The following is a 57,671-nucleotide window of genomic DNA, read 5'->3' on the forward strand; positions in this document are numbered from 1 at the left end:
AGGTAACACGGGGGCTACTGGTGCTACCGGCGCTACTGGACCTCACGGTGTTCAAGGTACCACGGGTGCTACGGGCGCCACTGGACCTCACGGTGTTCAAGGTAACACGGGGGCTACTGGTGCCACTGGACCTCAAGGCGTTCAAGGTAACACAGGTGCTACCGGCGCTACTGGACCTCAGGGTGTTCAAGGTAACACAGGTGCTACCGGCGCTACTGGTGCCACTGGACCTCAAGGCATTCAAGGACCAACGGGTGCTACCGGCGCTACTGGTATAGGAGTTACTGGACCTACTGGACCTTCTGGTGGACCTACCGGACCTACTGGGCCAACTGGACCTAGCTTCCCTGTAGCAACAATTGTTGTAACAAACAATATTCAGCAAACAGTACTGCAATTTAATAACTTTATTTTTAGTACTGCAATTAACGTAAACAATATTATCTTCAACGGCACAGATACAGTTACTGTTATCAACGGTGGCATTTATGTAATTAGCGTATCCATTTCTACAACCGCGCCAGGATGCGCTCCACTTGGAGTAGGAATTTCAATTAATGGAGCTGTCGCAACTGATAACTTCTCTTCAAATTTAATAGGCGACTCACTTTCATTTACTACAATTGAAACATTAGCAGCTGGTGCAAGAATTTCTGTCCAATCTACTCTTAATGAGATTACGATCCCTGCGACAGGAAATACTAACATCCGCCTTACTGTATTTAGAATCGCTTAAATTTCACTATATATTGTTTATGACAAATAAAAAAAGAGCGAGAAACTCGCTCTTTTTTTGTTATGTACAATAATTTATTACTATTCTAATTCAATGGAAACATTTTTTTGTGGTACAAATGTAGAAATAGCATGTTTATAAATAAGCTGTTGCTTACCTTCTGTTTCCAGTAGGACTGTAAAATTATCAAATCCTTTAATTAGTCCACGAAGCTGGAAACCATTTAATAAGTACAGCGTAACAAACGTATTTTCTTTACGGAGTTGATTTAAAAACTGATCTTGAATATTGATTGATTGCTTCATGTCGAATCCTCCTCTTTTTCTCTACTTACTATTATTCGACTTTACTTGTAACTTTCCTTCTATGTATCGTAAAATTTCTGACGTTTTTTCACCGTCTGTAACATCAAACCACGTGACATCCATTTTATTACGGAACCACGTTAATTGACGCTTTGCATAACGACGCGAATTCGTCTTTAATTGTGATACCGCATCTTCTAAAGGGGCTCGATTCTCAAAATAATCATAGATTTCTTTATATCCAATCGCTTGAATAGATTGACAATCTCGTATCCCTCTATTATACAGACCTTCCACTTCCTCTAATAGGCCTTGTTCCATCATCAAATCCACTCGTAAGTTAATGCGATCGTATAGCATTTCTCGATCCATTGTCAAGCCAATTAATGAAACATCATAGAGTAACTCTTTTTCTTGTTTCTCAATTTGGTCACTCATTTTTTCACCCGTCGTGTGGAAAATTTCTAACGCTCGAATGACACGTCGTACATTATTTGCATGAATACGCTCCGCACTTTCCGGATCTACTTCTTGCAATTTTTTATGTACATATTCCACACCGCGTTCTAAAGCTAACTTTTCCATTTGCTCTCGGTATATCACATCACCAGCATCATCTGTAAACTGATAATCGAATAAAACAGATTGTATATAAAGACCGGTCCCACCAACTATAATTGGTAATTTACCACGTTCTGTAATTTCTCGAATATGCTTGCGAACACGTTCTTGAAATTCCGCGACAGAAAATGAATCTTCCGGATTTTTTATATCGACCATATAATGTGGAATTCCGTCCATCTCTGCTTGTGTTACCTTTGCAGTTCCAATATCCATCGTTCGATAGATTTGCATGGAATCACCACTAATAATTTCACCGTTCAACGCTTTGGCAAGATCGATACTTAACTTCGTCTTTCCAACAGCAGTTGGTCCAATGATGACAGCAACTTTTTCACGTTGCACTTCTCCCATATCATTCAACTCTCTTTATGTAATATACTCCATCTATTGATTATACCCAATCTTACCAATTTTAACGGCATGATTGCAAGTTCTTTCATTTCGGTACATGAAATTATACATAAAAAAGAACATAGTTTGTCCAATTCTGCATATACATGATAAAAATAGTTTTGAGAGGATGAGTTAACTATGAAACAATCCACCATCAATTTTTCATCTTTGACAAAAGACCTCATTTTAGCTACTTCTACAAAAGAACAAAATTGTTCACAAGAGGAATTATACTTCGCCCTAAATTGTTTACTACGGGTCTTTCATTCTACTCTCCATGAAACAACATTACATCCAGAAAATAAAAATACAGAATATATACAAACGCAATTTTGCAGTGCATATAAAATTATTACAGGTAAAACTATTTATCCCTTTCAATAATCCATAAAAAGCGGCTGCTTACATAATTTCAAGCAACCGCTTTTTATATTAATATCGATAACCTATTGTATAACTTTCACTTTTACAGATTTGCGCCCCCAACTATTAGCACTACCATCTGAACCGACTAATACATCAATACGATTTCCTTTAATAGCACCGCCAGTATCTCCAGCGATCGCTTCTCCATATCCTTCTACCCATACTTTTGATCCAAGCGGAATTACTTTCGGATCAACAGCAATTACTTTCATATTTGGATTTGCTGTTAAATCATGCCCCATTGCAGTTAATACACGACCACCATACGAACCATTCTCACCCGGATCTGCTGTATATGCCGTCGCTTCTACTGTAATTTCACGACCACCATTAGGCGCACTTGTTTCAGTAGATTTCGCAACTGGTTTTGCAGCCGGCTTTTCTTTTACCACAGGTTTACTTGATTCTACCTTCTTAATAGAATCGTTACTCTTAACAGACTCTTTATTCTTAACTGCTGTATTATTTTTAACCGGCGTATTTGTACTAACCGGTCCTTCTTCTTGAGTTGCAACTTCTTTCTTTTCGATTACAGGTGCCGTTCCTGTTAGAAATGGCACGTGAACATATCCGACTTTTCCATTGTAGTCAAATTGTAACCATTCATTTTGAACTTGATTCGTCGTTTCAATCACATCGTCTTTATTAAGTTTACCAAGAACTTCAGAATCAGTATTCGCTCCAGCACGAACATTTAATACGCCCGCCGTTACATAATATGTGCTCTTTGTAAATTCAGCACTTACAAACGCTTCCTTACCGTTCAACTTAATTTTTGTCCATCCATTTTCTGTATTTATAACATCTAGTGTATTCCCACTTAACACTTTACCTACAAGCTTTGACTCTACATTTGGGTTTTCTCTAACATTTAATACGTCTGTTGTTACAATTGTTTCCGCTTTAGCAGAACCCGCAAAAATCCCAAGACCAAAAACTGCTGCTGTTGCTATACCTAATAATTTTTTCATGAATAGCCTCCATTTGCTTTGTTTTCGTATTCTCATTATAGCAACAGATTTTTAGAATTTTTAGAAATCACACAATTACAAAGCATTCGTAATATACGATTAATGAGTTGTAACATAAATTTCCATATTAATAAAATGTATTTCTAATACAATCTTCAATGGTTTTCATATATTTTTCACATACGAGCACAAGAACTTTTTTCCAGAAAAAATTACAGTGTTACTTTTTTGTTACAAAAAATTCACAATTCATTACATCTTTTACCAAAAAACATCAATATTCAATTGTTAACCTACTTTTTTGTAATAAAAAAAGCAGCTAATAAAAGCTACTTTCTTTTCATTTGTTATTGAACTTTCTTTTTCCAAACACCTAGCATAATAGCCGAGACAATCGTTCCAATTAATATAGAGAAAATATATAGTAATGGTTTATTTACTAACGCTATTACAAATAATCCACCATGCGGTGCCGGTAATGTAATTTGGAATAACATAGATAACGCACCTGCAATACTTGAACCAACAACACAACTTACAATTACTCGAACCGGATCTGCAGCTGCAAACGGAATCGCACCTTCTGTAATGAACGATGCTCCCATAATATAATTTGTTAAACCAGATTTACGTTCCGCTTCTGTAAACTTTGATTTAAAGAATGTAGTTGCGAATGCAATCGCAAGTGGCGGTACCATACCACCAGCCATAACTGCTGAGTGCACTCCAAAATTTTGTGCTTCTATTGCAGCAATACCAAACGTAAATGCCGCTTTATTAATTGGACCACCCATATCAATTGCCATCATACCACCTAAAATAAGACCTAGTAATATAGCATTCGTACCGTTTAAACCATTTAACCACCCTGTCAACATTTCATTTAATGCTACTACAGGCGGAATTACTACTTTTTGCATTACAACTCCTGTAATCAATAATCCAAAGACTGGATATAACAAAACAGGTTTAATTCCTTCTAATTGTACTGGTAGTCCTGAAAATAATCTTTTCAACCCTAAAACAACATATCCAGCTAAGAAACCAGCAATTAATCCACCTAAAAATCCAGCATTCGCATTCGCTGCTAAAAATCCACCTACAACACCAGGCATAAAACCAGGACGATCAGCAATAGAGCTTGCAATAAATCCAGCTAAAATTGGTACAAGGAATAAAAACGCACCTGTTTTTCCTCCACCAATTGACATGAACAATTCAGCTAAAGGACCTTCCGCCTTTATACCACCAAACGAAAACGCTAGCGCTATTAAAATCCCGCCACCAACAACGAATGGAAGCATATTACTTACACCGCTCATTAAATGCTTATAAATTCCTAATCCTTTTTCTCGCTCAATATTTTCTGATTTCCCGTCCTCTTTTACACCTTTAAAGATTGGTGCATCTTGTTTGACAGCTCGATTGAGCAATTTTTCCGTTTTTCGAATCCCGTCAGCAACTGGCACTTGAATGACATGTTTACCAGCAAAACGATTCATTTCTACTTGTTTATCTGCCGCAACAATAATAGCTGTTGCACGTTCAATATCCTCTTTCGTTAAACCGTTTTTAATACCTGTTGATCCGTTTGTTTCAACTTTAATCGCTATTCCTAACTCTGCCGCTTTTGCTTTTAAGCTATCCGCCGCCATATATGTGTGAGCGATTCCAGTTGGGCAAGCTGTAACAGCAAGTACGTACGGTTCATTTCCTTCTGGTTTGGCGACCTCAATCTCTTCTTCTTTTTCATTCTCTTTTTCATCAAATAGACGAAGAAGCTCAATTTCATCCTTCGCTTCTAATAGTTGCTTGCGAAATCCTTCATCCATTAATACTGTCGATAAACGAGACAACGTTTCTAAATGAGTATTATTCGCTCCTTCACTTGCAGCAATCATAAAGAATAAATGCGCAGGCTGTCCATCAAGCGACTCATAATTGATACCGCTTACACTTCTACCAAAACAAATCGATGGTTGTTTAACAGCCTTTGTCTTCGCATGAGGTATTGCAATGCCTTCCCCAATTCCAGTCGTACTTTGGGACTCCCGCTTTAAAATAGCTTCTTTAAATTCCGTTTTACTATTTAAACGATTTGCCCCATTTAATTTCTCAACTAATTCATCTATGACAGCTTCTTTATTTGAAGCTGCCAAATCCATAATAACTGTATCCCTTTTTAATAGTTCTGTAATTTTCATATGTTGCTTCCCCCTATCGCTTAGCTACAATTACTTGCGACAATAATTCTTCTACTTTTTCCTTCTTACATAAATCAGCTGAAAATGCTGTTGCACTCCCTGTTGCAACGCCGTATTGAAATGCCTTTTCAATATCTTTTGTCTGTTCATATTTGCCTACAAACCCTGCAACAAGAGAATCTCCGGCCCCAACTGAATTAATTACAACACCTTTTGGAACAGTCGCTTCATATATACCTTCTGCCGTAAATAATAAAGCTCCCTCTCCAGCCATCGATACGATAACGTGTTTTACACCTTGTTCAATTAATTTTCTTCCATAGGGTAAAATGTCTTCTACTGTTGAAAGCTCCACTCCAAACAACTCACCAAGTTCATGGTGGTTTGGCTTAATTAAAAATGGCTTATTTTTAATTACATGTTGCAGTGCACTTCCACTTGCATCTACTACTACACGAATACCTTTTTCAGCTCCAAACGCAGCGATTGATTCGTAAAAGGTACTTGGAATAGAGACTGGTACACTCCCAGCGAGTACAACACAATCTCCAGGTTGCATACTCTCAATTTTTTTCATTAACTGTTCGAACTGCTCTTTTGTTACAAGAGGACCTTGGCCATTTAATTCTGTTTCTTCTTTCCCTTTTATTTTCACATTAATGCGAGTATCTTCATCTACTTGGACGAAGTTAGTTGTTACACCTTCATCATGTAATACCTCTTTAATAAATTGACCAGTAAATCCACCAGTAAATCCAAGTGCTATATTTTTAACACCTAAACGCTGAAGAACACGAGAAACATTAATTCCTTTTCCTCCAGGAAACTTCATATCTTTCTCCGCTCGATTTATTGTTCCTAAATCAAAAGAAGGAACTTGCACTACATAATCAATAGATGGGTTTAAAGTAACTGTATAGATCATTGTTTATCAGCCTCAATTACATTGGTTTGTTTTTTATATTTTTCTAAATCAATTTCTAAATGGTTTGTAATAATATTTGCATCTTCAACATTTGCAATTTTCGCAAACGCAACTTCTGAAAACTTACTTTCATCAATTAAGAAATATCCTTCGTTTGCTAATGTTAATGCCATTTGTTTTAAGAGCGCTTCTTCTGGATCTGGCGTTGTAAAGCCAAGCTGTTCATGTACACCATTTGCACCTAAAAAACATTTATCAAAACGATACTTCTGCATACTTTCCTGTGCCATAGCACCGATTAAAGCTTTCGTCCTACTCTTCATCATTCCGCCTAGTAAATACGCACAAATATTATTTTTAACTAAAGCTTCAATATGCATAAGTCCATTCGTAACGACAGTAACATCTTTATTTATTAAAAATGGAATCATTTCAAATGTTGTACTTCCTGCATCTAAATAAATACAATCACCTTGTTCAATAACGCTAGCCGCATAATTAGCAATTTGTTGTTTTATTTGAATGTTTTTGGATGATTTTTCAACCATCGTTGGTTCTTGCCCTTTTCCTGTTAAAACAGCGGCACCACCATGAACTCTTTTTAATAACCTTTGCTTTTCCAATTGTGCTAAATCACGGCGAATTGTCGACTCAGAGCTTTCTGTTCTTTCAACTAATTGCTGTAATTTTACAACTTTCTGTTCTTTTACAAGTTGCAATATCATTTGATGACGTTCAGGAGTTAACATTTTATTCACCTCTTCTTTGATTACAGTATAATGAAAACGGTCACAAAAATCAACCATAAACAATCAAAAATAATCAAAAACACCCACAAACGTTTATAAACAGCAAAAAAGAAACCTATTCGATCAAACAATCAAATAGGTTTCTTTTCTAAATTCACTTATAAAGAAGCTTTATATATACTTAGAACATCATCTTTATTTAATTTTTTAAAGTTACCAAATTCACCATACACCATCGCTTTATTAGCCATTATATCAATTTCATTTTCTCCAATAGCGTAATCAGATAATGTTACTGGTGCCTCAATTGAAGTCCAAAATTGACGCAGTGCCTCAATTCCTTCTAACGCCACTTCTTTATCTGTTTTACCACCTGTTTCTATATCAAATACACGAATAGCGAACTGTTTAAAACGACTTACATTTTCCTCTACAACATGCTTCATCCAGTTTGGGAATAAAATCGCAAGGCCACCCCCGTGTGGTATATCATGAACAGCAGAAACTGCATGCTCAATATTATGAGTCGCCCAATCTCCTTTTACTCCCATCGCTAAAATGCCGTTTAACGCCATAGTACCACAATATAAAATAGTTTCTCTATGCTCATAATTTTCTAAATCACTTAAAAGCTTAGGAGCTGTCTCAATTACTGTTTTTAAAACAGCTTCACAATAACGATCTTGTAGTTCTGTATTCGTTCCATGATGGAAATATTGTTCTAATACGTGCGACATAATATCTACCATACCGTAAATTGTTTGATCTTTCGGTACAGAAGTAGTATGAACTGGATCTAAAATCGAAAACTGCGGGAAAGTAACCGGGCTACCCCATCCATACTTTTCATTCGTTTCCCAGTTTGTAATTACCGAGCCTGCATTCATTTCAGATCCTGTTGCTGCAAGAGTAAGTACAGTACCAAATGGTAATGCCTCATTAGCAAATGTTTTTTTCGTTACAATATCCCATACATCTCCATCGTACTTACTACCAGCTGCAATTGCCTTCGTACAGTCGATCACACTTCCTCCACCAACTGCTAAAATGAATTCAACACCATTCTCTTTACAAATTTGAATCCCTTTCTTTACAGTTGATACACGTGGATTCGGTTCAACACCTGTCAATTCAAATACTTCTGCATTAATATCCTTTAAAATAGAAATTACATTATCATAAATACCGTTTCTTTTAATGCTGCCTCCCCCGTATACGAGAAGAACTTTTTTACCGAACTGTGGAATTTCAGTTTTTAACTGTTCTAATTGACCTTTACCGAAAATAAGTTTCGTTGGATTACGAAATACAAAATTTTGCATATTTCTTTACCATCCCTTCTATTTGAAAAGCAACTATACTTTTGTATACCATATTTTTTTCATTTCACAAAAATATTTGCTTAATAAAAAAATCCCAGCCTACAGGCTGAGATTTTTTTTATTGGTAATAAGGTGAGATCATTAAGTAAACAATAACACCAGATAAACTTACATATAACCAAATCGGCATCGTCCAACGTACAATTTTACGGTGGCGTGTCAATTGATTTGTAAAACCAAATACAAGTGCAAACAATGCAAGTGGTACAATAATTGCTGCAAGGATAATATGCGTAATTAAAATAATGAAGTACACATATTTAATGAACCCTTCTCCGCCAAAATGTGTTGCTGGCGCCAAGTAATGATACGATAAATAAGAAACACAAAATAGCAACGTCGTTGTAAATGCTGCGAGGATAAAACCACGGTGCATTTTCACATTCTTTTTAATAATAGAGTATAAAGCTGCTAATAAGAATACGAACGTAAAGCTATTAAAAATCGCATTTAACATTGGTAAAATTGTTACATCAAAATGTACTTCTCCTTCATAGCCAACAGGTCCAAAGAACAAAAATAAAATAATCGCATTTACAATTACAGAAAGCGTTATCACAATAGGAGCATAGCTTTTCTGATTTGTTGATTGATCCACCAAAATGGTCACTCCCTCTTCCTTCAAGTATGTATACATAACCTCACTATTTTAACATATTATTCACAGTGTAAATGTGACAATAGTTTGACACAGCAAGACAAGACAAAGAAAAAAATCCTTCTTAATAAAACTTCTTAAGAAGGATTTTATCGCTTTATTATTCAAATAGCAACGCGATTAATTTTTGTTAAAAAATGTATCGCTATATGCTTGAAAAATTTCAGACACTTGATATCCCATTAATGAAATTGCTGTTAATGAAAAGAAACCAATCATAAGAAATCGAAACCACATATAAATCTCCTCCTTGTATTTAGCTTAAAAAACGTTAGCTACCTTACAAGTTACGTGGCACTCTTCATCATCACTTTCCTTCTTCTTTACAATTGCTGTTATAAATCGAATCATAAAGAATAGAACAAAAGGAAATTGTTCGTAATTCACATTGGCATAATTTAGCAACGGCTCGCGCTGCACATCGAACGGAGATGAGAAGGAATAGAACATACCTTGCTCTTCCATATATACAATTACAATTTTCATGCAAAATACTATTCCTAAAAACGAAACAATATCTTGCCATTCTGTCGTATATAACAGGTTATACAGCTCTAATACGTACTCTTCCATCATCATCCCCCCTTCCTTTTTTACCATTTTGCTCGCCTTCGTATAAAAAGTCAAGAAAAAAGTTTATATCCACTATGACAATAGTAATTACTTGTTTCTATGATTATATATGATTCTTTTATAGCAATGATTGGGTGTAACTCTCTTCGAAAACAAGAAAATTAGAATCGAACAGATTCCTCATTCTTACTTTTAGGATTCAAAACTGTGCTATTTTTATTTCTATTAAAAATAAAATACGAAAGTATGATAAGAACAGTAACAAACATTGTTAAAAGTGCTTGTGAACGTAAAGAATCAATTGCGAGCATCGCAACTAAAACTGCTATAATAGCGGCAATTGTAACATACGTTACATACGGAAAAAGCCACATTTTCACTTTCAAATTTTGTTGTTCTACTTTCCCCATTTTTTTACGCATCTTTAAATGCGAAACTGCAATAACGAGATAAACTAGTAACGCAATCCCGCCAGATGCATTCACTAAAAACAAAAAGACTTTATCTGGAGAAATGTAACTAAAAACAACTCCAATATAAGCGAAGAAAGTTCCAAATAAAACCGCTCGAACAGGAACACCACTACTGTTCAATTTTAAAAATGACTTTGGCGCATCTCCTCTTTCTGCCATTGAAAAAAGCATTCTTGAGTTTGTATATAAACCTGAATTTAAGCAAGAAAGTACAGCTGTTAAAACGATAAAATTCATAATTTGTGCTGCCGCTGGTATTCCTATATGTTCAAGTACAGCTACAAATGGACTTTTTAATATGTTAGCTGAATTCCATGGCAGTAGCGTAACAACTACCGCTATAGACCCAATAAAAAATACAAGAATACGCCAAATCACACTGTTTGTTGCTGTTTTTACTGCTTTTACAGGTTCTGCAGATTCACCAGCCGCTACTGCTACAATCTCTGATCCCATAAATGAAAATATAACAACAGTAATTCCAAGCAATACCGAACTTATACCGTTTGGCATAAATCCACCTTGTCCAATTAAATTCGAAGTGCCGGGTGCTTCTGTTCCTGGAACAAGCCCTAAAATAACAGCAAGACCTAGGCAAAGGAACAAAACAATACTTATTACTTTAATAAAAGAAAACCAATATTCAAACTCTCCAAATGATTTCACCGAAAAAACGTTCGTCAACGTTAATAAAATTGTTAATATTAAACTTAATAACCAGAGCGGTATTTGTGGAATCCAATATTGGATAATACCAGCACCTGCTGTGGCTTCTATTGCAATAACAATTACCCAGAAAAACCAGTATAACCAGCCTATTGTATAACCCGCCCATGGACCAATTGCTTCTCTTGCATACGTTGCAAATGAACCACTTGTCGGATTTACAGCTGCCATTTCTCCTAGCATTCTCATGACGAAAATGACTAGAAGTCCTGCTAATGCATATGAAACGATAGAACCAGGTCCTGCCGAATGTACAACTGCACCACTTCCAACAAACAAACCAGCCCCTATTACGCCGCCAATTGAGATCATTGTAATGTGGCGTATTTTGAGATCTTTCTTTAGATTTTTATCCAACTCTTGTACATCCCCTTCCAAACTAAATTTTGAAATTTATGTAAGAGTACTGTGCGAAAGATTTTGTCCTATACTTTAAAATATATCAAAATATTCTGAATTTAACAATTGCAATTCAACCTCCCTCAAAAATTATTTCATTAGGTTTAATACTTTTCCATACACAATTGTTGAGAAAATTATAGTCCTCTTACAAAAGAAAGAATTTTCAGATATTATTAAATAAACAAGATTATACATCTAGACAACTTTTTGTATAGGAGTGTTGATATGTTAAACAAATTCAAATTTTTTTGTTGTATTTTAGTACTGTTCTTACTGCTACCGCTATCCCCTTTTCAAACACAAGCAGCAAACAATTTAGGTTCAAAATTACTCGTTGGATACTGGCATAACTTCGATAACGGTACTGGCATTATTAAATTAAGAGACATTTCACCAAAATGGGATGTAATCAATGTATCTTTCGGTGAAACTGGTGGTGATCGTTCCACTGTTGAATTTTCCCCTGTATATGGTACAGATACAGAATTCAAATCAGATATTTCTTATTTAAAAAGTAAAGGAAAGAAAGTAGTTCTTTCAATAGGTGGACAAAATGGGGTCGTTTTACTTCCTGACAATGCCGCTAAGCAACGTTTTATTAATTCCATACAATCTCTGATTGATAAATACGGTTTTGATGGAATAGATATTGACCTTGAATCAGGTATTTACTTAAACGGAAATGACACTAATTTCAAAAACCCAACTACTCCTCAAATCGTAAATCTTATATCAGCTATTCGAACAATCTCAGATCATTATGGTCCAGATTTTCTATTAAGCATGGCTCCTGAAACAGCTTATGTTCAAGGCGGTTATAGCGCATACGGAAGCATCTGGGGTGCATATTTACCAATTATTTACGGAGTGAAAGATAAACTAACATACATTCACGTTCAACACTACAATGCTGGTAGCGGGATTGGAATGGACGGTAATAACTACAATCAAGGTACTGCAGACTACGAAGTCGCTATGGCAGATATGCTCTTACATGGTTTTCCTGTAGGTGGTAATGCAAATAACATTTTCCCAGCTCTTCGTTCAGATCAAGTAATGATTGGACTTCCTGCAGCACCAGCGGCAGCTCCAAGTGGTGGATACATTTCGCCAACTGAAATGAAAAAAGCTTTAAATTATATCATTAAAGGAGTTCCGTTCGGAGGAAAGTATAAACTTTCTAACCAGAGTGGCTATCCTGCATTCCGCGGCCTAATGTCTTGGTCTATTAATTGGGATGCAAAAAACAACTTTGAATTCTCTAATAATTACAGAACATATTTTGATGGTCTTTCCTTGCAAAAATAATAAAAAACAACAATAGGTTATAGGACCTATTGTTGTTTTTTATTTATGTAAATTACTTTTTCACTTCTACATGATGAAGAGATTCTTTTTCATCTCTTACATAACTATTTACAAGACTTAAAAGTAATTTACCACCAATTAACATCGCTTGTTCATCAAAATCAAATTGAGGATGATGATGTGGATATGTTGCTCCTATTTCTTCATTACCCGCACCTGTGAAGAAAAATGCTCCAGGAACATGGTCTAAGTAGTATGCAAAATCTTCTCCCCCCATAATAGGTGGTACTTCCATGACCCGTTCTCTGCCAAGATCACGTTCCGCAACCGTCATAAAATGACGTGTTTCATCTACATGATTTATTAATATTGGATAGCCTCGTTTATATTGAATATTAACTTCAGCATGAAGAGACTGACAAATCCCTTCAACAACTCGTTTAAATTCCTTCTCCATATATTCTCTCACTTCAGGATCTAGCCTTCGAATGGTCCCTGTAAATGTAGCAGTATCTGCAATAATATTATCTGCTTGACCAGCATGAAATGTGCCTACTGTTAATACTGCAGATTGAAGCGGATCTACTTTTCTACTAACTAAAAGTTGTAATTGGTTAATAACTTGCGTTGCAACGATAATAGCATCTACAGTATGGTGCGGCATACCTCCATGACCACCTCGCCCTTGAACCTTCACTTCAAAAGAATCAGCTGCTGCCATCATTGCTCCAGCTCTTGCCCCAACAATTCCCAATGGCATTTGAGAAGATAAATGTGTACCAAATACAACATCTACTCCCTCTAAACAACCATCCTCAATCATGGCAATTGCCCCACCAGGTTCTTTTTCTTCTGCATGTTGATGTATAAGAACTATTTTTCCAGAAAGCTGATCTCTATGGTCACTTAATATTTTTGCAACTCCTAAAAGTGTTGCTGTATGTCCATCATGCCCACAAGCGTGCATTACACCAGGAATCTTTGATTTATATGAAACTTGCTTTTCATCTTGGATAGGTAGCGCATCGAAATCAGCACGTAGCGCTATCGTCTTCCCAGGTCTTCCACCTTCAATTACTCCGATTACTCCTCTGCCCCCGATATTTGTTTTCACCTCAATATGAAAACTTTTTAAGATTTCAGCTACTTTTCTCGGCGTTTCTATTTCTTGAAACGACAGCTCTGGATATTGATGAAAATCTCTTCGCCATGAAACTATTTGGTTATATAAACTTTCCAATTCTTTATGCCATGTTTCTATCATAGAAATTCCCCTTTCTTTATTTAACACATTAAATAAAACTTACATAACATTCAGTATTTAATCAATAAAAAAGAGAACTTTCTCTAAAAGTCCTCCTACTATTCTAGTCACTATTTTGCTTCAACACAAAAACTGAAAGTTCAGGTACACTCCAAAATCTAACAGGCATCCTAGTAGTCCCAATGCCACGATTTACATATAAATATAACGGCTTACTCTTCCCCTCTACTTCATACATACCTTCAACATAGTTCTCAGCTAGTTTGGTAGTAATTAACGGACCTACGAAAGGAATTTGGACTTGTCCTCCGTGACTATGTCCTGACAGTTGAAGATCAACTGGGTAACGATTTATTTTGGTTACAACATCCGGCTCATGTACTAATAACATGTTGAAATCATTTTGTTTCAAGTTTTTTAAAGTTGAATCTATTTGCGGCTTCCCTAATAGAAAATCATCCAAACCTGATATTGTAATATATTTGCCGTTTTCCACTTTAATTTTCTGCACTCCATTTACTAATACAGAAAAACCAGCTTCCTCCATATATTTTTTGTAAAATAAACTACCGCCCCCGCCCCTATCATGATTCCCAAACACAGCATATTTCCCTAAGGGAGCGTAAATTTTCTGCAAAATAGCCTTCGCTTCTTCTCTTTCCGCATTATAAGACCCAAATTTATCTATTAAATCTCCGGTAAAAACTACTATATCTGGATGTAATTCATTCATCTTCTCCACTAAATGTTCAAGTTGTTTCAGTGTAAACTCTGGTCCTAAATGTACATCTGAAAACTGTAATATTTTTTTATTATTAAATTCTTTAGGAATTGCAGAAGCTTCTATTTCATTCCATGTAACCGTTACTAGTTTTCGTTCTATTTCTGTCGCATAATAATACAAACTTACTGGTATCATTAATATACTTATAAAACTAATAATAAATATCTTTATGATTGATTTTTTTCGTTCTTTTTTTACATGATTCGTATTCATGTTTTCACCTCTAGAAACACTTTAAATCCTTATTGTTACATTAATGTGACAACATGAACAATGTTATTAATATGTAATTCCCTCCATATTCACTTTGACAATTTTATACAGAAGTCATAACATATTTTTATAATACGTAGATTTTTGAATTTTTTTCTATTCATTCCATCATTTTATTACGGAGGGGTTATTCATGTCTGTATTTACACCAGAAGAAATTACGGAACTTGCTGCGAATTCAGGAAGGAAAAAAGCTCATTTATCATTGCTCCCTATGCTAATTCTTGGTTTTTTTGGTGGTGCTTTTATCGCATTAGGGTATTTACTCGATATTCATGTTATTGGGACAATGCCAAAATATTGGGGATCATTTTCTAGTTTTCTAGGCGCTGCTGTATTCCCTATTGGTCTTATTCTCGTTATTCTTGCAGGCGGTGAACTAATAACTGGTAACATGATGACAGTTTCTATGGCCTGGCTCCAAAAGAAAATTACTTTATTTCATTTCATACGAAATTTAGTTATTGTTACATTTAGCAATTTCATAGGAGCTGTATTCGTAGCCTATTTTTTCGGTCATATCGTTGGCTTAACTGAAGGAGCTTTTTTAGCGAAAACTATTTCTATCGCTCAAGCGAAACTACAAGATACACCATTGCAAGCATTTATTTCTGCAATCGGATGTAATTGGCTCGTTTGTTTAGCTGTTTGGCTCAGTATGGGAAGTAAAGAATTTATCGGAAAGATTATCGGTATTTGGTTCCCAGTTATGACTTTTGTTGCGATTGGATTTCAACACGTTGTAGCAAATATGTTTGTCATCCCAGCCGCAATTTTTGCCGGTCATTTCACTTGGGCTGAATATTTTCCAAACTTTATTTTTGTTTTCTTTGGAAATTTAGTAGGAGGTATGTTATTTGTAGCACTACCTTACTTCATATCTTATAATAAGAAACTACCTTCTCATCAAGAGAAGACTGAAATGAAGAACAAATCTCTGTCCGCTTAAATGGAATGTCTATAAAGTGTCCTAAAAAATATTACAAATTTCATTTTTTTTGCGAATATATGTACGTACACTTGTTCTCGAATGTTTTATACGTTATAATAACAACTTAAATAGCATTATTTACATATGAGGTGAAAAACATGAACAAAACAGAATTAATTAAAAACGTAGCACAAAATGCTGAGATTTCTCAAAAAGAAGCTACTGTAGTTGTACAAACTGTAGTAGAATCAATCACTAACACTTTAGCTGCTGGTGAAAAAGTACAACTTATCGGATTCGGTACATTCGAAGTTCGTGAAAGAGCTGCTCGTACAGGCCGTAACCCACAAACTGGTGAAGAAATGCAAATCGCAGCTTCTAAAGTACCTGCTTTCAAAGCTGGTAAAGAACTAAAAGAAGCTGTAAAATAATGAAAAATATCCTTCTCATTTATGAGAAGGATATTTTTTTCATAACATAATTAATAAAAATCTGACCATTATGCTGTTTCTTTTGTTCTTTTATGCAAATAAAACCTTTACTTTCAAAAAAAGGTTTTGCGGTAATGCTCGCCTCTGTATATATCTCCCTATGCCCCAATTTCACTGCTTCTTTTTCTAACTTCTGTAGTATGTATGAAGCGACTCTTTTCCCTTGATAATCTTTATGCGTAAATAAGCGATCCACGTAATGATCATCGTTATAATCTCCAAACCCCACAATCACACCGTTATGATCCGCTACATAACTAATATTCTTTTCTAAAGACTTTAACCAGCTTTCTCTATCTAGTCGATCCGGTGCCCACGCCTGTATCTGTAACTCATTATAATCTTTTGCATTAACCGTATGAACTGTTTCATAGAACAATTGTAATACTTGATCTAAATTTTCTTTCTGGAATGTTCTAATTATAATATCTTTTAACATATATAAGTCTCCTTACCAAACTACCTCTTTACTTTTCTACTATATACGACTCCATATTTCTTCTTTATTATATCGTTTTAATTTCTATACGAACAAAAAAACAATACTTATTCAAAGTATTGTTTTTTAATTCTATTCAATTACTTAATGTAGCTTTTTAAGCTTTTAATTTAACTCTTTGTAATCGTAATGCATTTAATACAACAGATACAGAACTAAATGCCATCGCTGCTCCAGCAACCCAAGGTGCTAAGAAGCCTAATGCCGCAATTGGAATTCCTAACGCGTTATAAGCTAATGCCCAGAATAAATTTTGTTTAATATTTCTTATCGTCATTTTACTCATAAAGATCGCATCAGCAATACTATTTAAGTCACCGCGGATTAACGTTATATCCGCTGCTTCCATCGCTACATCCGTTCCCGTTCCAATTGCCATACCAATGTTCGCTGTAGCAAGAGCAGGAGCATCATTTATCCCATCTCCAACCATCGCTACTTTCTTACCATTTGCTTGCAATTTTTTCACTTCTTCTGCTTTTCCTTCTGGCAATACTTCTGCAATTACGTGATCAATACCAACTTGCTTTGCAATCGCCTGAGCAGTTTGTGTATTATCTCCTGTAATCATCACAACGTCTAGACCCATTTTTTTCAGTCTTGTGATAGCTGCTTTTGAAGTATCTTTCACAGTATCTGCAACGGCAACTATACCAGCATATTCTTTATCGATTGCAATAAGCATTGCTGTTTTTCCTTCTCGTTCTAGCTCTTCCATTGATTTTGAAACTTCTTCAATATCAATATTGAATTTCTTCATTAATCGACGTGTGCCAATTAATAATTGTTTTCCTTCTACAACTGATTCGATACCGAATCCAGGAATCGCTTCAAACGTTTCTGAACTTGGAATATCAATTTTCTTTTCTTTAATTCCTTCTACAATCGCTTCTGCAAGTGGGTGTTCAGAATTTTTTTCTGCCGCACCTACTAAACGTAGTATTTCTTCTTCATGGAATCCATCTGCTACAATTATATCTGTTAACACAGGCTTTCCGTTTGTCACAGTACCTGTTTTATCTAGAATAACTGTATCTAATCGATGCGTTGCTTCTAAATGCTCTCCGCCTTTAAATAAAATACCATACTCAGCTGATCTTCCTGATCCTGCCATAATAGATGTAGGCGTTGCAAGACCTAATGCACATGGACAAGCGATAACAAGTACTGCTATCATTTTCTCAAGTGCTCCGCCAAAATCACCAGGTGTAACAAATATCATCCATACTGCAAATGTGATAATCGCAATCACAACTACAACCGGTACGAAAATACCTGAAATTTGATCCGCTACCCTTTGAATAGGAGCTTTTGAACCTTGTGCCTCTTCTACTACTTTAATAATTTGAGCTAATGCAGTATCTCTGCCTACTTTAGTTGCTTTCACTTTTAAAAAACCATTTTTATTTATTGTCGAACCTATTACTACATCCCCAATTGACTTATCAACAGGAATACTTTCACCCGTTAACATCGATTCGTCAATCGCTGATTTTCCTTCTACAATCTCACCATCTACTGGTATTTTTTCACCAGGCTTTACATAGACGATATCACCAGCTACTACTTCTTCAATCAAAATTTTTATTTCTGTTCCATCTCGCACAACTGTAGCTGTCTTCGCTTGTAAACCCATCAATTTTTTAATCGCTTCTGATGAGCGCCCTTTTGCTTTCGCTTCAAATAATTTACCTAAAATAATTAATGTAATAAGTACCGCACTCGTTTCAAAATATAAATCTGTCATATGTTCCGAAGAACCAATAGATTGAATACTTAAATATACACTATAGAAATACGCGGCCGACGTTCCAAGCGCCACGAGAACATCCATATTAGCACTTTTATTACGTAACGCTTTATAAGCCCCAACATAAAACTGTCCACCAATGATAAATTGAACAGGAGTTGCAAGTGCTAGTTGCACCCAAGGGTTCATTAACATATCTGGTAAATAAATAAACGACGTAAATGCGAAATGACTAACCATTGCCCACAATAATGGGAAAGATAAAATAAACGAAATAATAAACTTCTTCTTTTGTCTTTCAATTTCTTGTAGTCGATGATCAGTTGATGCATCTTGATCATCTAGTTTCACTTCTAATTTATATCCTAGCTTCGTAATCGCGCTCTTCATTTCATTTACATTAACTTCATCAGGATTAAAGTCTACTGTGGCTGATTCTAAAGCAAAATTTACTGTCGCCTTGTTCACACCATCTAACTTATTTAAACGCTTTTCAACTCTATTTGCACATGCTGCACATGTCATTCCTGAAACAGTAAATTCAGCTTTATCACTTACAATTCCATATCCTAATGATTCAACTTTTTCTTTAAATTGTTGCGGATTTGTTTTAGTTGGATCGTACATTATTTTTGTTTTTTCAAGCGCAAAATTTACATTTGCCTCATGAACACCTTCTACTTTTTTTAGACCTTTTTCAATTCTATTTGCACATGCCGCACATGTCATTCCTGATATTTGAAGATTGGCCTCTTTTTTTTCATTCATGTCTCTCACCTCTATATACCCTTATGAGGTATAATTATTAGCAAAATAAATCGTACTTCATTTAAAGTACGATTTATTTCCATATCTAAAAATAATTATTGAACATCGTATCCTTGATCTTCGATTACAGCAACGATATCTTTTAATGTTACAGCAGACGAGTCGATAGTAACTTCAACAGTTCCTTCTGCTAATTGAACCTTCACTTGTTCAACACCGTTTAGCTCTTTCACACTGCTTTCGATAGCATTTACACAATGTCCACAAGACATACCTTCAACTTGTAATGTTAACTGTTCCATTTAAAATCCTCCTCTTGTTTATTCATTGTTTGTTAATCACAATTACATCTTACCATACCCCCCTAAGGTAATCAATGGTTTTATATCATGATTTTTCAATTATTTTCTAAAAGTTTATTTTACACACACTTTTTCACTACAATACACCAAAATCCAATATAAGGATAAACAAAAAAACAAGCCAGTTAAATACTAGCTTGTTTTTACGCTTTTGAAAAACGTTCAAATACTGTCATTAATTCTTCAATTGCTTCGTCACCATTTCCATTTTTAATAGCTCCTGAAACACAATGACTCGTATGATTTTTGAGAACGCCCATTCCTACTTTTTTCATCGCTGCATTAATCGCTGAAATTTGCACTAAAATATCTACGCAATAACGATCATTTTCAATCATGTTTTGAATACCGCGGACCTGTCCTTCAATTCTCTTTAATCTATTTATAATCTGTTCTTTTTCTTTTTCTGATCTATGTGTTACTGCTTCATGTTCTTTATGATCCATATTATCACCTTCTTAAAGTTTCTCTTCATCCAATAAAACAATTGTTTTTTATGAGTATACCAATTATAGCATTAAATATCTACGCATGATACCCCATAAGAGTATATTTACACTTTATGATTATTCTTAACAACTCATTAGCTTCTTAATCTCAATTTTCAGTATACCCTTTCCTTTTTGCCGAAAAAATCATTATATCTCTCATCAAAATTTAATAAAGTGAAACAAGAATAAGCGGGGATTACCCGCCCCCGCTTATTCTTCGTCTATAATGTTTAAATTTTAATTTTCAGATATTTAATCCAAGAATTTTTTCTTTCCATATATAATTATTGCTGATCACATACTTTTGTATCATTCACTACTGAAGTTCCTTCAACGGTTACCGTATGAAAACAGTCATTTACTCGAACTGTCACAACATTATCTTGCCGATCAATGATATGATATTCATTAAAATTTTTATTTAGAGCACTGCGAATTTGTTCTCCTTCATAAATTGGGATGCCATGCGATAGAACCCAAATAAGTCCAGCGATAGCAAGAATAGTTTTCATACGATCTACCTCCTTGGGAATATAGTGAACTTTTAATCCATGCTTTTTCAGCTCTAAGAATCATGATTGGAATAAACCAAGCCTTTTTGGAAATAAGTTCATTTCGTCTATTTTATGTTTATGCTAATTGTGACCGATTTGTGACAACTTTTTGTCTCTTTAGACGAAAAGTTGAAACAAAACTTTCAAAAAGAACAATTCTACATATTAAAAAGGTTATGGAATGTTTCATCCATAACCTTTTTAAGCTCAATTCTACAACTGATCCACCGTACTTCATGTGATCTTTGTAGACTTGTTTTATTTTCGTTCAGTGGCATCAAAGCAAAACTTCGAAAATACTTCCCACACAAGTTCATTTCTGCTACTTACCCCAGTCTTTTCAAAAATGGATTTTAAATGATCTTGTACCGTGTATATAGATATACAAAGTTCTTGGGCTAATTCCTTTGTCGACATACCTGTAAGAATTTTACGTATTACTTGCTTCTCACGCATTGTAAAACTATAAGTTTCCATAATAAGTGGAAAAATCTCTTCCGGTCTTGCTCTTTCGAATAGAACAATATAACCATCTTGAAAACTACTTGTATGTTCTAACTTACTAGCCCGAATGATTAAAAAATGGCCATAGGCTAAAGGTAGACAAACTTTTTCTTCTCTATTCATACACCCTACATTATACTCGTTAGCCTTTACTTTCGAACAAACTGCACGTATTGGTCTTGGTATTTCTTTTATATTTAACTGTTCATACTTTCTAAGATTTGAAAGCCACTCGCTGCCATCTTGATTCCAATATAATACATTAAATTCCTCACTTACTATAATCGTGCCTGTGCCTATCACCTTCTCTTCTGAAAAAGGTATAGGAACTGCCTTCTTTAAAGCCTCTCCAGCAATTGGGACTATCGTTGCTAAGTACTTACAATCATCGATATGAAACGCGGGACTTGTACTTCCTCGAAATAAACTAAGATGGCCATAACATTTTCCCTTACTCATACAAACGCCCCTTAATTCATCTCCAAAATTTGCTGGTTTTAAAATATTTCGGTATCTCGAACTTTTCTTTTGTTCACCATTTGTCGCCATACTTAGAGAAGCAACATGAGGGGAGTGTTCTGTTAAACATTTAAATTTATTAAAATCATCTTCTAAAAATTCATTCATAAACAATTGTGGATGAATCTTTTCAACACTCTCATCGGTAAATGCCCCAGTAGATAAAAAAGAAATCGGGTCTATAGTTGTAAAACAAGCGGCGTCAAAATCAATGACTTTACGTATCAAGTGGAGAAATGACTCTTGAAATGACCTTATAGAACTTATATGATTCGCCACCATTGTAATTTCTTTCATTGTTTTTTCATGCATCCTCTTCCCCCCAGATTTACGGGATTGTTCCCCTTCATAATTTCATTTCATAATAAACCTATAAAACACATACTTAGGAGGTTTAAAATGAATTGGAATGATACTACCGTAAATTCATATGAACAAAGAATTCCATGTAAAATCCCAGGCTACTACCACTTATATGAAATGATGAATCATTTCTTGTTTACTACACTCCCTAAAAAGAATATCAATCCCAATTTGCTAGTTATAGGTGCTGGTGGCGGACAAGAAATTCTCTCAATAGGCAAACAAAATAGTAATTTATCTTTTACAGGTGTCGATCCATCTGAAAGCATGCTACAGTTAGCTAAAAAAAGAATTAAAAACGAAGGCATACAAAATCATGTTCATCTTGTACATGGAACTATCCACACATTATTACCAAATCAGTTATTTGACGCTGCCACCTGTATGCTTGTCCTGCACTTCATTCCAACTAATAAGGAGAAAAAAGAACTTATTAATGACATCAGTAGTCGCCTAAAGCCTGGTGCGCCATTCTTTCTCTCTTCAATAAATGGTGTGCCCCATACGAGTATATTTTCTACACAATTACATGCTTGGCGCAACCATATGACGCAAAATCAAATTCCATTAGAAGATTGGGACCGATTTGAAAATTCTTTTGAAACAGAAATATTCCCTATTTCCGAAGCTAATTTATTAACTATCATGAAGGAATGTGGCTTTACTCAAATGACTCGCTTTTTCACTAGTTTTTTAATTGATGGATACGTTGCCTTTAAACAATAAGGAAAAAAGGTAAGCAATTGCTTACCTTTTTTCCTATACGTAACTAATAAACCTCAACCCTTTACTTAAAGACGTCGGCACAACAGATGCATGATTCTCCCCTTCAGCTTCATAAAACTTAAATTTAAGTTTATCGTGGTTTACTTGGAGAAGGCGCTCTGATAATTCATTTGCACCTACAACCATATGCTCTCGTTCTAGTGACCCAACTGTAAGGAACACTCCTGTTTCAAACTTAGCATTGTTTAATTCATGTATAAGGCTCTCTTCTTTTTCAAGAACGGATTTATTATTCCACCATATAGATGGACTACTAATAAAATAATTTTGAAAAGCATTTAAGTTTGTAAATAGTATATGCAAAGCAAATAGTCCACCTAAAGAATGTCCAAATAACGTTTGCTTACTTTTATCAATCTCAAAATTCTTTTCAATTTGTGGTTTCAGTTCTTCTTCAATAAAAGTAAAGAAATTATGTGCTCCTCCTGTTTTAGGCCACGGTTTACCGTCTGGTTTTAAAGGGGTATCTTTTGAAATTACGCTAGGCGTAAAATCATAGCATCTTTCTTCCCCTGAAAATGCGCCTTCAATTGGATACCCCACTCCTACTATAATAGCTGGTGAAACACCAGTTTTTTCCGCTCTTACTGATTGTATTTTAACTGCTTCATGAAATGTTTGAAAAAAGGCATTGCCATCTAATACGTAAATAACAGGATATCCTGAATCCGGTGCTGGTTGCCTCGGCTTTGAAATATGAATTTGATATTCCTTACCTTCTAATTTTGAATACATTTTCCACTGCTCTGTATTAGATGTTATAATCTGCTGTTTTTCAATTGTAGTATTCACCCTATCCCCCCCTTTTAACTTGTTACATATATTTCGATTTTTTCTTCTTGAGATACAACGCTATCATAACCGAAACAAACAGGAGCCCCATTATACGGATCAATCATGACACGCGCATCAATATGAAATACTTCTTTTAACACTTCATTTGTAATGATTTCTTCTGGGCTACCAGTTGTAACAATTTCGCCTTCCTTCATTGCAATAATTTCATCTGAAAACCTTGATGCATGGTTAATATCATGTAATACCATAACAACCGTACAATTATGTTCTTTATTTAACTTCTCCACAATTTGTAATACATCTAATTGATGAGACATATCAAGGTATGTAGTTGGCTCATCTAATAGCAACACTTCTGTCTCTTGTGCTAATGCCATCGCTAGCCATACCTTTTGTCTTTGACCGCCTGATAAATTTGCAATTTGTCTCGTTCGAAATTCAGAAGTTTTCGTTATATCTAATGCCCAATCAATCATTTCTTTATCTTTTGTCGTTAACTTATTTACGTTATTGCGATGTGGATAGCGTCCATAAGAAATTAATTCTTCCACTTTAAGTTCACCTGGTGCAATTGGAGTTTGCGGGAGTAAAGCTAACTGCTTCGCAATTTCTTTCGTTGGAATTGTATGTAAATCTTGCCCTTGCAAATATACTTTTCCGCTTTTTTGTTTTAAAATTCTTCCCATCGTTTTTAACAATGTCGATTTACCGCAACCGTTTGGGCCTATAATTGTCGTTACTTTTCCTTCTTGTATTTCCACATTTAAATCGCGAAACACTGTAAGCTTTTCATAACTTGTTTCTAAATTTTTTGCACTTAAAATACTCACTTTTATTCCTCCTCTTACGCTTTCGCCTTATAAAGTAAATATAAGAAATACGGTACACCGACAATAGAAATAACGATTCCAACTGGTAGCTCTACAGGTGTGAAAACTGTTTTCGCAATAAAGTCTGAAGCAATTACAAGAAACATTCCGATTACGCCGCACGTAGGAATTATATACTTATGTTGAATACCGACAAGCCTTTTCGCTATATGCGGTGCCATTAAGCCAATAAAACCGATACTCCCTGAAACAGCAACACATGCGCTCACAAGCCCGATACTACTTAATAGTAAAATCGATTTCTCTCTTTCTACTGAAACACCTAAACTTGTAATACTCGTTTCTTCCAATTGAAATAAATCTAATAAATAAGCTTTCTTTTGTATAAGCGGAATTAAGATAATAAGCCATGGTAACATAGCCACAATATACTTCCAGTTCGCACTATATATGCTTCCAGACACCCACACTGCAGCCATTTCAAAATCAGTTGACTTCATTTTGAGTGATAAATACATAGAAAAGGCTCCAAATCCTGATCCAATTGCAATTCCTGTTAATAAAAGTCGCTGCGAATCTAATTTACCGTTTTTCCAAGAAAACAGATAAATGATGATAGCTGCACCTAATCCGCCTACTAAACCAAACATTGGCATCATCATAATAGAAACCCAGTCTGTGCTTTTTAATTGTCCTTGAAAGAAAAACATAAAAATGACGATCGCTGTTCCTGCTCCGGCATTTACGCCTAAAATACCTGGGTCCGCCAACCCATTTCTCGTAATCCCTTGAATAACGGCACCCGCAACACCAAGGCCTAATCCTACTAATCCAGCAATTATGATGCGCGGAAGGCGAAACTCAAAAATAACTAAATCATGTTCTGGTACTGGATCAATTCTAAACAGTGTTTTAAATACATCTGTAATCGTAATGTCGAACGTACCATTTGTTAAACTAATATAAATAGCACATAGTATTAAAAATATAATAATCCCCATCGTCATTCCGAAACGTTGACTTGAACTTTTAAGCATGTCTCTCTCCTCCTCTAGTACGGATTAAATAAAGGAAGAAAGGAATTCCAATTAAAGAGGTAACGACTCCAATAGGTGTTTCAAATGGATAGTTTACAAATCTACTTAAAACGTCACATAACGCTAAGAAAACGCCACCAATAACACCTGCACATGGCAAAATCCACTTATAATCTACCCCAATTATAAAGCGGGTAATGTGCGGAATAATTAAACCTACAAAACCAACTTTCCCCACTAAAGCAACTGCTGTTCCTGTTAAAAAGATAACTGATAAAATTGCCATCGCTTTAACTAGTTTTGTACGTTGCCCTAAATTAATAGAAACCTCTTCGCCTAATGAAAGAATGGTAATAGATTTTGATATTAACAGTGCTAAAATTATTCCAATTATCCCAAACGGTATCGTGATTTTAATGATATTAGGATCTACTTGATCTAACTTTGCATTAAACCAAAAACTAACATTTTGAGAAATTTGGAAATACGAAGCCATTGCAGCCGATACACTACTTAAAAATGTTCCAATAACTGTTCCTATAATCGCTAACCTAACTGGTGATAAGCCATTTTGAAGGAGCGAACCAAAACCAAACACGATACCGGCTCCTAGTGCAGAACCAATCATTGAACATAAAACCATACCAATTGATGACATTCCCGGAAGAAAAATCATGCTAAGTGTAATAACAAAGGCAGCACCATCCGTCACACCCATAATAGAAGGGGATGCAAGATAGTTTCTTGTCATCCCCTGCATAAGTGCTCCTGATATGGCTAGAAATGCTCCGACTAAAAGAGCTGCAACTACCCTTGGTAAACGTGAAGTAATAATAATATTATGATTTACATCGCTTGAATCAAAATGAAATAATGCGTTCCACACTGTTTCAGCGTCAATACTTTTTGCCCCATACAAAATCGAAAGTATAACTGTAAATAAGATGAGTATGGGTGCTATACATAATATAGTTACTGGTACTGCATTTGTTCTCTGCATATCATTCAACGCACCTTACTTATTGTATTATTTAGATAAATTTTTCACTGCTTCTTTTAAGAATGCTGTTTTACTCCAAGCTGTACCACCTTGTGCCATTGGGTCTACAACATTTACAAATACTTTCTTTTCTTTCGCAGCGTTCATACTTTGCCAAATTGGATTATTTTCAATGTCTTCTAGCACTTTCGGTTTATTATTTTCACTTGCCTCGTATTGTAAGAAGATATAATCAGGATTAACTTCAGCTAATTTTTCTAAAGAAATTTTCTCTTGTGCTTTTACCGTTTTAAGTTGTTCTGGAGCAGTTAGTCCAAGATCTTTATAAATTACGGGGTTAAAGTATACTCCTTCTGGGTATAGGAATAAGTCATTTGCTCTTAGTCTAATGACAAGTACTTTTTTATCTTTTAACTTATCTCCTAGTTTTGCTTTTGCTTTTTCAGCGTCCGAATTGTAGTCTTTAATAATTTTTTCTGCTTTATCTTTTTTACCAGTTAATTCTCCCATTAACTTTAAGTTATCTTCCCAATTTGTTGAAACGTGTGATACCGGGAATGTAGGAGCTACTTTCGTAAACTTTTCAGCTGTTTCTGCTGGGAATTTCGTACTTGATGTAATAACGTCTGGTTTTAATTGAAGTAATGTTTCGAAATTTGGTTCCATTTTCTCACCAACAGATTTCGCACCTTCTAAATCTTTCTCAAGATACTTCGGTAATTTACCACCCACAGTAATGGCACCAACTGGTTTAATTCCAAGTACTGCCGCATCTTCCATTGACTCTAAACTAGCTGTCGCAATTTTATCTACTTTTGCTGGCACTGTATATTCTTTACCTAAATATGTAATTTTTCGCTTTTCATCTTTTTTCGTTTCCGTAGCTTTCGTCTGTTGTTTTTGCTCGCCTGAAGTTTTATCCGTACTATTACATGCCGCTAAACCTACACTTAAAACTGTAACCATCCCTAAAGTAAATAATTTCTTGTTCATCTTTATATGTCTCCTCTCGAATTTTCAAACTATATTCTCAATAAAATTTAACTATATGAATCTTGTCCCATATATATATTTCATTAGATTAATAATTTTATCCAGAACTCATTCTCGTTCACTTCCCCTAGACTATAATTCTTTTACACCTTCATCATTTGATAATCATTTTCACTGATAATGATTATCGTTACTAAGTATATATTTAATATAGAATTATTTCAAGAATGATTTGAAAAATTTTAACAAACTGAATAAAAAAAGAAGTATCCACCTAATATTAGGGAGATACTTCTTTTTTAGAAATTTATATGTAATTCAACTGGACAATGGTCTGACCCCATTACTTCACTATTAATTTTCGCTTCTGTTATTTGGTCTTTCATTCTTTCCGAAACACAAAAATAATCTAAACGCCATCCAATATTTTTTGCTCTCGCTCCCATCCGATACGACCACCACGAATATGCACCTTCTTGATTAGGATAAAGATAACGATACGTATCAACAAACCCTTCTTCTAAAATACATGTAAATTTCTCTCGTTCCTCATCAGAGAATCCAGGGTTTTTACGATTACTTTTTGGATTTTTTAAATCGATTTCTTTATGAGCAACATTTAAGTCTCCACAAAAAATAACTGGTTTTTTCTCATCTAATCGTTTGATATAGGACCTGAAATCATCTTCCCATTTCATTCTGTAATCTAATCTTTCTAATCCACGTTTTGAATTTGGTGTATACAACGTTATCATGTAAAAATCTTCGAATTCTAAAGTAATAAGTCGCCCTTCTTGGTCATGCTCTTCAATGCCTAAACCATATGTAACTGAAAGCGGTTCTTTTTTCGAAAAAATAGCTGTTCCTGAATATCCTTTTTTCACAGCATAATTCCAGTATGTATAATATCCCTCTAGATTTAAATCAATTTGCCCTTCTTGTAATTTAATCTCTTGTAGACAAAATATATCAGCACTTGATTCCTCAAGATATTCCAAAAATCCACCTTTTGTGATAACTGCTCGCAAACCATTTACATTCCATGAAATTAACTTCACTTTTAGCCCTCCTCTTGATGTTTATTTCCAAATTTCATGCTATCACAAAATAGAAAAACAATCATATTTCCACCTTTGTAATCTTGCTCTTACATTTATGAATACATACATACGCACTTTATTCAGGTTATACTAACTTCAGAGGTGATGTTCTTTGCACAATGAAGGAGTTACATTAACAAATGAGTATTGGCAAGCAATTATTCATAATGATTCTTCCTATGATAGCAAATTCTTTTATGCTGTGAAATCAACTGGAATCTTTTGCAGACCATCATGCAAATCAAGAATACCGAATAGAAACAATGTACGAATTTTTCATCATGCGGAACAAGCATTAAGTGAAAACTTTCGCCCGTGCAAACGTTGTAAGCCAAACGGGATCACTTTGCCTAATGAAGAGTGGGTAGAACAAATTAAAGACTATATCGAAAAGCATTATGACGAATCCTTAACTCTCGACATGCTTGCGGAAATGTGTCACGGTAGCCCTTTTCATTTGCAGCGTACTTTCAAAAAAATAATAGGGCTAACTCCTATAGAATATATACAACAATTCAGGGTTCTTAAAGCAACCGAATACCTTTTACACACAAATCAATCTATTAAAGAAATTAGTACTGCTGTCGGGATAGAAAACCCAGAGTATTTCGCAACTTTATTTAAAAAGAAAGCCGGATTTACTCCTACTGAATATCGAAAAAAGAACGAAATGAAAGAGGGATACGATAATGAATTCCTACAAAAATAATTATATATATTGGACGCTACTTACACATAAGAATTGGCGATTTCATATTGCTGCAACTGAAAATGGACTATGTTTCATTGGATCACAAGATGAAAACTTTGAAGAATTAAATATATGGGCTAGAAAAAAACTGCCCCAACATATATTGATCCATAGTCCAGATTACTTGCAAATATATACGAAAGAAGTTATCGAGTATTTAGAAAACAAGCGAGAAACTTTTACATTCCCTATCGATGCTTATGGAACTAATTTTCAATTATCTGTTTGGAATACGGTACGTGAAATTCCTTATGGAAAGACATATTCTTATACAGAAATTGCTGAAAGAATTCAAAAACCTACAGCTGTGCGCGCCGTTGCTTCCGCTATTGCTGCTAACCCTCTTCTTATTACAATTCCTTGTCACCGCGTTATTGGGAAGAATGGGAAACTAACCGGATTTAGGGGTGGATTAGACATGAAGAAAAAATTGCTTGCATTAGAAAAATTGCAGGTGGAATTCATATGACAGCAGAATATAATAGCGCATTATCTGTAGCAGTTCCGAAAGAATTTTGTTTCCAAGAAAATTTACGCTATCTATCACGTTCGAACAATGAATGTATGTTCCATATTGAAGACAACAAAATTTATAAAGTTATCCCTGTTCAAGATGTAAATCCTTTAGTTGAAATTAGTTTGAATACTGATGGCAATATTCAAATACGTTGTTTAGAAGAATCATATACATCTGAAAAATCGATACGTGAGGCTGTAGCTAACTATGTAAAAGAATGGTTTGATTTAACTACTGATTTAGCCCCTTTTTATACATTAGCTAAACATGATTTACTCCTTCAAGGACCAATTGAACAATATTATGGCCTTCGTAATTTAGGTATTCCAGACTTATTTGAGGCACTTTCCTGGGGAATTATCGGTCAACAAATTAACCTAGCATATGCTTATACACTAAAAAGAAGATTAGTTGAGCAATTTGGAAGTTATGTAGAATGGGACGGTAGAAAACATTGGATTTTCCCATCACCTGAAACAATTGCAAATCTACATCTAGAAGATCTCCAACAATTAAAAATGACGACTAGAAAATGTGAATATTTAATCGGTATTGCGAAGCTTATTACAGAGAGAAAACTGTCAAAAGAGGAGTTACTACAAACACAAAATATAAAAATTGCTGAAAAACAGTTAACTGCTATCCATGGTATCGGCCCATGGACTGCCAACTATGTTTTAATGCGTTGTTTAAGATTTCCTTCAGCTTTTCCAATTGATGATGTTGGTCTGCATAATGCAATTAAATTTATAATAGGCTCCGAAAATAAACCGACTAAAAATGAAATAAAAGATTTTGCAGCAAACTGGGCTAATTGGGAGTCTTATGCGACTTTTTATTTGTGGCGAGTACTATATTAAAAGAACCAAGTAGCACATTCGTACTACTTGGTTCTTTTTTAAGCTTGCTCCTCAAAACGTCTTGCAATTTCTACAATAACTTGAACAGCTTTTTCCATAGTATCTACCGAAACATACTCAAATTTACCGTGATAGTTTTCACCACCAGTGAAAATATTCGGCGTCGGTAATCCCATATATGATAATTGTGATCCATCTGTGCCTCCGCGAATCGGGTGAATATTTGGTTCAATATCTAAACTTTTCATTGCTTCATATGCAATATCAACAATTTCTCTTACCGGTTCAATTTTTTCCAGCATGTTATAGTATTGATCATTCATTTCTAAAACGGCTGCATCTTCGCCATACTTTTCTTGCATATTCTTCACAATATTTTTAACGTTATTTTTACGCGCTTCAAAATTTTCACGATCAAAGTCTCGAATAATATAATACGCTTTACTTTGCTCAACATCACCATTTAAAGAAAGTAAGTGATAGAATCCTTCATAGCCTTCTGTATATTCTGGTGCCTCTTCTACTGATAAATACCCGTTAAACTCCATAGCCAGTTTAGTTGCATTGCGCATTTTATTTTTCGCTGTTCCAGGATGTGTATTCGTTCCGTTAAACGTTAACTTAGCACCTGCAGCATTAAAACTTTCATACTCTAAACCACCTAATGGACCTCCATCCATCGTATAAGCGAATGATGCACCAAACGCCTCTACATCAAAATGCGCTGGCCCACGACCAATTTCTTCATCCGGTGTAAATGCTACTCTTATTTTCCCGTGCTTAATTTGCGGATTATGTATTAAATAGTTCATTGCAACCATAATTTCTGTAAGACCAGCTTTATCATCTGCTCCTAGAAGTGTTGTACCATCAGTTGTAATAATGGTATGTCCTTTATATGATGGTAATTCTGGGAACTGCTCTGGTGTTAGCACAACATTTAGCTCTTCATTTAACGTAATTGCATTACCATCAAAATTTTCATGAATTTGTGGTTTGACGTTTTTCCCCGTAAAGTCTGTTGCCGTATCTAAATGAGCTAAAAATCCGATTACAGGAACATCCTTGTCCGTATTAGCTGGAAGTGTTGCCATTACATAACCATTATCATCCATCGTTACTTCTGTTAACCCAATTTCTTTTAGCTCTTCCACTAATAACTTACCAAACTCAATTTGTCCTGGTGTTGTTGGTACTGTATTGCTTTCTTCATTTGATTGCGTATCAATTTTTACATATCTCGTAAATCTTTCAATAAGTTCTTGTTTCAAGTTCATTCACTCCCTTTTATGTTTCTCTCTCCATTATAATCCTTAAAACGAAATATTTTAACTTTTTTGACTGTGAAGATGTATATTTCATTTGCATTGTTAACACATTTAAACGAATGATAAAAAGACATAATATTTGTACATTAAAACCGGAACAGGTAACATACATAATTATAAAATATGGGAGGTTTTAAAGATGAGGCTAACTCTCTTTCGCTATTTTCTTTTTTTCTTAGGATTAATTTTCTTTGGCCTTGGAAACGCTCTTGCAGTCAAAGTTAAATTTCTAGGCTTGCACCCTTGGGAAGTTTTAAATATGGCTCTCTACCAAAAGTTTGGATGGACCATCGGTACGTGGAGTGTCATATGTGGGTTATGTCTCGTTCTAATATCTTTACTAGTAGATCGAAAATATATAAATGTGGGTACATTTTTGAATGCACTACTTATCGGTCCCATCATGGACTTTTTCTTACAATCAAACATGCTTCCAGACGCTAGTAATTATTTATGGATAAACTTACTCATTTTATTTTCTGGTATTGCCATTACAGGTATCGGGGGAGGTATGTACGTTGCGGCTGGGATTGGCGCTGGCCCCCGTGATGGATTCATGCTTACTATTTCCGACAAAACAGGACTTTCTATTAGCCGTGCTAGAATCATAGTAGAATGTATTGTACTAGTTATTGGATTTATGCTAGGAGGTCCTGTTTTCATCGTAACTTTTCTGTACACCTTTATTCAAAGTCCAATCTTTCAGCAATCATTTAAGATGTTTCAAACACTTTTACATACTTTACATAACAAAAAGAAAATTAGTGAACATATTTAAAGTACAGCTTAATACAAATAAATTCACCCTACTTACGACTCTCACCGCAAATAGGGTGTTTCTGTTTTTATCTCGCAATTTAAGAATATATACTACTCATTTACAATAAAAGTATATACATCATCATGAATACAGCCATTTACTTTAATCACATACTTCCCAGGTTTATTAAAACTAATTGTGTATTTATTTAACTGAATTGCTTCTTTATCTCCAGAAAGAATATCAATGCTTCTGCCACTTAATACATACAATTCACTTAGGTTCATCGTTACATCAATTGTATTAAAATTTTCCACTTTCACTTGCTGTGCTTCCGCAACGCTTACACTTGGTTCTAAAAACAGTAGTCCACTTAATCCAATTGTCCCCGCTAAAGCAACTCCCGCAAACTTTTTAATCTGTTTCATTACAATGACCTCCTTATAGATTTTGCGTAAAGGTGATGTCCCCCCTTACACCACAAAGCCTATATGTAATGAAATGAAAAGTAAACGGGGACTGTAAGACAAAATTCTACATCTTTTTCTCCTATTGAATATAAATCCAACGTTTGGAGTTTTGACACATTTAAAATTGTTTCCCTAAACCAATTTCCCCATAATTTATTCAAATACTGAATAATTACTTATTGATTTAACATTCTAAAAATAGTTGATAAAGATGCTTTCTATTCAAAAAAAGACTTTGCTATAAAAGTAACTTTTACAACAAAATCCATGCACCTAATTTTATTCCGCTTTCCATAATCTCTCTACATTCATTAATTGTTCTTCTTTAAACTCCATCTTATATATATCCGGTTTTGACGTATTCATTAAAAATTCAAAACCATATTGTTTATCAAAATAGTTCATCATTACTGTCATGACAAGCCCATGTGTACCAATTACAATTTTGTGTCCTTGAAAATCCATTAAGATTTCTTTTAATACTTTCACTACTCTTCTCTGGCAATCTGCATACGACTCTCCTTCCGTTCTTGCAAAATCCGGATTAGAGAACATCTTCTGTACAAGTGGATACACCTCTTTGTCTGATATAACCTGATCCTCACTTAAAAACATACACTCTTTAAGATTTTCATATACTACTATTTCTTTTTCATGGAAATTAGCTGACTCCTCTATCGTTAACATAGCCCGATTATAGGGACTGGAAATAAAAGTATCAATTCTCTCCGCTTTTAATATATCATTTACTCTACGGGCATCCATATGTCCCTTCTCAGTTAACCCGCGCATTCTTTCATTTCCTTCTAGTTTTGGTGATTCACCATGTCTAACCATATAAATATATGTGCTCATAATTTCTCCTTAAAATTGTTTATTAGTTAATAAATCACGTTCATTTATCCCATTTCAACACTTAAGCGTAATACTAAAATACTTTATAAAACGTGCTGATTTGTTCGTCTAATCCATTCTCCTACTAAACTTTCAAATAATTCAGGCTGTTCAATTTGCAAATTATGCCCTGCCATATCTAACACTGCTAATGTTGCCCTTGGATATTCTTCAATAATTTCTATAATATTTTGATAACCTACTGATATATCTTGTCTTCCAGTCAGTAAAAGAACGGGCTTTTCATATTTTTCACGCTGAAAATCCATAGTAAGAGAGTAATTCTTTTGCAACCTTTCAATAAATTCATAATTAGCAACATCTAACCCAGGCTTAATTTCTTCTTTAAATCGCGTATATGTATATTGATTTGCTATTACAGCTAACTCACAAAATTCCTCTCTTTCCGTGGAAGTAAGCGTATTTAAAAATTCCTCATCTTGTACAATTACCTGTTTATCTGGAAGAATCCTTTTTTCTGGCTCCGCTACAACAACAGGACATACTAATAGTAATCCGCTAACTCTCTCAAACATCTTTGTAAGTATACCTTTGGCTAAATAGCCTCCATATGATTCTCCTATTAATAAAAATTTTTCAGTAGAAATGATTTCCTCAATAAATGTGATAAGCACTTCTACTATACGATCTGAACTATTTACCCAATTTGGAGCATTCGATTTTCCCATACCAGGTAAATCAATATATATTCGCTTATAACCTTCATATTTCTGAAATACTGATTCCATACATTTCATCATTAACCTATGGTCAGGGGAGCAGCCATGTATGATAATGACCGGTTTACCCTCTCCCACAATTTCATAGTATATTTCTGCATCTTTAATTCGATATATCATAAGAAGCCCTCCCTATTTAGTGGCAATACTATCTACTCTGTAAGAATACACGTTCTTATTTTACATCCTTTCTCAACATTTTCACAAATGTTAATTTTCAGATTTAAAAAAATAAAAATCTCATATAAAAAAAGATCCTCATCATTTTATATGCAATTTTGCATCTCCACTTACAAATCACTAAAAAAACTTTACAATTCAAAGGATGACTAAATATACAATTTCTATTTAAAGTCTTGATACCGTCTATACTATCAACCGAAATATTTTTTCAACTTTAAGAATACTTATACTCTTTAACACTTTCCTTATAAACATGATTTTTATAAGGAAATCTGATACAATTCTTAAATAATATTATTATGTATAGATATAACGAACATAGTGCATAATTAAAGAAGGTGATTTCATTGAAATTAAATAAAAATTTACAATTATGTATATTAATCGGAACATTAATATGCTATTCAATCTATTTTATGTTTTTCTATCTGTTCCCTACTCATTTTTCAAATTCAGATGTACGCTTCGCTTCACTTATCGTCGAAGCCATTACATTTGTATCACTGATCTACTCTATATATTCTAAAAAAGTCAGTTCAAATCCGTTTTGGATATGTATTACAATAGCAATTGGTAGCTTTTTATTAGGGAAAATAGTATATACATATCAAGATAGCTTCTTCGAAATTCCAATAGATCGTTTTACTATTTCTGATGTATTTTACATGTTTTTTCTACTTTTCTGTCTTATCGCTTTCTCCTATAAAATTTTAAAGGAATGCAATAAATGGGAAAAAGCATTCTTTATTTGTGATATATGCATAGTGCTTACTTCCATATTCACATTAGAATGGTATTTATTTAATCAGCCAAATTTAAATATATTCGCTCTTTCACTAGGAGATGTTTTCCTTTCATTTTTATACCCAATTGCAGATTTATTATTTCTACTGCTAGGCGTTAGTCTCTTTTTCCGTCCAACAATTTTTAATTCCAAACGGAAAATTTATATCTTTATTTTTGTATTAATAAGTTCTGCAACTTTTAACTATATTTATTTTTACTTAAATAACCACTTATCAACTGAAACGATAACATTATTACGTCTTTTATATAGAATACCTATATTACTTATTGCAATAGCTGGCTCTATTTCAGAAGATCATAATAGCCATAAAAATTATTTCATTGTAAACCCTATAATAGGGAAAAAAGCTTTAGTTGTATTTCCCTATCTTGCTGTTGCAATACTAATCGGGTTTACATTAAAAGAACAAACATCATCTTCAACTCTCATTACAGGAAATTGTATTACTTTTATTTTCGTACTCATTCGTCATTCTATCGTACGTATGCAAAACAACTCCTTAACAAAACGTTTGCAGGCATTTAATGCCCAACTAGAAGAAAAAGTTACTGTACGGACGTCTGATTTAGTTCATAAATCAGAGGCTCTTTCTCAAAAACAACAAAAGTTTAAATCATTATATGAATATCATCCTGACCCTATTTTCACCATTGATTTAAACGGAACATTCTTAAATGTAAATAAGGCTGGGAGTGTACTACTTGGGGCACCAACGGATGAGTTACTAGGTGAAACTTGTTTTTCGATCATTTTAGATGAAGATAAGCATAAGCTAGCATTGGCATTAGAAAAAGTGAAACAACAAGAATCGGCATTCTTACAACTTAGTTCTCAATATAAAGATGGCTTTACTTATTTTTTATACGTTACAATCATTCCTATTATAATAGACGGACAAATTTCAGGAAGCTATATTATGGTGAAAGATATTACTGCACTAAAAAAACAGCAAGAAGAAATAAAATATTTAGCATTCCATGACACTGTAACGAAAATTGGGAACCGTGCCTTTTTCCATAAGAAATTAAAGAGAGTTATAAAAAATGCTAAAATAACAGAAAGCGAGTTTGCATTATTATATTTAGATTTAGATCGCTTTAAAGCAATTAACGATACACTTGGACATTCATCAGGAGATTACATATTAGAAGAAGTAGCAAAGCGATTCCAATCATGTCTTCCATCACATACTCATCTTTCAAGAATCGGTGGCGATGAATTTACAATCATAATTGAGAACTATACTGACGAAGATTACTTATTCCAATTATGTAACCAATTATTTGAATGCATGAAAAAGTCATTTATCATACATGAGCATAAATTAACTTTATCACTGAGTATCGGCATCGCTATTTATCCACATTCCGGAATCGATACCGCTACACTTCTGAAAAACGCTAATGTTGCAATGTATGATGCAAAAGCAAAAGAGCTTAACTCTGTCTCTATTTATGACGATGTAATCGCTAAAAAAATTGAAAGACGATTACGATTAGAAAAAGATTTACCAAACGCACTACAAAATGAAGAATTGTTCCTTTTGTATCAACCTCAAGTTGATAGTGAATCTAATAAAATTATCGGTGCAGAAGCTTTAATTAGGTGGAATCATCCTGAATTAGGTATTATTTCTCCATACGAGTTTATTCCGATTGCAGAAGAAACACTACAAATTATTTCAATAGGGAAATGGACATTAGAGCAGGCTTGCAAGCAAATGAAACGTTGGCACGCACTCGGATACTCACATTTAAAAATAGGTGTAAATTTATCTGCTAAAGAATTTGAACAAGAGGATTTTGTAAAATCTATTTCTTCTACTTTAACAAATACAGGTTTACCAGCAAGCTCTCTTGATCTTGAATTAACAGAGCGAATTGCAATGATGGATGAGCGAGAAACATTGATAAAACTACGTACACTAAAAAGTTTAGGGATTCACATTTCAATCGACGACTTTGGTACAGGTTATTCTTCACTAGCCTACTTACCTTTGTATCCAATTGATACGTTAAAAATCCCGAGAGAATTTATTACAATGTCTGAAACATGTGATGATGGAATGGAAATTATTAAAACGATCATCACACTAGCAAATACATTAGGAATGTCTGTCATTGCTGAAGGTGTAGAAACGAAAGAGCACGTAAATTTCCTTCAAAAAAATAAATGTCAGTTTATTCAAGGTTATTATTACAGTAAACCTATTCATATTAATGCATTTACTGAGCTATTAGAAAACGGTATTCGCCCATAGTACATGGCTAATTGGAATAAATAATAATGAATTTGAACAAATATAGTAAAAAGGAAAGAAGATACCTTCTTTCCTTTTGTTTTTCTATTTACATTTCTATTACTTCACCACTTCATTTATTATATCTATTAAATGATGAATCCCCTCATCATTTGTTTTCTTATATCCATTCATGTTTTGAATATATTTCTCCTTATTTGTATACAACTTATTTACTGCATGTATAAATGTATTCGTACTTACTCTGTCTTGGAGTATAACTTCCGCATATCCTTGCCGTGAAAAATATTCAGCATTTAAAACTTGATCTCCCCTACTGGAACTGTTAGTTAACGGGATAAGCAACATCGGTTTCTTTAAAAATAACAATTCAGAAATAGCAGTAGAACCCGCTCTTGAAACTACAACACTTGCCATATTTAGTATATGCGGCAACTCATCGCCTATATATTCAAATTGCATATACCCCTCCATGCCAATAGATGGGTCTACCTTCCCTTTACCACATATATGAATAATATTAAAGTTTAATAGTATTGTATCTAAACATTCCCTTACCATATCATTTATCCACTTAGCACCTTGACTCCCACCCATAATTAATAATACTGGTTTATCTTGCTGAAATTCACAATATCTTCTTCCTCTTAATACGTTACCCTTCTCAATTTCTTCCCTTACAATTGGTCCTACATAAACCTTCTTCTCATTACTTACATTTTCTCCTGTCTGAGGAAATGTTGTGCATAGCTTTGTAGCAAAAGGTAATGCTATTTTATTGGCAAGTCCTAATGTGCTATCTGGTTCACGTATAATGATAGGCACACGATTTAACCATGCTCCTATAGCTACAGGAACTGAAACAAATCCTCCTGCTGAAAAGATAACGTCAGGCTTTGTTTTCTTAATTAATTTATAACTTTGTAAACAACCTCGTATAATTTTAAAAGGATCTTTAAAATTTTCCCAATCCCAATATCTCCTAAGCTTGCCCGTTGAAACACTATTGTATTTAACATTTTGCACTAATGATTTTTCAATTCCATTTTTGGATCCAATATACTCGACTCTCCATCCTTGCTCTATAAATTTAGGAATTAATACAATATTAATCATAACGTGTCCGGCTGTACCGCCCCCAGTAAAAAGAATCGTTTTGCTCATAACTTATACCCACCTTTATTATTAAAAATCTAGCTTTATATTTACCTTTTAAATGTAAATAAACTTATTATTTTTTATATAAATCTTTAACTCCACCTCTATATCTTGTAAAAGATCTTTAATGAGTTCATAAAAATCATTTCCATACTCACTACACTCGTATTGAGCAAAGATTTGAATCACATATCTAGTTTCCGTCTCTAATGCTGACTTTATTTGATTAACTCTTTTTTCTTCTACATACGCTTGATATTTATGTATTGCCTCATAAAGACGCAATACATGCGCTTCTTCATCTCTCCAATCCAACGTATCAACAATTGAAAGAAATAGCGTATTTTGATTATCTATTACTTCATAACCATTCATATATTTCTTACACCCTTTTTTGTTTTTCATTGAATGCAGATGTCACTACACTTCGCATACTCAAGTACATCTTTTAATGATTGATGAAATTCAATTTCTGGAATCCAACCTAACTTTTTTATTTCCTCTATTGCTAAACTCTCATTTGAGTCGCTCCCTCTTTTCTCTGTTTCCTCTATAAAAAAATTTAGCTGTGTTAATTCTTTATATTGTTCTAGTACATCTAATAAAGACCGTTTTACTCCTGATCCGATATTATATTGTTTTCCATTTATTCCATCTCGTAATAACAAATGATACGCTTTAATCGCATCACGTACATCTAGAAAATCTCTACTATCTTTCAAACTGTTTACTTCAATAATGGCTTTACTTCTACCTGATTCTATATCTATCATTTTCTTTGCGAGAATCGAGCAAATGCCATTCGATTCCCCTGGACCAATTAAATTTGAGGGCTTTGCAATGATAATATTTGAATCCATTAATCCTCCCCAAGCCTCTGCAATAATGACTTGCATCGTTTTACTTAAACTATATGGATTTGAAATTTTTATTTCGTTCATACTATCTGCTTGCAAAGCCGATCCTATAACTAATGTTCTACAATGCGAGGCTTCTTGCTTAATTGCTTCTAATAAATATAACGTTCCTATTACATTAATCTCTATATACTCAAGAGCAGCTGTCCAAGATTCTATAACTGAATTCCTTCCTGCTAAATGCAATACGTAGTCTGGCTTTATTTGTTTCATTACCTTCATTACTTCGCTCTTATTAGTTAAATTACAAGTAATACCATTTCTAATTTTTTCTCTATGTGCACGATTTTGAAACATAGGAATTACATGAAAGCCCTGCTCTAAAAAATATTGGCAAGCATGACGTCCTGTGAAACCATTTGCACCAGTTATTAAAAGGCTCGCATTTTTTTTCATCGTAAAAACCCTCCTTTTAATAACATTTGTTTCACCTCATGTTTTGCAAGTAAGTCTTGTTGAGAACTAAAACTCTTTACATCCACAAGCGGATAGCTAGCATAATATTCTTGAAGCCCTTCTATAGGAATAGTCGGTAGTACTACAAAATAATTTTGATCAAAACTTATACTTGTTTTACTCTCTACCTCAGATAAAAGCATTTCACTTAATTTTTCACCCGGTCTTATCCCTACCTCTTTTACCTTAACGTTTTCTTTTCCCGAATATTCAATCAATACTTCTGCTAAATCTGTTATTTTACATGCCGGCATTTTCATAACAAAGATTTCCCCGCCTCTACCTTGATATACGGCTTTAAATAACAATCCAACAGCATCTTCAACTGTTAAGAAAAATCTAGTCATATTCGCATCGGTAATCCCTACTTGTGAAGATTTTTTAATTTGTTGTTTAAAAAGCGGTACTACACTTCCACTCGTCCCTAAAACATTTCCACCACGAACACAAATGAATTTTGTTTTCTTCGTTTGCACATTCGCATGAACCATTAACTTTTCACCAATTGCTTTTGTCATCCCATACGTATTTGATGGATCGGCTGCTTTATCCGTTGAAACATATATAACTTTCTCCACTTGCATCTGTATAGATGCTTCAATTACATTTTGCGTACCATGTATATTGGTTTTTATAGCTTCATAAGGATAATACTCACATACTGGAACGTGTTTTAAAGCTGCAAGATGGAAAACATAATGTACGCCTTGGCATGCATAGACTAGTTGATCCTTGTCACGAATATCTCCAATAATAAATTTTAATCTATCATCATTTATAAACTGTTGCTGCATTTCAAACTGAACCGTTTCATTTCTTGAAAAAACCCTAATTTCTTTCGGTGATTTTTCTAATAGTTGTTTTATAAGTTCATGTCCCCACGAACCTGTACCACCAGTAATTAAAATTATTTTATTTAGCATTCCTTTTCCTCCTACCAAACACTTCAATTAAAATTGTATTTATAAAATTTATTGAATTATTTTCAATTGATTCAAATCATAATCGTCGTTTGTTACATTTAATTGACAAAATAAAAAAACAGAAACTATTAAACATAGTTTCTGTTTTTCATTTCACCTTACAACAGCAAATTTTTTTATACTGTTTGCATGATAACTACATTCCTTGTAAAAAAACACCGCTCATTTATTTCTTATACTCGTAATAAAATAAATAGAATGATTCATAGCCAATAATCATGTTTAAATTTATAAAAAAAGGGAGGTAACGGAATGTACCGAAGCAATTCAAATCATACATATAACGGACTTTCCAAAGCACTGCCTCTCTCTATATTCGATGTAAAGAATGAATTAAAACAAAAAAGCAAGATCATGCCTTCTGGCACGATTTATAAATTAACGAAAGAAGAGCAACTCATCATCAACAAAATAAAAATACAAACAGAACAGCTAAATAAAAATAATGTTACAAGAACACGCGCATACTACCAATTTTACATTCAATATCCAGAAATACATTGGGCACTACTTGGGCATATGGTATCACGTAACGGCGGTTGGAATATGACTGATTTAAAGGGTGATTTATATACGAGAATTTTATCAGAGAAAGATCAACTCATATTTTTTTCTTTTTTAGAAAGAGGGAATTGGCTCATTTTCCAAGATGTATATCCTCAATTTTTGCTTTACGAACAAAGTGTAAAAAGATCACAAAAGCTATTTCACCTTCTCCCTCACCTAAACGTTTCTACATTTATGGAAACGATGTGGAACGATTTTTGGAAAACAGGTAATAAAAAAACATTAGCGATTGCAACTATTATTAATGAACAAAACTACTTAGAAAAAAGAGTGATTCAAAATGTACACTTTCAAAAGACTGTACTAAATAGTATTGGATTTAAACTCTTTGATTTTTTTCAGTTTAATCATATCCTTTTCCCATTCTACGAAAATGATAAGAGACAAAAAGTATTACTATTTGGTGATACAATGAAACATTTCACTTCCTTACATGAACGAATCTTAATCGGAAAAAGGTTGTATTCATTATTATTTCGGGATACACATGTTTTATCTCAAATAATTAGCTGGGCTCAACACCATCCGCATACAGGATCAAGGAAAGATTACTGGCCTCATTTATTTTCAAGTGTAAATGAATCTTTTTCCCGTGAGTTTTATAAGCGCCGAATAAAGAAATGCCAGTTACGTAGCGGCGCTTATCGTATATACAGCCCTGAGCTCATCTATGCATGGCGAAATATGAAACATGAAGAAGATGACAGCGAAGATTGGTTTACCGATTGGCAAGTTGTAAATTACTTAGTTGATAAGGAGGAAAATATACATGGACAAATTACAGAAGACTACTGCAAAACACTCGAAAAAATTGAACTCGCAATTCTCGCGAAGAAAAACGTCCTCCTTAGAGAAGAAGAATGATTTTCTAGCATTAATAGTTACAATCTTTCTCTCTTCTATTATTGGAACTTGCTTAGATGCTTTTTTTGTTCATAAACAAATATATTCCTTTCCGGCTAGGCCCTTCTCATCCACATTTTCGGTTAATATAGCTTTCACATTGTTTGTACTGCCGATTTCAACCATTATCTTTATACACATTTCAAAAAAATTATCTAAAGTTTCTAGAATTCTATTTATTATTTCAATTGGTATTTGCGCTAGCCTTTTTGAACAAATTGCTGAAAGTTTAGGTTTATTTGTACATAGTACAAATTGGAACCATACATATTCTTTATTTGGTTATATGATTTTTCATTCTTTTATTTGGAAGGTATATAACTGGATAAAAAAATAAAGAGGCCATTATAGGTCTCTTCTTAAGCATACTCTTCCGTTATTGCTAATGGTGCCAATGTTTGAAGGCTTTTAGAGCGTAAACGATAGGCAACGACTTTTTTCTTATATTGCTTAATGACATCAACATGTTCCTCATAGCTATATAGAGAAAATCTAATCTCTTTATTCCCTTTCTTCGTATCAATGACTATTGGTGTCCCTTCTCCGTGCGGCGGGAAATAATGTTTATCTAAAAACAAAGCCTCATTAAATTCATGAATAACTTGTAGTTTCATTTCTCCCTCTAAATTTTTTCCATCTATCGATATAGAAGTATTTTCCGCCTCAAGCTTTTGATGCAATTCAAATTTACTAATAATTGATTCTACAACAGAAGTGGGCATGCTAGAAACTAATACTTTAATAGCTCCAAAAACAAATAATGTAACTATAAACCATGTTGTCATTGTTATCATCTCCATTACATTTAAAAAATAAATTTCGTTCCATACGGTATTAGTATACTAATGAGTATTCCAGTTACAATCATCGTTACCGAACCGATAGTCGCTTCTTTCTCGCCTTCCTTCACTAAACGGCTCACACCAATAATATGTGATGCACAGCCCATTCCAACTCCTTTTCCAATCGTACTTGTTATACTACAAAGCTTAAGTGCTGTTGGTCCGATAATAGCACCTGTTATTCCTGCAACAACTACAAAACTAGAAGTCATAGATGGAATACCTCCAATTTGATCCGCTAATGAAAGAGCAATAGGCATCGTTGCTAATTGTGGTAGAGTAGTTAATATAAGTTCCTTATCTATATTTAAAATCTCACCAATCACTACATTCATACTCGTTACAGCCACTATACCTATCACTACACCGATAAGTATCGATAAAAAATTTTTAATAAGTATCTTTCGCTCTTTAAATAGAGGTATGGCCAATGCTACAATTGCAGGGCTCAATAAGCTTGAAAGAATGTCTCCCCCATTTTCCCTATACTCATGATGAGAAATACCAAAAATCAAAAATAAACAAATCATAATTGCCGTAACTGTTAACACCGGTAACGTAAATGCAAACGTAAATTTTTTATATAACTTTGTCGCCAAGAAATAAATTGCTACAGTAATAATAATTAAGACCATTTGAATCGTGCACCTTGTCGATTTTATTTTTTTGATGTTACTAATAATTGACTTATATACCCTGAAACAATCAAAGTTACTACAGTACTTGCAACTACTAAAAGGAATATAATACTCCCCTTACTTAAAAGAAAAGACCCGTATTCCATCAGCCCTGTTGTCGAAGGGATTAAAAATAACGGTAAAAATACGATTAACTTTTCCGCACCTAACTCAAACCATTTTAACGGTAAAACGCGAGTGGAAAGGAGCAGGAACAGCATTAACATCCCTATTAAACTTCCCGGTATTGATAGATGGAATATTTCCTGAATCCACGTACCCACTAAGCTAAATATATATAGCACGCCTACTTGAAGTAAAAGCGTCACGTACTTCATTTCTTTCCCTCATTTCACTATCACACATCCATATTATGAAATCTCATTTAGCGTGTCGGCAAACCGTTTAATTCCAAGTTGAATTTGTTCTATATTCGCTCTACCAAACGTAAATCGTATATATTCATTTTTCGAACCTAAAACACTGCCCGGAACAAATGCGACACCATTCCGTATAGATTCACCTAATAAGTGATATTCATCAAACTTTCCTTTCACTTTACACCATACATGTATTCCACCCTCTGGCACGAAACATTCAACTCGGTCTCCCAATGTTCCTTCAAGCTCTGCAATTAATTCATCTCTTCTTTGCTTCAATTGTCCACGAAGTATCGTAATATGTGTATGAAAATCCTTTGATTCTAAAAATTGATTTGCTACCCACTGCGTAAATACACTATGGCCAAAATCAATTTGTTGCTTTGCATCTGCTAAACGCTCAATTACGCGTGTAGGACCAATTATCCATCCAATACGTAATCCTGATGCAACAATTTTTGATAATGAACTTATATAAAGAACATTTCCATTTTGGTCCATTGATTTTAATGTCGGGTTCACTTCTCCATTAAAAGAAATTAAACTATACGGATCATCTTCTACAATTGGTATACCGAACTCAGAAGACAGTTCTAAAATCTTTTTACGTCTCGCTAATGAAAGCACAGTACCTGTTGGATTTTGATAATCTGGATTCAAAAAGACCATACGAATACGATGCTTTTTGTGCAAATCGATTAAATCATCTGGATTCATTCCATGCTCATCAACAGGTAAATGAAATATGTTTAAACCGGCCGATTTAAACATTGGAAGTGAAAAACAATATGAAGGATCTTCAATCGCAATCGCATCGCCAGGTTTTAATAAACATTGAACGATAAGATTAAGCGCCTGTTGTGCTCCAGACGTAATAAGAATAGAGCTTGAATCTGCTTCAATTTGTTTATATTGCTGAACATGTGCTGCAATTGTTTTTCTCAACATCTCATTTCCAAGTGGATGGTCATAGCCGAGATTTTCCATAAATGTTTTCTCCGCCAAAATTGTTCGAAATCTATCACTCGGAATTAATTCTGGTGACAGTTCACCACTCGCTAAATTAATTAAATCATCTTTTTGTGTTTCCGTTCGAATTTGTTGAACGAGTGGTACGTTAGGTAAGAACGATCCATCCTCCACGTACCTACCCCAGTTCGGTATTCGTTTATGTGAGAGACCCCATATGTCTGTATTAACCCGTGTTCCGCTTCCCTTTTGCCGTTCTACTACTCCAAGTGATTTTAATTCTTCATACGCAGCTACTATTGTACTCCGGTTCACCTCTAATTCCTTTGCCAATATACGCTCAGAAGGTAACTTACTATCAGAAGGAAATTCACCTGAAGAAATGCCTCTTTCAATATAATCAGCAATTTGTTTATATACAGGTGTCTTATCTGCACGATTTGGTTTCCATTCCATCTAGTTCCCTCCTTTCAAAACGAACTATCCTCATTTTTTACTAACAGTATTCACCGTAAAAATAGTATTAATTAGTCACATTTTCTTATCCGTAAATGGATATATCCAAAATGGTTCTCTTTCTGATTACTCAATAGCTTCTGAAATTCCAACTTCATACTCTCATTTCCAGTTCTTTTACAAACTATCAAATCATTACCGCATACCATGTTACCCCAACTAGTAGAACAAAAAGAAGAAGAATATAGATTGCAGATAAGTTTTTCACATTTCTTTTTGTAGACTTACCGTAATTCTCCTCCACGTTTCTTGCAACTAGTACAGTCCCAAATAGCGATACAATTACAATAATAACGACTAGTGAAATTGCAAAACTCATTGTCTTTTCACCTCTCTAAGACCCATCTATTTTAATTAAAGAACTTACATAAAAACCTTCCTCTTTAAAACGTTGATAACATACTACCTTTCTTCTCTTATCATAATAGATGTTTGCTAAAAGCGGACCAACCACTTTCGTGTTTTTTTGCTCATCCACTTCAAAAATAAAAAGCAACTGATCACTTAGGACCAGTTGCTTTTTTACACGATAATTTTTCATTTAAAATTAATTCGATTTAAAAGTTTCGCCTTTTCATAATGAAACATCGACTGAGATAACTCGAAAATTGTTCCATTTACAAGATACACTGTATTTTCAATAAGAAGCGCCGGATCACCTTCATTTAATTCTAAAAGCTGTGCATTTTCTTTATTTACTTTTTCACAACTAATAACTTTATCAGCAAAACCAATATTTAATCGTAAATCTTCAATGAAATAACTGTATACAGAGCTTAATGCTATTTCTTCGTTCAAATATGGAATAATATCCTTTTTGAAATAACTTATTTCAATAGAGAATGGTTTAGCATCTACAATTCTTAAGCGCTTCAAAAAATACAACCTAGTTCCAGTTTCGCATTGCATCCGCTTTGCTATCTCTTCGTCCGCATCTATTACTTCAAGCTCTAACACTTTCGTTTCAATATTTTGTGAAACAAGATTTTTCGTTAATCCACGTAAACTTCCTAAATTAATGTAATCTGTTACAGAAGTTTCGCGTAAAAACATGCCACTACCTTGCACTTGAAAAATATAACCTCTATTCACAAGCTGACTAATTACTTTACGTATCGTATTACGGCTTACTTCAAATCGATTCATCAACGCTTCTTCTGTAGGTAGTTTTTTCGTTTCATTAAAAAGCCCATCTCGAATGTTTTGCTCTAACACATCTGCAATTTGTTTATACTTTGCACTCATACACTTTCTCCTAAAATACTCTTTTATCTGTTATAACTCTTCCCCTCTCGTTTCGATCACACGTTTATACCAATGAAACGAAAGTTTCTTCTTACGTTTTAAGTTATCATTATGATCGACAAAAATAAAGCCATATTGCTTTTTATATCCATTTAACCAACTTAAAAGATCAATCACTGACCATGCATAATAACCTTTTAAGTTAATTCCCTCTTCAATTGCACGCTTCATTACTTTTAAATGCGCTTCAATAAATTTAATTCTCGGAACATCTACAATTTCTCCGTCAATGATTGGATCTTCATCACCAAGTCCATTTTCCGTTACATACATCTTTATGTCACCGTAACGCGCTTTCAACATATGCAATCCCTCTAAGAAACCTTCGGGAGATATTTCCCATCCCCATTTTGTATATGTTTTATCATCCATTTTAACTGTTCGATAAAAACCATCAAAAGAAGGGTTACCTGGAGCAAGCGTTGAGTTTTCTCGAGAATGTCCCTCACTCTTTATATCCATATCGTATCTTTCTACTCGTATTGGTTGATAATAATTCAAGCCAATAAAATCATTTTCTTCTGCATTTTGTTTAATGATTTCTAATTCTTCAACCGTCCAATTAGGAGTCCATCCTTTTCCCTTTAATTGTTGTACAACATAAGACGGATACTCGCCTTTTAAAATTGGATCATAATACCAATACGTTTCATATTCATTCGCATGATTTGCTGCTCGTATATTTTCTTTTTGATCATCCACACTATAAGCAGGTAAGAAAACATGTGTAATCCCAATCTCACCATATTGTTTCAGCTGCTTGTACACCGCAACTGTTTTCGCATGTGCATAAAATACATAATGAGTCGCTTGAAAATACTTTGGAACATCATTTTGGATTCCTGGTGGATGTGCACCTTTTAAATAACCTAATCCACAAAACATTACTGTCTCATTAAAAGTAATCCAATGCTTAACTCTGTCACCAAATGCCTTAAAACAAGTTTCTGCATATTTTACGAAAGCCTCTGCTGTTCTTTTATTCGTCCATCCACCATCTTTTTCTAACGGTAATGGTAAATCCCAATGATATAAAGTGACAAACGGCACAATCCCGTATTTTAAACATTCATCAATTAAGTTGTTATAAAATTCAATCCCTTTTTCATTTACCTTTCCATCTCCATTCGGCAATATTCTCGCCCAAGAAATAGAAAAACGATACGATTCTAATCCCATCTCAGCCATTAAGCGAACATCTTCCTTATATCGATGATAATGATCAACAGCTACATCACCATTTGTTCCATTGTATGTTTTGCCAGGAATTTTTGAAAACTCGTCCCAATTCGTAACACCTTTTCCATCTTCATTCCATGCACCTTCTACTTGATAAGAAGCTGAAGCAGCTCCGAATAAAAAATCATGTGGAAACTTCATAGTATATACCTCCATTTCATTACAACAAATCAAATTCATTCACATATATAAAATTTATAGGTACAAATTTTATATGTATGATTATATCTTATGTTTTTATTTTTTTCTATTATAAAAGTACAATTTCTATTGTTGGTTATTGGAAAAGAAAAAGAAGCGATATATTTTATCGCTTCTTACTCTCATCATCTTTATTCTTTTATTAATGACTTATTCGCTCTTATAACTTCTTGATACAATAATGGTGACCACTTTTCATTTATGTAGTCTTGAATTACCCAGCCTACTCTTGTAGGATTCTTTTGTTTTATATCGTTTGCAATTTCAGGATTTATATAAGAAGCGTAGTAATATGGACTATTCCATGCTGTACCACCAGAAGACAAGCTTGTAAAATTAATATATAGATGATTTAAATCCTCGCTATTGTTCATCGTTTCATCCATCGTATCTTTAATAGATTTTACTTTCTCATCATAATTCACTTTATATTTATCTTGTACTGTTACATTTACATTTTGGTTTACAGTTGTGGTAAACGTCTCATTATCTGGCCAATAAAAATTATTATATCCTCCAGATTCATTACTACCACTATATCTTTTTAGTAGTACAATTTTCCCACGAGCATCTCCAAGTTTTATATTTCCTTCTGTTTTTAAAAAGATAGGATCAACAAAATAATTTTTTTCAAACGTACTAATAAATGAACCTTCTGCTCCTTTCATATCCTCATACTCTTTTTTTAAAGACATAATAATTGTTTCACTCGGGTTATCTTTTAAAAATTGTTTCGCTTCATTTATGAATTCATGCAGTGTTACGTAAAGATATAATGGCCCATGATGAAGAACTATCGTATTATCATCTGTTAAACGTCCTCTTATATCAAAAATGCGAGCTCCATGGTCCATTTGATAGCGAAAATCATATTCTTGCGTCATTCCCCACACTTGCTTAATCGGATTTTGCAACTTGAACGTCCCACTATCGTGTGTTCCTGGAATTGAAATTCGTGCTAACGGGATATTATCAGGTATAGGTTGCATCCATTTTGACCAATTTTCAAGCTCATTAACAGAGCTAGCTGCAACTACTCTCTTATCATGTAAAGCAAATACAAATGTGATAAATATTGTACTACATATGAATAATTTCAAAATTAACTTCTTATTGCTCATTATTATCCCTCACTTTTTCTGTTTTTACATCAAACTTATTGAATATAATATAAGCTAGTTCATAAAAAATAAATAACATTTCATCAATATGAAATATTGCATAGAAGTAAAGTTAAAAAATCATTCACATATACTAAATTAGAAAAAATTTAAAGGAACTTCATCTGAAGTTCCTTTTGCTTATTTTATGTTCAATACATATGAACCATCTTTATTCTCATATTTATAGACGTATAAATAATATTTCCCTGGCTTTGCATTATAAGTTCCTTTAACTACATTTCCTTCATTTTCACCATATGCTACATAGTTATTTAAATCTGATTCATGATGAAGTACCCATGTCATTCCGATATTTTGTTCATTTAGTAGAGAAATATTAATATTTTCCGGTGAGTCAATTTGGAAAGTAAATACATCTACTCTATCACTATTATGTAGCGTTCCTTTCACCGGTGTATGAAAGTTAACTTTATTTGCCTGTCTAGGCTCATTGTTTGGTTCATTTTCTGTTACTTGTAACTCATTCCCACCGTTTGGTTTTCTTTGTTCATAACCTAAGTTTACTAGTATAGACTTCAAATCTGGTAAAACACCAATTTTATCTGCATATGGATTTTTAGATTTTGTTCCTGTGCTCTGGTTGCTTAATATTGCTCTTAGTTCACTTGGTCTATATGGTTGTCCTAAATTTTCTTTAGCAATGCTTTGTACTAAAGTCGCTGCCCCAGCAATAATTGGCGAAGCACTAGATGTTCCGCTAAAGCTTGAAGTATAAAGATTTACAGCACTTCTACTTTGCTCGGCTGTAGTTGTATCTACATTTTCTCCCCATCCGTACACATCAATACGGCTTCCATAATTCGAAAACCACATACGTTCATGAGGGAAAGATGAAGAGCCAGCTCCTACCATAATTGCACCCGAATCTTTAAAATCTTTACTATTACGATTTAAAACTTGCTTACCCTTTCTATCTTTGAACTGATCTAAATCATTCCACCCATTTGCTCCAGCCTCTATAATTACAATTCCCTTATCTGTACCAGCACGAATTGCATCAAAAATATCTGGTTGTACTTCAACAGGTAAATATTTATCACCATATCCATCAAAGGATGCTTGCGCCTCTAATAATAAAACATCCCCAGCTTCTAACTGATTTACAGCGCTTAATATTGCATCAGCCGTATTATACTGTCCATTATCTCTTATTTGAGAGATAACCTTTGCTTTCGCTTTTGGCGCAATCCCAATATTCCCGACTTCATTGTCCTCAGAAGATACAATTCCTAGTACAGACGTCCCATGACCGACATGCTGATTTATATTTCTTCCAGACATTAATTCAATATTTTGATGTAATAAATCCTCATGATTTAATAGCCATCCGTATTCCATATCAACAAAAGTGATACCATTTCCATTACCGCCTTGAATTCCCCAGGCGAAAGGCGCATTAATACCGTATGGGGCTGCTTCAAGATAACCTTGTTTTTTAAATCTAGGATTGTTATTAGGATTAAGAGCTACACTTGATGATCGCACTTCAGGTGGCATTATTTTCTCTTGTTTCTTCATATACGCATCTTCTATTAAAGAAGATGCCTTTAACTTATCTACTATTTCTTCTTCATACCCACTATTTTGATTTTGAAGAATATAGTAGTTTAATAAACTTGTAGATACATAATTAGGTGCTTTCACTTCAAGGTTTTGTATTTGTTCCGGGCTTACAGATGTGAATAAACGAGTAAATGTTACATCTGGATATTCTGTCAAAAGATCTTTTATTACTTTATCATTCGTTTGAGATTGTATTTGTTTTTCAATACCATCTTCATATGGCAAATCCAAATCCGCTTTAAATTTTACAATGATTTGCTTATCTGTTTCTTGTTCTATCCCTAATTTACTCTGCTGTTCTATAGAATCAGCATATACACTATTGATAGTGCCTCCTGTTCCTAAAAGTGTTGTAATGATTACAGTTGACGCACACATTTTTTGAAATATTTTCATTACATCAATCCTCCTATTAATAATTATTAATCATTATATTAATCTATAATGATTTCTTCTATAACGTATTCCCTTTCTACTAAATAGATTATAGTAATCAGAAATATGAACTTCAATGTATTTTCATATGCAATATTTCATATTCTGACTCTACACTCAACGAATATGAAACTTATAGTGATTATTTATTTTATATGTGCTAATATACTTACATTAATATATTACGCATATACACATTTCAAACTACATTACTTAATAGTTTCACCTTAATTTTTTCTTAGGAGGATTTACAATGAAATTACTAAAAATAAAACATATAATTCCTTTATCTGCGGCCGCAATTACATTCGTATGTAGTCAAAGTACAGCTGAAGCTTCTACCATTCATACAGTAAAAAAGAACGATACACTTTGGGGCATTAGTAAACAATACGGAGTTTCAATACAATCCATTAAACAGGCTAATAATAAAGGAAACGATAAAACCTTTATTGGCGAACAGTTACATATTCCAGAGTCCGTGAAATCAAATGAAATCACTGTTCCTCAAAACGCCAAGCCTGCGAACATTTCTGAACAAATTATTTATCAAGTACAACCGGGAGATTCATTAGAAACGATAGCAAAGCGTTACAATGTCACTGTCCAATCTATAAAACAAATTAACAATACAGTCGGAAACAAGCTTTATACAGGACAACATTTAAAAATCAACTCAAGCATTTCACAAAAAGAAAAAGACTTAATGGCACGCTTAGTTACCGCTGAAGCAGGTGGCGAATCCTATAAAGGAAAAGTAGCAGTAGCAAAAGTTATACTAAATCGTGTAAATGCAAAAGGTTTTCCAAATACAATAACAGGCGTTATTTATGAACCTATTAAATACGGATATGCATTTACTCCTGTTACAGATGGAAGAATTAATCAACCTGCAAGTCCAGAAGCAAAAATGGCTGTAGAAGAGGCTATCTCCACAAATGGAGTAGATTCAGACTGGATTTATTTCTACAATCCAAAAACATCAACGGACAAGTGGATTACGACACGTCAAACAGTAGCAGTAATTGGTAACCATGTGTTTGCTAAATAAGATTTAAAATCATTAACAGGCCTCTTCACTTAAAAGGTCTGTTTTTTTATATGTAAGATGTTATTAATCATATGACATAGTGATTTTTAAACTATTTCTTCTTTCAAATAAAAATTTTTGTATTTACTCCACCACTCGGAGAAATTAATAAAGCATCAAGTTCAAAAACTCCCACTTTATTAATAAAAGCTATTTCTTACCTTCATAAAATTGTTATACACTAGAAAAATAAAAAACAAACTATTCGTTAGCAGGTGAAAGAATATGTATGATGTTACAATTATCGGCGCTGGAGTAAGTAGCATTTTTATGGCTTATTCACTAGCTAAAAGTAACAAAAAAGTTTTAATTCTTGATAAAGGTAAAGCGCTAGAAGATCGCCATTGTCCTTTAGACGAAGGAAAAGTGTGTAATTGTACTACATGTGATAAATATTTTGGGTTTGGTGGTTTAGGAAAATCTGAAGGGAAATTTAATTATACAAACGGATTTGGCGGAGAACTTGAGCAAAAAGTCGGTAAAGAGGGTTTTATACAACTCATGGCTGAAGTAGATGAAATTCTATGCCAGTTTGGTGGAAGTTCTGTCTCAAAATATTCTACTGAAAATTCAAGTCTCACTAAGAGAGCTGAAGCGTGTGGTTTACAAATGCTAACAACAGAAGTAAGACATCTTGGTACTACACTTTCCAGTAACATTTTTCAGCAGCTCTATGAATTTTTACTGACGAAAATAAATATCCAATTTCATATAGATGTACAACATATTCTGAAACAGGAAGATCATTTTACAATAGAGACAAATCAAGGAACAGCTCAAACTAAGCAACTAGTATTTGCAACTGGGCGTTCAGGGGCTGACTGGTTAAAAGATATGTGCAGTTCTCTAAATATTTCTCAGGAGCAAACACGTGTAGATTTAGGAATTAGAGTAGAAATGAAAGAACATCAATTACGTTCTATATTAAAAGATACTTTTGAAACAAAACTTTCTTATCAAGGTGAGCATTTCACAACAACTACTTACTGTATGAATCCAAAAGGACGCATCATTCGAAAGTACGAAGAAGGTTTAGTTATGCCTGACGGTCAAAATTTTCGAGAGCAAGGAACTGGCACTTCTAATTTAAATTTCACTTTATTTATTCCTCGCTATTTTCCAACTCTCAAAGAAGCAAATGTATACGCAAGTTCAATTATTAAAGGCATTAACCAAGGACGAGATCGGATTGTTATACAGCGCTTAGAGGACTTACTAAAGAAACAACCTACGGCGGAAAACAGCATGGAACATAATCGTATACAGCCTACACTACAGGGGGACTATGGAGATTTGAATCAAGAAATTCCTCAATTATATATTGAAGGGCTAAAAGAATTTTTATTACGCTTAGAACAATTTATACAAGAGCCTATCGATCAGCATACTTTACTATATGGAATTGATGGAAAGTTCTATGCTCCTACGATAAAAATTAATAATCATTTTGAAACTAGTATACATGGGCTATTTTTAATTGGAGATTGTTCAGGCGTTACGCATTCATTATCTCAAGCAGCTGCAAGTGGTCTGTATGTTGGAAAGTACTTATCTGACATTTAATTTCTATTATTAAGATGTCAGTCAAATATATTCAATTTCAAAATACTTTACTTATATATAGTAAAAGTATATTAATAAGTCCCCTATTCTTCCCGGCTAATAATTAACCGACAAAAAGTCGAGATTTTACAAGATACATATGTAATATAACTGTATATTTAAAACGATTGACATTCAATTCTAATAAATTGAATGTCAACAGTTTTAAAAGTCTCTATCCATTTTCACTTTCATTTGTTCGATATTTTGTAACATCATCATAGTGTTTAATATGGTAGGATGTCTATAAGTCAATTTCACTACAACTATGACTTGTTCTGCCCGTTTCTCAAAAAGAGTTATATTTATGCTACTACGCTTTAAAAATCCCCATTGTATGTATATGAATACTTCAAATTATTCCCTTTAGAAAATAGAGTCTAAATGGTTCATTACACTCTAATAGTTATAAAAACATAATATATAACTTCAGTTAAATAAATTGTATAAAGAAGGTGTAAAAATGAAGAATAAAATAAATTTACAAATGCAAAATATAAGCTTTGTTATAATAATGGCTTTAGCAGTATGGTTAAAAACATATCTTATTACGCGATTCAGTTTTGATTTAAAAATTGAGTCTTCAACGCAAGAGCTTATTTTGTTTATTAGTCCTCTAGCCGCATCATTAGCATTTGTTGGATTAGCATTATTTGCAACTGGTGAAAAGCGAAATTATATAGCGCTATGTATTAATTTCTTATTAACAATCGTACTCGTTGGAAATGTAATGTTCTATGATTTTTATAGTGATTTCGTTACATTACCAGTACTTGGACAAACCTCAAACTTTGGACAATTAGGCGGCAGTATTATAGAAATATTAAACTACAAAATTATACTCGCATTCGTAGACATTGTTTTCTTCTTTATTTTATTAAAAAAGAAATCATTGGTCTTTAAAACAGAACGTGTAACTCATTCTACACGCTTGTTATACTTTCTTTTAACAATTGGTGTATTCTTTGCGAATCTACATCTTGCAGAAAAAGAGCGCCCTGAATTATTAACGAGATCATTCGACCGAGTAATGCTTGTCAAAAATTTAGGCCTATATACTCACCAAGTATATGACTTAACACTGCAAGTAAAAGCCGGTTCACAAAAAGCGCTTGCTGATAGTAGTAAATTACAAGAAACTGAAAACTACGTAAAAGCAAACCAAAGCGAGCCAAACCCTAATATGTTTGGTGCAGCGAAAGGAAAAAATGTAATTGTCGTCACTCTTGAATCCTTGCAAACCTTCTTAATAGGCGCATCAGTCAATGGGCAAGAAGTTACACCATTCCTAAATGAATTCATAAATGAAAGTTATTACTTTGATAACTTTTTCCATCAAACTGGTCAAGGGAAAACATCCGATTCTGAATTTCTAATCGATACGTCGTTGTATCCATTAAATCGAGGGGCTGTATTCTTCACACACGGTAACAATGATTATACTGCGACTCCAGAAATTTTACGTCAGCAAGGTTATTTCACTTCTGTATTCCATGCGAATAACGCAACATTTTGGAATCGTAATATCATGTACTCTGCTCTTGGTTATGATCGTTACTATAATGAGCTTGATTACAAAATTACACCAGAAACAAATTTAAATTGGGGATTAAAAGATATCGAATACTTTGATCAATCAGTAGATATATTAAAAACTGTTAATCAACCATTCTATGCTCGTTTCCTTACTTTAACAAACCATTATCCATTTACGTATGATGAAGATACAAAATTCATTGAACCATACAACTCTGGTAATGGCGTATTTGATCGTTACATCGTAACAGCACGTTACTTAGACGAATCAATTAAAAAATTTATTGAACGTCTAAAGGCCGAGGGGCTTTACGATGATTCTATTATTGTGTTATACGGTGATCATTATGGTATTTCCGAAAAACATAATCGTGCAATGGCACAGTTTTTAGAAAAAGATCAAATAACAGAATTTGATACTTTAAATTTACAACGTACACCTTTATATATTCATATTCCTGGACAAACAGAAGGTCAAACTATTTCAAAGCCTACTGGACAAATCGATATGAAACCTACTATTCTAAATTTATTAGGTGTTGATTCTACGAATGATATTCGTTTTGGCCATGATATGTTTTCAGATGAATATACTGGCTTTGTTGTTTTACGTGATGGTAGCTTC

Annotated in this window: 57 protein-coding genes (1 of these 57 running past the window's edge); 16 read left to right on the forward strand and 41 right to left on the reverse strand. The window is 33.9% G+C overall.

The genetic code is table 11. The features are described from left to right. Positions 1–736 (forward strand): Gly-Xaa-Xaa repeat protein (locus tag MR170_RS04105; protein ID WP_242307313.1); only part of this gene is annotated, 736 nt, incomplete at its 5' end. Positions 737–816: 80 nt separating this feature from the next. Here MR170_RS04105 and hfq read toward each other — a convergent pair. Both hfq and miaA read right to left on the reverse strand, forming a co-directional pair. Then, positions 817–1,041, reverse strand: a complete 225-nt coding sequence (gene hfq, locus MR170_RS04110; protein WP_000813896.1) for an RNA chaperone Hfq — start codon at positions 1,039–1,041, stop codon at positions 817–819. Positions 1,042–1,062: 21 nt separating this feature from the next. Then, entirely contained in the window at positions 1,063–2,016 is a 954-nt protein-coding gene (gene miaA / locus MR170_RS04115; RefSeq protein ID WP_000504953.1) for a tRNA (adenosine(37)-N6)-dimethylallyltransferase MiaA, read from the reverse strand. 180 nt (positions 2,017–2,196) lie between these two features. On the opposite strand from miaA, the gene MR170_RS04120 reads away from it, so the two are divergent. Continuing rightward, positions 2,197–2,442 (forward strand): hypothetical protein, encoded by a 246-nt coding sequence (locus tag MR170_RS04120; protein ID WP_016080602.1) that lies wholly within the window; start codon positions 2,197–2,199, stop codon positions 2,440–2,442. A 62-nt stretch (positions 2,443–2,504) separates the two neighbouring features. On the opposite strand, the gene entD is transcribed toward MR170_RS04120, so the two are convergent. The 8 genes from entD to gabP all read right to left on the reverse strand — a co-directional run bounded on the left by entD (position 2,505) and on the right by gabP (position 11,502). Continuing rightward, positions 2,505–3,455: a cell wall-binding protein EntD gene (gene entD, locus MR170_RS04125; protein WP_242307317.1), complete on the reverse strand. Its 951-nt coding sequence runs from the start codon at positions 3,453–3,455 to the stop codon at positions 2,505–2,507. A 347-nt stretch (positions 3,456–3,802) separates the two neighbouring features. Continuing rightward, positions 3,803–5,659 (reverse strand): PTS fructose transporter subunit IIABC, encoded by a 1,857-nt coding sequence (locus MR170_RS04130; protein ID WP_242307318.1) that lies wholly within the window; start codon positions 5,657–5,659, stop codon positions 3,803–3,805. A 13-nt stretch (positions 5,660–5,672) separates the two neighbouring features. Beyond that, the gene (pfkB, locus tag MR170_RS04135) at positions 5,673–6,584 is read right to left on the reverse strand and encodes a 1-phosphofructokinase (protein WP_043936354.1); all 912 of its coding nucleotides are present in this window, start codon (positions 6,582–6,584) and stop codon (positions 5,673–5,675) included. Continuing rightward, complete coding sequence (locus tag MR170_RS04140) at positions 6,581–7,333, reverse strand: DeoR/GlpR family DNA-binding transcription regulator (protein WP_242307320.1); 753 nt, start codon at positions 7,331–7,333, stop codon at positions 6,581–6,583. Before MR170_RS04140 ends, pfkB begins: the two co-directional genes overlap by 4 nt. A 158-nt stretch (positions 7,334–7,491) precedes the next feature. Next, on the reverse strand, positions 7,492–8,655 hold the full coding sequence (locus tag MR170_RS04145) for an iron-containing alcohol dehydrogenase (protein WP_016080597.1): 1,164 nt from the start codon (positions 8,653–8,655) through the stop codon (positions 7,492–7,494). A 118-nt stretch (positions 8,656–8,773) separates the two neighbouring features. Beyond that, positions 8,774–9,316, reverse strand: a complete 543-nt coding sequence (locus MR170_RS04150; protein ID WP_000228316.1) for a DUF420 domain-containing protein — start codon at positions 9,314–9,316, stop codon at positions 8,774–8,776. A 318-nt stretch (positions 9,317–9,634) separates the two neighbouring features. Next, positions 9,635–9,973 (reverse strand): hypothetical protein, encoded by a 339-nt coding sequence (locus MR170_RS04155; RefSeq protein WP_140163816.1) that lies wholly within the window; start codon positions 9,971–9,973, stop codon positions 9,635–9,637. A gap of 134 nt (positions 9,974–10,107) precedes the next feature. After that, complete coding sequence (gene gabP, locus MR170_RS04160; RefSeq protein WP_016080595.1) at positions 10,108–11,502, reverse strand: GABA permease; 1,395 nt, start codon at positions 11,500–11,502, stop codon at positions 10,108–10,110. A 270-nt stretch (positions 11,503–11,772) separates the two neighbouring features. Here gabP and MR170_RS04165 point away from each other — a divergent pair, with 270 nt between their 5' ends. Next, entirely contained in the window at positions 11,773–12,855 is a 1,083-nt protein-coding gene (locus tag MR170_RS04165) for a chitinase (protein WP_016080594.1), read from the forward strand. Between the two features lie 52 nt (positions 12,856–12,907). Here MR170_RS04165 and MR170_RS04170 read toward each other — a convergent pair whose 3' ends face one another. Together MR170_RS04170 and MR170_RS04175 are read right to left on the reverse strand one after the other, a co-directional pair. Then, positions 12,908–14,119: a M20 metallopeptidase family protein gene (locus MR170_RS04170; RefSeq protein ID WP_242307322.1), complete on the reverse strand. Its 1,212-nt coding sequence runs from the start codon at positions 14,117–14,119 to the stop codon at positions 12,908–12,910. A gap of 103 nt (positions 14,120–14,222) precedes the next feature. Then, positions 14,223–15,116, reverse strand: a complete 894-nt coding sequence (locus MR170_RS04175; protein ID WP_242307323.1) for a metallophosphoesterase — start codon at positions 15,114–15,116, stop codon at positions 14,223–14,225. A gap of 193 nt (positions 15,117–15,309) precedes the next feature. Between MR170_RS04175 and MR170_RS04180 the strand changes: the two genes are divergently transcribed. Together MR170_RS04180 and MR170_RS04185 are read left to right on the forward strand one after the other, a co-directional pair. Continuing rightward, positions 15,310–16,125: a formate/nitrite transporter family protein gene (locus MR170_RS04180; protein ID WP_016080591.1), complete on the forward strand. Its 816-nt coding sequence runs from the start codon at positions 15,310–15,312 to the stop codon at positions 16,123–16,125. A gap of 140 nt (positions 16,126–16,265) precedes the next feature. Then, entirely contained in the window at positions 16,266–16,538 is a 273-nt protein-coding gene (locus MR170_RS04185) for an HU family DNA-binding protein (RefSeq protein WP_001043904.1), read from the forward strand. 19 nt (positions 16,539–16,557) lie between these two features. Here the strand turns inward: MR170_RS04185 and MR170_RS04190 are convergent, their stop codons facing one another. The 6 genes from MR170_RS04190 to MR170_RS04215 all read right to left on the reverse strand — a co-directional run bounded on the left by MR170_RS04190 (position 16,558) and on the right by MR170_RS04215 (position 22,357). Further along, entirely contained in the window at positions 16,558–17,037 is a 480-nt protein-coding gene (locus MR170_RS04190; protein ID WP_242307332.1) for a GNAT family N-acetyltransferase, read from the reverse strand. A 157-nt stretch (positions 17,038–17,194) separates the two neighbouring features. Next, positions 17,195–19,615, reverse strand: coding sequence for a heavy metal translocating P-type ATPase (locus MR170_RS04195; RefSeq protein ID WP_098629923.1), 2,421 nt, complete (start codon positions 19,613–19,615; stop codon positions 17,195–17,197). Between the two features lie 95 nt (positions 19,616–19,710). Beyond that, positions 19,711–19,917: a copper chaperone CopZ gene (gene copZ, locus MR170_RS04200; RefSeq protein ID WP_000436973.1), complete on the reverse strand. Its 207-nt coding sequence runs from the start codon at positions 19,915–19,917 to the stop codon at positions 19,711–19,713. Positions 19,918–20,120: 203 nt separating this feature from the next. Then, positions 20,121–20,423, reverse strand: a complete 303-nt coding sequence (locus MR170_RS04205) for a metal-sensing transcriptional repressor (protein WP_000349637.1) — start codon at positions 20,421–20,423, stop codon at positions 20,121–20,123. Positions 20,424–20,752: 329 nt separating this feature from the next. Beyond that, positions 20,753–20,980, reverse strand: coding sequence for a hypothetical protein (locus tag MR170_RS04210; protein ID WP_000849103.1), 228 nt, complete (start codon positions 20,978–20,980; stop codon positions 20,753–20,755). A gap of 300 nt (positions 20,981–21,280) precedes the next feature. Continuing rightward, positions 21,281–22,357 carry a helix-turn-helix transcriptional regulator gene (locus tag MR170_RS04215; RefSeq protein ID WP_016080588.1) on the reverse strand — a complete coding sequence of 359 codons (1,077 nt, stop codon included), beginning with the start codon at positions 22,355–22,357 and terminating at the stop codon, positions 21,281–21,283. Between the two features lie 87 nt (positions 22,358–22,444). On the opposite strand from MR170_RS04215, the gene MR170_RS04220 reads away from it, so the two are divergent. Continuing rightward, on the forward strand, positions 22,445–23,134 hold the full coding sequence (locus tag MR170_RS04220; protein WP_029443080.1) for a class I SAM-dependent methyltransferase: 690 nt from the start codon (positions 22,445–22,447) through the stop codon (positions 23,132–23,134). 33 nt (positions 23,135–23,167) lie between these two features. On the opposite strand, the gene MR170_RS04225 is transcribed toward MR170_RS04220, so the two are convergent. The 6 genes from MR170_RS04225 to MR170_RS04250 all read right to left on the reverse strand — a co-directional run bounded on the left by MR170_RS04225 (position 23,168) and on the right by MR170_RS04250 (position 28,910). Further along, positions 23,168–23,986, reverse strand: coding sequence for an alpha/beta hydrolase (locus tag MR170_RS04225; RefSeq protein ID WP_242307334.1), 819 nt, complete (start codon positions 23,984–23,986; stop codon positions 23,168–23,170). Positions 23,987–24,000: 14 nt separating this feature from the next. Further along, positions 24,001–24,822, reverse strand: coding sequence for an ABC transporter ATP-binding protein (locus MR170_RS04230; protein ID WP_000025766.1), 822 nt, complete (start codon positions 24,820–24,822; stop codon positions 24,001–24,003). A 14-nt stretch (positions 24,823–24,836) separates the two neighbouring features. Further along, a complete protein-coding gene (locus tag MR170_RS04235) occupies positions 24,837–25,859 on the reverse strand; it encodes a FecCD family ABC transporter permease (RefSeq protein WP_016080584.1) in 1,023 nt (340 codons plus the stop codon). After that, complete coding sequence (locus MR170_RS04240) at positions 25,852–26,859, reverse strand: FecCD family ABC transporter permease (protein ID WP_226604259.1); 1,008 nt, start codon at positions 26,857–26,859, stop codon at positions 25,852–25,854. Before MR170_RS04240 ends, MR170_RS04235 begins: the two co-directional genes overlap by 8 nt. Before the next feature lie 27 nt (positions 26,860–26,886). Further along, on the reverse strand, positions 26,887–27,852 hold the full coding sequence (locus MR170_RS04245) for an iron-hydroxamate ABC transporter substrate-binding protein (protein ID WP_016080583.1): 966 nt from the start codon (positions 27,850–27,852) through the stop codon (positions 26,887–26,889). Between the two features lie 299 nt (positions 27,853–28,151). After that, a complete protein-coding gene (locus MR170_RS04250) occupies positions 28,152–28,910 on the reverse strand; it encodes an exodeoxyribonuclease III (protein ID WP_242307344.1) in 759 nt (252 codons plus the stop codon). A gap of 154 nt (positions 28,911–29,064) precedes the next feature. On the opposite strand from MR170_RS04250, the gene MR170_RS04255 reads away from it, so the two are divergent. The 3 genes from MR170_RS04255 to MR170_RS04265 are packed head-to-tail and all read left to right on the forward strand — an operon-like array spanning position 29,065 to position 31,080. Then, positions 29,065–29,661 carry a bifunctional transcriptional activator/DNA repair enzyme AdaA gene (locus MR170_RS04255; protein ID WP_050844440.1) on the forward strand — a complete coding sequence of 199 codons (597 nt, stop codon included), beginning with the start codon at positions 29,065–29,067 and terminating at the stop codon, positions 29,659–29,661. Further along, entirely contained in the window at positions 29,642–30,172 is a 531-nt protein-coding gene (locus MR170_RS04260) for a methylated-DNA--[protein]-cysteine S-methyltransferase (protein WP_016080580.1), read from the forward strand. The genes MR170_RS04255 and MR170_RS04260 overlap by 20 nt, the downstream gene beginning before the upstream one ends. Beyond that, a complete protein-coding gene (locus tag MR170_RS04265; protein WP_043936364.1) occupies positions 30,169–31,080 on the forward strand; it encodes a DNA-3-methyladenine glycosylase 2 in 912 nt (303 codons plus the stop codon). Before MR170_RS04260 ends, MR170_RS04265 begins: the two co-directional genes overlap by 4 nt. Positions 31,081–31,118: 38 nt before the next feature. Here MR170_RS04265 and pepT read toward each other — a convergent pair whose 3' ends face one another. Next, entirely contained in the window at positions 31,119–32,351 is a 1,233-nt protein-coding gene (pepT, locus tag MR170_RS04270; RefSeq protein WP_242307346.1) for a peptidase T, read from the reverse strand. A gap of 196 nt (positions 32,352–32,547) precedes the next feature. Here pepT and MR170_RS04275 point away from each other — a divergent pair, with 196 nt between their 5' ends. After that, complete coding sequence (locus tag MR170_RS04275) at positions 32,548–33,186, forward strand: YczE/YyaS/YitT family protein (protein WP_029443085.1); 639 nt, start codon at positions 32,548–32,550, stop codon at positions 33,184–33,186. A 92-nt stretch (positions 33,187–33,278) separates the two neighbouring features. Here the strand turns inward: MR170_RS04275 and MR170_RS04280 are convergent, their stop codons facing one another. The 3 genes from MR170_RS04280 to MR170_RS04290 form a co-directional block, all read right to left on the reverse strand. Next, complete coding sequence (locus tag MR170_RS04280) at positions 33,279–33,596, reverse strand: hypothetical protein (protein WP_029443086.1); 318 nt, start codon at positions 33,594–33,596, stop codon at positions 33,279–33,281. Between the two features lie 321 nt (positions 33,597–33,917). Continuing rightward, a complete protein-coding gene (locus MR170_RS04285) occupies positions 33,918–34,493 on the reverse strand; it encodes a histidine phosphatase family protein (RefSeq protein ID WP_016080575.1) in 576 nt (191 codons plus the stop codon). 83 nt (positions 34,494–34,576) lie between these two features. Beyond that, on the reverse strand, positions 34,577–35,392 hold the full coding sequence (locus tag MR170_RS04290) for an alpha/beta fold hydrolase (protein WP_016080574.1): 816 nt from the start codon (positions 35,390–35,392) through the stop codon (positions 34,577–34,579). 410 nt (positions 35,393–35,802) lie between these two features. Here MR170_RS04290 and MR170_RS04295 point away from each other — a divergent pair, with 410 nt between their 5' ends. Further along, the gene (locus MR170_RS04295; protein WP_029443087.1) at positions 35,803–38,523 is read left to right on the forward strand and encodes a sensor domain-containing protein; all 2,721 of its coding nucleotides are present in this window, start codon (positions 35,803–35,805) and stop codon (positions 38,521–38,523) included. A 99-nt stretch (positions 38,524–38,622) separates the two neighbouring features. Here the strand turns inward: MR170_RS04295 and MR170_RS04300 are convergent, their stop codons facing one another. Genes MR170_RS04300 through MR170_RS04315 form a run of 4 tightly spaced genes read right to left on the reverse strand, consistent with a single transcriptional unit; the run spans position 38,623 to position 41,977 of the window. After that, positions 38,623–39,687 (reverse strand): undecaprenyldiphospho-muramoylpentapeptide beta-N-acetylglucosaminyltransferase, encoded by a 1,065-nt coding sequence (locus MR170_RS04300; RefSeq protein ID WP_029443088.1) that lies wholly within the window; start codon positions 39,685–39,687, stop codon positions 38,623–38,625. A gap of 48 nt (positions 39,688–39,735) precedes the next feature. Continuing rightward, a complete protein-coding gene (locus MR170_RS04305; protein ID WP_016080571.1) occupies positions 39,736–40,086 on the reverse strand; it encodes a DUF6572 domain-containing protein in 351 nt (116 codons plus the stop codon). Next, positions 40,083–40,994, reverse strand: coding sequence for an SDR family oxidoreductase (locus tag MR170_RS04310; RefSeq protein WP_050844442.1), 912 nt, complete (start codon positions 40,992–40,994; stop codon positions 40,083–40,085). The genes MR170_RS04305 and MR170_RS04310 overlap by 4 nt, the downstream gene beginning before the upstream one ends. After that, positions 40,991–41,977 carry a UDP-N-acetylglucosamine 4,6-dehydratase family protein gene (locus MR170_RS04315; protein WP_242307348.1) on the reverse strand — a complete coding sequence of 329 codons (987 nt, stop codon included), beginning with the start codon at positions 41,975–41,977 and terminating at the stop codon, positions 40,991–40,993. Before MR170_RS04315 ends, MR170_RS04310 begins: the two co-directional genes overlap by 4 nt. Positions 41,978–42,289: 312 nt before the next feature. Between MR170_RS04315 and MR170_RS04320 the strand changes: the two genes are divergently transcribed. Both MR170_RS04320 and MR170_RS04325 read left to right on the forward strand, forming a co-directional pair. Further along, a complete protein-coding gene (locus tag MR170_RS04320) occupies positions 42,290–43,468 on the forward strand; it encodes a DUF2515 domain-containing protein (protein ID WP_242307352.1) in 1,179 nt (392 codons plus the stop codon). After that, complete coding sequence (locus MR170_RS04325; RefSeq protein WP_242307353.1) at positions 43,374–43,844, forward strand: CBO0543 family protein; 471 nt, start codon at positions 43,374–43,376, stop codon at positions 43,842–43,844. The genes MR170_RS04320 and MR170_RS04325 overlap by 95 nt, the downstream gene beginning before the upstream one ends. 22 nt (positions 43,845–43,866) lie before the next feature. Here MR170_RS04325 and MR170_RS04330 read toward each other — a convergent pair whose 3' ends face one another. The 9 genes from MR170_RS04330 to MR170_RS04370 form a co-directional block, all read right to left on the reverse strand. Beyond that, entirely contained in the window at positions 43,867–44,292 is a 426-nt protein-coding gene (locus tag MR170_RS04330) for a YfmQ family protein (protein ID WP_000214635.1), read from the reverse strand. Positions 44,293–44,312: 20 nt separating this feature from the next. Beyond that, a complete protein-coding gene (locus MR170_RS04335; protein WP_242307354.1) occupies positions 44,313–44,984 on the reverse strand; it encodes an LrgB family protein in 672 nt (223 codons plus the stop codon). A gap of 23 nt (positions 44,985–45,007) precedes the next feature. Further along, the gene (locus MR170_RS04340; RefSeq protein ID WP_029443094.1) at positions 45,008–45,364 is read right to left on the reverse strand and encodes a CidA/LrgA family holin-like protein; all 357 of its coding nucleotides are present in this window, start codon (positions 45,362–45,364) and stop codon (positions 45,008–45,010) included. 33 nt (positions 45,365–45,397) lie between these two features. Then, complete coding sequence (gene pdxR, locus MR170_RS04345) at positions 45,398–46,831, reverse strand: MocR-like pyridoxine biosynthesis transcription factor PdxR (protein WP_242307355.1); 1,434 nt, start codon at positions 46,829–46,831, stop codon at positions 45,398–45,400. Between the two features lie 187 nt (positions 46,832–47,018). Continuing rightward, positions 47,019–47,210 carry a hypothetical protein gene (locus tag MR170_RS04350; protein ID WP_000006459.1) on the reverse strand — a complete coding sequence of 64 codons (192 nt, stop codon included), beginning with the start codon at positions 47,208–47,210 and terminating at the stop codon, positions 47,019–47,021. A 218-nt stretch (positions 47,211–47,428) separates the two neighbouring features. After that, entirely contained in the window at positions 47,429–48,136 is a 708-nt protein-coding gene (locus MR170_RS04355) for a GntR family transcriptional regulator (RefSeq protein ID WP_016080562.1), read from the reverse strand. A 30-nt stretch (positions 48,137–48,166) separates the two neighbouring features. After that, a complete protein-coding gene (locus MR170_RS04360; RefSeq protein WP_242307356.1) occupies positions 48,167–49,576 on the reverse strand; it encodes a glycoside hydrolase family 1 protein in 1,410 nt (469 codons plus the stop codon). A gap of 191 nt (positions 49,577–49,767) precedes the next feature. After that, positions 49,768–50,757, reverse strand: coding sequence for a phosphatidylinositol diacylglycerol-lyase (plcA, locus tag MR170_RS04365; protein ID WP_029443097.1), 990 nt, complete (start codon positions 50,755–50,757; stop codon positions 49,768–49,770). A 180-nt stretch (positions 50,758–50,937) separates the two neighbouring features. Then, the gene (locus MR170_RS04370) at positions 50,938–52,779 is read right to left on the reverse strand and encodes a S8 family peptidase (protein ID WP_050844444.1); all 1,842 of its coding nucleotides are present in this window, start codon (positions 52,777–52,779) and stop codon (positions 50,938–50,940) included. A gap of 292 nt (positions 52,780–53,071) precedes the next feature. On the opposite strand from MR170_RS04370, the gene MR170_RS04375 reads away from it, so the two are divergent. The 3 genes from MR170_RS04375 to MR170_RS04385 form a co-directional block, all read left to right on the forward strand. After that, complete coding sequence (locus MR170_RS04375; protein ID WP_242307357.1) at positions 53,072–53,869, forward strand: cell wall hydrolase; 798 nt, start codon at positions 53,072–53,074, stop codon at positions 53,867–53,869. 264 nt (positions 53,870–54,133) lie between these two features. Further along, positions 54,134–55,471: an NAD(P)/FAD-dependent oxidoreductase gene (locus MR170_RS04380; protein ID WP_242307358.1), complete on the forward strand. Its 1,338-nt coding sequence runs from the start codon at positions 54,134–54,136 to the stop codon at positions 55,469–55,471. Between the two features lie 502 nt (positions 55,472–55,973). After that, positions 55,974–57,671 carry the 5' portion of an LTA synthase family protein gene (locus MR170_RS04385; protein ID WP_043936378.1) on the forward strand. The gene runs 222 nt beyond the window's last position, so only the first 1,698 of its 1,920 coding nucleotides appear in the window; its start codon is at positions 55,974–55,976; the stop codon falls past the right edge of the window.

The sequence above is a fragment of the Bacillus cereus group sp. BfR-BA-01524 genome, assembly GCF_022662595.1.
Lineage (GTDB): Bacteria > Bacillota > Bacilli > Bacillales > Bacillaceae_G > Bacillus_A > Bacillus_A thuringiensis_S.

Bases quoted from the DNA above. Each gene is read 5' to 3' on its own strand.
- MR170_RS04220 (WP_029443080.1), top strand. From the start codon at position 22,445: ATGAATTGGAATGATACTACCGTAAATTCATATGAACAAAGAATTCCA.
- MR170_RS04195 (WP_098629923.1), bottom strand. From the start codon at position 19,615: ATGAATGAAAAAAAAGAGGCCAATCTTCAAATATCAGGAATGACATGT.
- MR170_RS04300 (WP_029443088.1), bottom strand. From the start codon at position 39,687: ATGAGCAAAACGATTCTTTTTACTGGGGGCGGTACAGCCGGACACGTT.
- MR170_RS04325 (WP_242307353.1), top strand. From the start codon at position 43,374: ATGGACAAATTACAGAAGACTACTGCAAAACACTCGAAAAAATTGAAC.
- MR170_RS04355 (WP_016080562.1), bottom strand. From the start codon at position 48,136: ATGAGTGCAAAGTATAAACAAATTGCAGATGTGTTAGAGCAAAACATT.
- MR170_RS04165 (WP_016080594.1), top strand. From the start codon at position 11,773: ATGTTAAACAAATTCAAATTTTTTTGTTGTATTTTAGTACTGTTCTTA.
- MR170_RS04285 (WP_016080575.1), bottom strand. From the start codon at position 34,493: ATGAGCACATATATTTATATGGTTAGACATGGTGAATCACCAAAACTA.
- MR170_RS04190 (WP_242307332.1), bottom strand. From the start codon at position 17,037: ATGTTAAAAGATATTATAATTAGAACATTCCAGAAAGAAAATTTAGAT.
- MR170_RS04145 (WP_016080597.1), bottom strand. From the start codon at position 8,655: ATGCAAAATTTTGTATTTCGTAATCCAACGAAACTTATTTTCGGTAAA.
- MR170_RS04155 (WP_140163816.1), bottom strand. From the start codon at position 9,973: ATGGTAAAAAAGGAAGGGGGGATGATGATGGAAGAGTACGTATTAGAG.
- MR170_RS04315 (WP_242307348.1), bottom strand. From the start codon at position 41,977: ATGCTAAATAAAATAATTTTAATTACTGGTGGTACAGGTTCGTGGGGA.
- MR170_RS04370 (WP_050844444.1), bottom strand. From the start codon at position 52,779: ATGAAAATATTTCAAAAAATGTGTGCGTCAACTGTAATCATTACAACA.
- MR170_RS04235 (WP_016080584.1), bottom strand. From the start codon at position 25,859: ATGCTTAAAAGTTCAAGTCAACGTTTCGGAATGACGATGGGGATTATT.
- MR170_RS04210 (WP_000849103.1), bottom strand. From the start codon at position 20,980: ATGAAAACTATTCTTGCTATCGCTGGACTTATTTGGGTTCTATCGCAT.
- MR170_RS04335 (WP_242307354.1), bottom strand. From the start codon at position 44,984: ATGGTCTTAATTATTATTACTGTAGCAATTTATTTCTTGGCGACAAAG.
- MR170_RS04375 (WP_242307357.1), top strand. From the start codon at position 53,072: ATGAAATTACTAAAAATAAAACATATAATTCCTTTATCTGCGGCCGCA.
- MR170_RS04340 (WP_029443094.1), bottom strand. From the start codon at position 45,364: ATGAAGTACGTGACGCTTTTACTTCAAGTAGGCGTGCTATATATATTT.
- MR170_RS04215 (WP_016080588.1), bottom strand. From the start codon at position 22,357: ATGCATGAAAAAACAATGAAAGAAATTACAATGGTGGCGAATCATATA.
- pdxR (WP_242307355.1), bottom strand. From the start codon at position 46,831: ATGGAATGGAAACCAAATCGTGCAGATAAGACACCTGTATATAAACAA.
- MR170_RS04350 (WP_000006459.1), bottom strand. From the start codon at position 47,210: ATGAGTTTTGCAATTTCACTAGTCGTTATTATTGTAATTGTATCGCTA.
- MR170_RS04240 (WP_226604259.1), bottom strand. From the start codon at position 26,859: ATGCAGAGAACAAATGCAGTACCAGTAACTATATTATGTATAGCACCC.
- hfq (WP_000813896.1), bottom strand. From the start codon at position 1,041: ATGAAGCAATCAATCAATATTCAAGATCAGTTTTTAAATCAACTCCGT.
- pfkB (WP_043936354.1), bottom strand. From the start codon at position 6,584: ATGATCTATACAGTTACTTTAAACCCATCTATTGATTATGTAGTGCAA.
- miaA (WP_000504953.1), bottom strand. From the start codon at position 2,016: ATGGGAGAAGTGCAACGTGAAAAAGTTGCTGTCATCATTGGACCAACT.
- MR170_RS04275 (WP_029443085.1), top strand. From the start codon at position 32,548: ATGAGGCTAACTCTCTTTCGCTATTTTCTTTTTTTCTTAGGATTAATT.
- MR170_RS04330 (WP_000214635.1), bottom strand. From the start codon at position 44,292: ATGACAACATGGTTTATAGTTACATTATTTGTTTTTGGAGCTATTAAA.
- MR170_RS04185 (WP_001043904.1), top strand. From the start codon at position 16,266: ATGAACAAAACAGAATTAATTAAAAACGTAGCACAAAATGCTGAGATT.
- MR170_RS04280 (WP_029443086.1), bottom strand. From the start codon at position 33,596: ATGAAACAGATTAAAAAGTTTGCGGGAGTTGCTTTAGCGGGGACAATT.
- MR170_RS04175 (WP_242307323.1), bottom strand. From the start codon at position 15,116: ATGAATACGAATCATGTAAAAAAAGAACGAAAAAAATCAATCATAAAG.
- MR170_RS04180 (WP_016080591.1), top strand. From the start codon at position 15,310: ATGTCTGTATTTACACCAGAAGAAATTACGGAACTTGCTGCGAATTCA.
- MR170_RS04170 (WP_242307322.1), bottom strand. From the start codon at position 14,119: ATGATAGAAACATGGCATAAAGAATTGGAAAGTTTATATAACCAAATA.
- plcA (WP_029443097.1), bottom strand. From the start codon at position 50,757: ATGAGCAATAAGAAGTTAATTTTGAAATTATTCATATGTAGTACAATA.
- MR170_RS04320 (WP_242307352.1), top strand. From the start codon at position 42,290: ATGTACCGAAGCAATTCAAATCATACATATAACGGACTTTCCAAAGCA.
- MR170_RS04360 (WP_242307356.1), bottom strand. From the start codon at position 49,576: ATGAAGTTTCCACATGATTTTTTATTCGGAGCTGCTTCAGCTTCTTAT.
- copZ (WP_000436973.1), bottom strand. From the start codon at position 19,917: ATGGAACAGTTAACATTACAAGTTGAAGGTATGTCTTGTGGACATTGT.
- MR170_RS04260 (WP_016080580.1), top strand. From the start codon at position 29,642: ATGAATTCCTACAAAAATAATTATATATATTGGACGCTACTTACACAT.
- MR170_RS04310 (WP_050844442.1), bottom strand. From the start codon at position 40,994: ATGAAAAAAAATGCGAGCCTTTTAATAACTGGTGCAAATGGTTTCACA.
- MR170_RS04290 (WP_016080574.1), bottom strand. From the start codon at position 35,392: ATGATATATCGAATTAAAGATGCAGAAATATACTATGAAATTGTGGGA.
- MR170_RS04265 (WP_043936364.1), top strand. From the start codon at position 30,169: ATGACAGCAGAATATAATAGCGCATTATCTGTAGCAGTTCCGAAAGAA.
- MR170_RS04140 (WP_242307320.1), bottom strand. From the start codon at position 7,333: ATGTTAACTCCTGAACGTCATCAAATGATATTGCAACTTGTAAAAGAA.
- MR170_RS04380 (WP_242307358.1), top strand. From the start codon at position 54,134: ATGTATGATGTTACAATTATCGGCGCTGGAGTAAGTAGCATTTTTATG.
- entD (WP_242307317.1), bottom strand. From the start codon at position 3,455: ATGAAAAAATTATTAGGTATAGCAACAGCAGCAGTTTTTGGTCTTGGG.
- MR170_RS04130 (WP_242307318.1), bottom strand. From the start codon at position 5,659: ATGAAAATTACAGAACTATTAAAAAGGGATACAGTTATTATGGATTTG.
- MR170_RS04305 (WP_016080571.1), bottom strand. From the start codon at position 40,086: ATGAAAAACAAAAAAGGGTGTAAGAAATATATGAATGGTTATGAAGTA.
- MR170_RS04120 (WP_016080602.1), top strand. From the start codon at position 2,197: ATGAAACAATCCACCATCAATTTTTCATCTTTGACAAAAGACCTCATT.
- MR170_RS04245 (WP_016080583.1), bottom strand. From the start codon at position 27,852: ATGAACAAGAAATTATTTACTTTAGGGATGGTTACAGTTTTAAGTGTA.
- MR170_RS04205 (WP_000349637.1), bottom strand. From the start codon at position 20,423: ATGGATCATAAAGAACATGAAGCAGTAACACATAGATCAGAAAAAGAA.